The sequence below is a fragment of the Arthrobacter sp. AG367 genome (genome assembly GCF_007828995.1).
In the GTDB taxonomy this organism is placed as follows: domain Bacteria; phylum Actinomycetota; class Actinomycetes; order Actinomycetales; family Micrococcaceae; genus Arthrobacter.
In genome coordinates this window covers 171,530-217,990 of sequence record NZ_VIVE01000007.1, presented here as the reverse complement: position 1 = coordinate 217,990, position 46,461 = coordinate 171,530, and the positions used below count along the sequence as shown (strand labels likewise).

45 protein-coding genes (1 of these 45 running past the window's edge) are annotated in these 46,461 nt (G+C 66.6%); 19 read left to right on the top strand and 26 right to left on the bottom strand.

Translation table 11 applies throughout. The annotated features are described in order from the left end of the window. Positions 1 to 226: 226 nt before the first annotated feature. Positions 227 to 2,080 (bottom strand): gamma-glutamyltransferase, encoded by a 1,854-nt coding sequence (gene ggt, locus FB478_RS17275; RefSeq protein WP_144601177.1) that lies wholly within the window; start codon positions 2,078 to 2,080, stop codon positions 227 to 229. Positions 2,081 to 2,170: 90 nt separating this feature from the next. Between ggt and FB478_RS17270 the strand changes: the two genes are divergently transcribed. The 3 genes from FB478_RS17270 to FB478_RS17260 all read left to right on the top strand — a co-directional run bounded on the left by FB478_RS17270 (position 2,171) and on the right by FB478_RS17260 (position 5,199). Then, the gene (locus FB478_RS17270) at positions 2,171 to 3,118 is read left to right on the top strand and encodes an L-lactate dehydrogenase (RefSeq protein WP_018769713.1); all 948 of its coding nucleotides are present in this window, start codon (positions 2,171 to 2,173) and stop codon (positions 3,116 to 3,118) included. 123 nt (positions 3,119 to 3,241) lie between these two features. Continuing rightward, on the top strand, positions 3,242 to 4,558 hold the full coding sequence (locus FB478_RS17265; protein ID WP_018769714.1) for an ATP-binding protein: 1,317 nt from the start codon (positions 3,242 to 3,244) through the stop codon (positions 4,556 to 4,558). A gap of 92 nt (positions 4,559 to 4,650) precedes the next feature. Next, the gene (locus tag FB478_RS17260; RefSeq protein WP_134164916.1) at positions 4,651 to 5,199 is read left to right on the top strand and encodes a flavodoxin domain-containing protein; all 549 of its coding nucleotides are present in this window, start codon (positions 4,651 to 4,653) and stop codon (positions 5,197 to 5,199) included. Here the strand turns inward: FB478_RS17260 and FB478_RS17255 are convergent. Beyond that, positions 5,166 to 5,789 (bottom strand): HD domain-containing protein, encoded by a 624-nt coding sequence (locus FB478_RS17255; RefSeq protein WP_018769716.1) that lies wholly within the window; start codon positions 5,787 to 5,789, stop codon positions 5,166 to 5,168. The two genes, FB478_RS17260 and FB478_RS17255, sit on opposite strands and share 34 nt — an antisense overlap. A gap of 9 nt (positions 5,790 to 5,798) precedes the next feature. After that, a complete protein-coding gene (gene gluQRS / locus FB478_RS17250) occupies positions 5,799 to 6,698 on the bottom strand; it encodes a tRNA glutamyl-Q(34) synthetase GluQRS (protein WP_144601176.1) in 900 nt (299 codons plus the stop codon). Between the two features lie 325 nt (positions 6,699 to 7,023). Here gluQRS and FB478_RS17245 point away from each other — a divergent pair, with 325 nt between their 5' ends. The 3 genes from FB478_RS17245 (at position 7,024) to FB478_RS17235 (ending at position 9,716) form a co-directional block, all read left to right on the top strand. Next, positions 7,024 to 7,491, top strand: coding sequence for an Lrp/AsnC family transcriptional regulator (locus FB478_RS17245; RefSeq protein ID WP_018769718.1), 468 nt, complete (start codon positions 7,024 to 7,026; stop codon positions 7,489 to 7,491). Positions 7,492 to 7,590: 99 nt separating this feature from the next. Further along, positions 7,591 to 9,063 carry a WXG100 family type VII secretion target gene (locus FB478_RS17240; RefSeq protein ID WP_144601175.1) on the top strand — a complete coding sequence of 491 codons (1,473 nt, stop codon included), beginning with the start codon at positions 7,591 to 7,593 and terminating at the stop codon, positions 9,061 to 9,063. 140 nt (positions 9,064 to 9,203) lie between these two features. Next, on the top strand, positions 9,204 to 9,716 hold the full coding sequence (locus FB478_RS17235; RefSeq protein ID WP_377204916.1) for a hypothetical protein: 513 nt from the start codon (positions 9,204 to 9,206) through the stop codon (positions 9,714 to 9,716). 18 nt (positions 9,717 to 9,734) lie between these two features. Here FB478_RS17235 and FB478_RS17230 read toward each other — a convergent pair whose 3' ends face one another. Further along, positions 9,735 to 10,190: an Lrp/AsnC family transcriptional regulator gene (locus tag FB478_RS17230; protein ID WP_081620204.1), complete on the bottom strand. Its 456-nt coding sequence runs from the start codon at positions 10,188 to 10,190 to the stop codon at positions 9,735 to 9,737. 107 nt (positions 10,191 to 10,297) lie between these two features. Between FB478_RS17230 and FB478_RS17225 the strand changes: the two genes are divergently transcribed. Then, positions 10,298 to 10,957, top strand: coding sequence for a LysE family translocator (locus tag FB478_RS17225; RefSeq protein ID WP_056392508.1), 660 nt, complete (start codon positions 10,298 to 10,300; stop codon positions 10,955 to 10,957). Positions 10,958 to 10,970: 13 nt separating this feature from the next. Here the strand turns inward: FB478_RS17225 and FB478_RS17220 are convergent, their stop codons facing one another. The 6 genes from FB478_RS17220 to FB478_RS17195 all read right to left on the bottom strand — a co-directional run bounded on the left by FB478_RS17220 (position 10,971) and on the right by FB478_RS17195 (position 16,506). Continuing rightward, the gene (locus tag FB478_RS17220) at positions 10,971 to 11,948 is read right to left on the bottom strand and encodes a hypothetical protein (protein ID WP_144601174.1); all 978 of its coding nucleotides are present in this window, start codon (positions 11,946 to 11,948) and stop codon (positions 10,971 to 10,973) included. A 9-nt stretch (positions 11,949 to 11,957) separates the two neighbouring features. Then, positions 11,958 to 12,350 (bottom strand): nuclear transport factor 2 family protein, encoded by a 393-nt coding sequence (locus FB478_RS17215; protein ID WP_056392501.1) that lies wholly within the window; start codon positions 12,348 to 12,350, stop codon positions 11,958 to 11,960. Between the two features lie 40 nt (positions 12,351 to 12,390). Further along, positions 12,391 to 12,894 (bottom strand): DUF456 domain-containing protein, encoded by a 504-nt coding sequence (locus FB478_RS17210; RefSeq protein ID WP_018769725.1) that lies wholly within the window; start codon positions 12,892 to 12,894, stop codon positions 12,391 to 12,393. A 94-nt stretch (positions 12,895 to 12,988) separates the two neighbouring features. After that, a complete protein-coding gene (locus FB478_RS17205) occupies positions 12,989 to 14,188 on the bottom strand; it encodes an NADP-dependent malic enzyme (protein ID WP_142070184.1) in 1,200 nt (399 codons plus the stop codon). A gap of 288 nt (positions 14,189 to 14,476) precedes the next feature. After that, positions 14,477 to 15,085, bottom strand: coding sequence for a TetR/AcrR family transcriptional regulator (locus FB478_RS17200; RefSeq protein ID WP_134164906.1), 609 nt, complete (start codon positions 15,083 to 15,085; stop codon positions 14,477 to 14,479). 137 nt (positions 15,086 to 15,222) lie between these two features. Next, a complete protein-coding gene (locus FB478_RS17195; RefSeq protein ID WP_144601173.1) occupies positions 15,223 to 16,506 on the bottom strand; it encodes an MFS transporter in 1,284 nt (427 codons plus the stop codon). 143 nt (positions 16,507 to 16,649) lie between these two features. On the opposite strand from FB478_RS17195, the gene rraA reads away from it, so the two are divergent. The 3 genes from rraA (at position 16,650) to FB478_RS17180 (ending at position 20,547) form a co-directional block, all read left to right on the top strand. Next, on the top strand, positions 16,650 to 17,171 hold the full coding sequence (gene rraA, locus FB478_RS17190) for a ribonuclease E activity regulator RraA (RefSeq protein WP_144601172.1): 522 nt from the start codon (positions 16,650 to 16,652) through the stop codon (positions 17,169 to 17,171). A gap of 71 nt (positions 17,172 to 17,242) precedes the next feature. Continuing rightward, positions 17,243 to 18,907 (top strand): MDR family MFS transporter, encoded by a 1,665-nt coding sequence (locus FB478_RS17185; RefSeq protein ID WP_142070177.1) that lies wholly within the window; start codon positions 17,243 to 17,245, stop codon positions 18,905 to 18,907. 200 nt (positions 18,908 to 19,107) lie between these two features. Then, positions 19,108 to 20,547, top strand: a complete 1,440-nt coding sequence (locus FB478_RS17180) for a sugar porter family MFS transporter (protein WP_144601171.1) — start codon at positions 19,108 to 19,110, stop codon at positions 20,545 to 20,547. Positions 20,548 to 20,667: 120 nt separating this feature from the next. Here FB478_RS17180 and FB478_RS17175 read toward each other — a convergent pair whose 3' ends face one another. The 6 genes from FB478_RS17175 to FB478_RS17150 all read right to left on the bottom strand — a co-directional run bounded on the left by FB478_RS17175 (position 20,668) and on the right by FB478_RS17150 (position 27,124). Then, positions 20,668 to 21,894 carry an MFS transporter gene (locus tag FB478_RS17175; protein ID WP_018769732.1) on the bottom strand — a complete coding sequence of 409 codons (1,227 nt, stop codon included), beginning with the start codon at positions 21,892 to 21,894 and terminating at the stop codon, positions 20,668 to 20,670. Positions 21,895 to 21,922: 28 nt separating this feature from the next. Then, on the bottom strand, positions 21,923 to 22,363 hold the full coding sequence (locus FB478_RS17170; protein ID WP_144601170.1) for a MarR family winged helix-turn-helix transcriptional regulator: 441 nt from the start codon (positions 22,361 to 22,363) through the stop codon (positions 21,923 to 21,925). 41 nt (positions 22,364 to 22,404) lie between these two features. Further along, on the bottom strand, positions 22,405 to 22,896 hold the full coding sequence (locus FB478_RS17165) for a GNAT family N-acetyltransferase (RefSeq protein WP_144601191.1): 492 nt from the start codon (positions 22,894 to 22,896) through the stop codon (positions 22,405 to 22,407). Between the two features lie 179 nt (positions 22,897 to 23,075). Then, positions 23,076 to 24,239, bottom strand: a complete 1,164-nt coding sequence (locus tag FB478_RS17160; protein ID WP_144601169.1) for a mannitol-1-phosphate 5-dehydrogenase — start codon at positions 24,237 to 24,239, stop codon at positions 23,076 to 23,078. After that, positions 24,239 to 26,308 (bottom strand): PTS mannitol transporter subunit IICBA, encoded by a 2,070-nt coding sequence (locus tag FB478_RS17155; RefSeq protein WP_144601168.1) that lies wholly within the window; start codon positions 26,306 to 26,308, stop codon positions 24,239 to 24,241. The genes FB478_RS17160 and FB478_RS17155 overlap by 1 nt, the downstream gene beginning before the upstream one ends. A gap of 87 nt (positions 26,309 to 26,395) precedes the next feature. Then, positions 26,396 to 27,124 carry a TetR/AcrR family transcriptional regulator gene (locus FB478_RS17150; protein WP_026265838.1) on the bottom strand — a complete coding sequence of 243 codons (729 nt, stop codon included), beginning with the start codon at positions 27,122 to 27,124 and terminating at the stop codon, positions 26,396 to 26,398. Between the two features lie 161 nt (positions 27,125 to 27,285). Here FB478_RS17150 and ptsP point away from each other — a divergent pair, with 161 nt between their 5' ends. The 3 genes from ptsP to FB478_RS17135 are packed head-to-tail and all read left to right on the top strand — an operon-like array spanning position 27,286 to position 30,253. Next, on the top strand, positions 27,286 to 28,971 hold the full coding sequence (gene ptsP / locus FB478_RS17145) for a phosphoenolpyruvate--protein phosphotransferase (RefSeq protein WP_018769738.1): 1,686 nt from the start codon (positions 27,286 to 27,288) through the stop codon (positions 28,969 to 28,971). A gap of 44 nt (positions 28,972 to 29,015) precedes the next feature. Then, a complete protein-coding gene (locus tag FB478_RS17140) occupies positions 29,016 to 29,438 on the top strand; it encodes a helix-turn-helix domain-containing protein (protein WP_144601167.1) in 423 nt (140 codons plus the stop codon). 5 nt (positions 29,439 to 29,443) lie between these two features. Beyond that, on the top strand, positions 29,444 to 30,253 hold the full coding sequence (locus tag FB478_RS17135; protein ID WP_186447827.1) for an alpha/beta fold hydrolase: 810 nt from the start codon (positions 29,444 to 29,446) through the stop codon (positions 30,251 to 30,253). A 16-nt stretch (positions 30,254 to 30,269) separates the two neighbouring features. On the opposite strand, the gene FB478_RS17130 is transcribed toward FB478_RS17135, so the two are convergent. Then, positions 30,270 to 31,490, bottom strand: a complete 1,221-nt coding sequence (locus FB478_RS17130) for a CdaR family transcriptional regulator (protein WP_056392484.1) — start codon at positions 31,488 to 31,490, stop codon at positions 30,270 to 30,272. Positions 31,491 to 31,724: 234 nt separating this feature from the next. Between FB478_RS17130 and ald the strand changes: the two genes are divergently transcribed. Further along, entirely contained in the window at positions 31,725 to 32,843 is a 1,119-nt protein-coding gene (ald, locus tag FB478_RS17125) for an alanine dehydrogenase (protein WP_026265840.1), read from the top strand. Positions 32,844 to 32,927: 84 nt separating this feature from the next. On the opposite strand, the gene FB478_RS17120 is transcribed toward ald, so the two are convergent. The 7 genes from FB478_RS17120 to FB478_RS17095 all read right to left on the bottom strand — a co-directional run bounded on the left by FB478_RS17120 (position 32,928) and on the right by FB478_RS17095 (position 41,016). Beyond that, positions 32,928 to 33,989 (bottom strand): Gfo/Idh/MocA family oxidoreductase, encoded by a 1,062-nt coding sequence (locus FB478_RS17120; protein WP_144601165.1) that lies wholly within the window; start codon positions 33,987 to 33,989, stop codon positions 32,928 to 32,930. A 124-nt stretch (positions 33,990 to 34,113) separates the two neighbouring features. Continuing rightward, positions 34,114 to 35,829, bottom strand: coding sequence for an ABC transporter family substrate-binding protein (locus FB478_RS17115; RefSeq protein ID WP_144601164.1), 1,716 nt, complete (start codon positions 35,827 to 35,829; stop codon positions 34,114 to 34,116). Positions 35,830 to 35,878: 49 nt separating this feature from the next. Next, entirely contained in the window at positions 35,879 to 38,077 is a 2,199-nt protein-coding gene (locus FB478_RS17110) for an ABC transporter ATP-binding protein (protein WP_144601163.1), read from the bottom strand. Further along, entirely contained in the window at positions 38,074 to 39,063 is a 990-nt protein-coding gene (locus FB478_RS17105) for an ABC transporter permease (RefSeq protein WP_018769746.1), read from the bottom strand. Before FB478_RS17105 ends, FB478_RS17110 begins: the two co-directional genes overlap by 4 nt. Before the next feature lie 2 nt (positions 39,064 to 39,065). Continuing rightward, a complete protein-coding gene (locus FB478_RS17100; RefSeq protein WP_018769747.1) occupies positions 39,066 to 40,049 on the bottom strand; it encodes an ABC transporter permease in 984 nt (327 codons plus the stop codon). A 90-nt stretch (positions 40,050 to 40,139) separates the two neighbouring features. Continuing rightward, the gene (locus FB478_RS21415) at positions 40,140 to 40,268 is read right to left on the bottom strand and encodes a hypothetical protein (RefSeq protein ID WP_018769748.1); all 129 of its coding nucleotides are present in this window, start codon (positions 40,266 to 40,268) and stop codon (positions 40,140 to 40,142) included. 136 nt (positions 40,269 to 40,404) lie between these two features. Beyond that, positions 40,405 to 41,016: a TetR/AcrR family transcriptional regulator gene (locus tag FB478_RS17095; protein WP_395858357.1), complete on the bottom strand. Its 612-nt coding sequence runs from the start codon at positions 41,014 to 41,016 to the stop codon at positions 40,405 to 40,407. A 119-nt stretch (positions 41,017 to 41,135) separates the two neighbouring features. Between FB478_RS17095 and FB478_RS17090 the strand changes: the two genes are divergently transcribed. The 5 genes from FB478_RS17090 (at position 41,136) to FB478_RS17070 (ending at position 44,926) form a co-directional block, all read left to right on the top strand. Then, on the top strand, positions 41,136 to 41,693 hold the full coding sequence (locus tag FB478_RS17090; protein WP_018769750.1) for an NAD(P)H-dependent oxidoreductase: 558 nt from the start codon (positions 41,136 to 41,138) through the stop codon (positions 41,691 to 41,693). Positions 41,694 to 42,010: 317 nt separating this feature from the next. Then, positions 42,011 to 42,577: a GerMN domain-containing protein gene (locus FB478_RS17085; RefSeq protein ID WP_261377435.1), complete on the top strand. Its 567-nt coding sequence runs from the start codon at positions 42,011 to 42,013 to the stop codon at positions 42,575 to 42,577. A gap of 69 nt (positions 42,578 to 42,646) precedes the next feature. Continuing rightward, complete coding sequence (locus FB478_RS17080) at positions 42,647 to 43,939, top strand: PLP-dependent aminotransferase family protein (RefSeq protein ID WP_144601162.1); 1,293 nt, start codon at positions 42,647 to 42,649, stop codon at positions 43,937 to 43,939. 43 nt (positions 43,940 to 43,982) lie between these two features. After that, entirely contained in the window at positions 43,983 to 44,411 is a 429-nt protein-coding gene (locus FB478_RS17075; RefSeq protein WP_018769753.1) for a universal stress protein, read from the top strand. A gap of 179 nt (positions 44,412 to 44,590) precedes the next feature. Further along, complete coding sequence (locus FB478_RS17070) at positions 44,591 to 44,926, top strand: hypothetical protein (protein WP_018769754.1); 336 nt, start codon at positions 44,591 to 44,593, stop codon at positions 44,924 to 44,926. A 4-nt stretch (positions 44,927 to 44,930) separates the two neighbouring features. Here FB478_RS17070 and FB478_RS17065 read toward each other — a convergent pair whose 3' ends face one another. Continuing rightward, a complete protein-coding gene (locus tag FB478_RS17065; RefSeq protein WP_144601161.1) occupies positions 44,931 to 45,548 on the bottom strand; it encodes a phosphatase PAP2 family protein in 618 nt (205 codons plus the stop codon). A 15-nt stretch (positions 45,549 to 45,563) separates the two neighbouring features. Continuing rightward, positions 45,564 to 46,461, bottom strand: partial view of a dihydrolipoamide acetyltransferase family protein gene (locus FB478_RS17060; RefSeq protein ID WP_056392469.1) — the 3' portion only. 572 nt of this gene lie beyond the right edge of the window; 898 of the gene's 1,470 nt are visible here — the last part of the coding sequence; its start codon lies off the right edge, out of view; its stop codon occupies positions 45,564 to 45,566.

Sequence of the window (46,461 nt, the reverse complement as noted above, 5' to 3'; positions counted from 1 at the left end):
GTCACCGCCATCGCCTCCATCCTCATGGTCGCCGGCTGGTACGCCTGCCGCACCCGCATCCGCCAAATCGCCGAAACCCGCGACGGCTACACCGGCATGTCGCCGGTGGTTGCCAATGCCCCGGCGGAGACCTTCAAAAAGTAGCTGCCCTGAACGACGGCGGCACCCAGGTCCTGGAAATCCAGGAGCCGGGTGCCGCCGTCGGGCGTTTAAGGCAGTGGCTCTTCTACTTTGACGGTTTGACCACCATGGCCGATCCGCCGCCGCGCCTGACCGGCTCGGCTGCCGCTAGTGTCCGGCCGTCCCCCAGGAATTCGATGGCGGTGGCCGCCCCGATCTCCGAGGCGGAGGAGAACGAGTCGCCCGATGGGGTCAGGGTGTGCGCGAAGCGCGACGTCAGTGCTGCGCCGTACTTGTCGATGAACGCCGGCTCAGCAGTGACGGCCTTGGTGTTCCGCTGTGAAGCACGGGGAGCGGCGATGGCGTCCGGGATGCTCATGCCCAGGTCGATGCGGTTGACCAGCGTCTGCAGCACCGTGGTGATGATGGTGGAGCCGCCCGGGGAGCCCAGGGCCAGGAACGGCTTGCCGTCCTCCAGCAGGATGGTGGGCGACATGGACGACCGCGGCCGCTTGACCGGCTCGATCCGGTTGGGGTCGGCAGGGTCATAGACCGTGGAGAAGTCGGTCAGCTCGTTGTTGAGCAGGAACCCGCGGCCGGGAACCACCATGCCGGAGCCGCCGGTCTGTTCGATGGTCAGCGTGTACTCGACGACGTTGCCCCACTTGTCCGAGACGGTCATGTTGGTGGTGGAGATGTTTTCCGTGTCCTTCTCATCCGCGAGCGCAGCCGGTTTGACCGGGCAGGTGCCGTCGTAGGAGGTGACATCGCCTGCGGTCTTCAAGGGCTTAATAGCCGCGTGCATGGGATCAAGCTCGCAGGCACGCTCCTTGCCGAAGATGGGATCGGTCAGCGCCTCGGTGGGCACCTTCACGAACGCGGGGTCCCCCACGTACTTGGCACGGTCCGCGAAAGCCAGGGCGCTGGCCTCCAGGTAGTGGTGCAGCACGGCGGGCTGGTCAGCCTTGAGGGACGGGAGGTTGAACACGTCCAGGATGTTCAGCGACTCACCCACGGTGGTGCCGCCACTGCTGGAGGGTGCCATGCCGTAGACGTCATAGCCACGGTAGTTCACGTGGGTGGGGTCCTGGTCCAGGGCCTTGTAGTGCTCCAGGTCCTCCTCGGTCATGGAGCCTTTGGACACAGGAAGCTTGGTGTCCGGAGACTTGGGCGGGTTCTGTACGGTCTTGGCGATCTCCTTGGCCAACGCTCCGTCGTAGAACGCGTCCATGCCCTTGTCTGCCAGCAGCCGGTAGGTGTCGGCGAGGTCAGGGTTCTTGAAGACCGAGCCCACCTCCGGGAGCTTCCCGTTATGCAGGTACAGGTCCTTGGTTGAGGTGAAGGCTTCGAACCGTTTCTGGTTGTCCGCCGTCTGGCTCCGGAACGTCTCGTCCACCACGAACCCGCGGTCCGCCACCTCGATGGCGGGTTCCAGCGCCTTCTTCAGGCTGAACTTTCCCCAGCGCTCCAGCGCGCGCTCCCAGGTGGCAGGCGTCCCCGGAACACCCACCGAGACGCCACTGGTGACAAGCTCGGGAGTGAACGGGTAGGGCTTGCCGGTGGCCGGATCGATGAACGCATCATGGGTAATCCCCGCCGGAGCCGTCTCGCGGCCGTCAATGGTGCTGACCTTTCCGGACTTCGCGTCGTAGTAAACGAAATAACCGCCGCCGCCAATGCCGGCGCTGTAGGGTTCGGTGACGCCAAGGGTGGCCGCAGCAGCCACGGCGGCGTCCACAGCGTTGCCTCCGTGACGGAGGACGTCAATGGCCGCCGCTGAAGCTTCCGGGTCCACGGTGCTGACGGCACCGCCGTAACCGGTGGCGGTGGGATTCTTGTCCGTGTGCCGTTCATCGGCGCCGTGTTGGTTGGTGGCAAAAGCAGGACTGATGGCCCCGGTGGTAACGCTCATAGCCAGCGCTGCAGTAACAGCTGCGAGCCGGCCTCCATAATGTGGCATGGTGGCTCCTAATTGGGGATTTGAGTGATGTGGGCCACGCTACTCTTCGGGTAGGACACACTCAACGGCTCCGGAAAGGGAGAGTGCACCATGGCAGGATCCAAGCTCGCAGTGGTGGGCGCCGGGAGCGTCGGGACGTCGCTGGCGTACGCCGCGCTGATCCGCGGCTCCGCCAGCAGTATCGCCTTGTACGACGTCAACACGCCCAAGGCGGAGGCGGAAGCACTGGATCTTGCCCACGGCAGCCAGTTCGCCGCGGCGTCGGCCACCGTCACCGGCGGCGGGGATATCGCCGTCACGGAAGGCGCCGACGTCGTGGTCATCACGGCCGGTGCCAAGCAGAACCCAGGCCAGAGCCGCCTTGACCTGGCGGGGACCAACGTCCGGATCCTCGAGCAGCTGATGCCGCCTCTGCTGGAACGTGCGCCGGATGCTGTCTATGTCCTGGTGACCAACCCCTGCGACGTCCTGACGGTGGCTGCCCAGCGCATCTCCGGGCTGCCACCGGAACGGATTTTCTCCTCCGGCACGGTGCTGGATACGTCCCGGCTGCGGTGGCTCCTGGCCCTGGAGGCCGGGGTTTCCGTTACCAGCGTCCACGCCAGCATGGTGGGAGAGCACGGGGACACGGAGTTCCCGTTGTGGTCCGGCGCCACGATCGGTCCGGTCCCCATCAGGGACTGGACGGTGGGCGGGGAGCGGATCTTCACGCCCGAATACCTCGCCGGCACCGCCCGTGAAGTGGTGCAGGCCGCCTACAAGGTCATCGCCGGAAAAGGGGCCACGAACTACGCCATCGGCCTGTCCGGTGCCCGCATTGTGGAGGCGCTGCTCCGGGACGACAACGCTGTCCTTCCGGTTTCCACTGTGCTGTCGGGGCTGTACGGGATTTCCGGCGTGGCGCTGTCCCTCCCCAGCGTGGTGGGAAGGGGCGGGGTGCACCGTGTCCTGGAAACGCCCATGGACGACGTCGAGCTGGCCGCCCTGCACCATTCCGCGGACACGCTGCGGAACACAATGGACATGCTGGGGGTTTGAGCAGCGGCACGTCATGCAACGCCACCGCAACCCCGCCCGGTGCCTGCTTCACATATGCTCACCTGAGATGTCCACGCTGGCTCGACCACGACTGGCTCAATGACGAACCAACAGGAGTAACGCATGACCAACTGGCGGATCAGGGATTTCCACTCGGCGGACCTGGACGGCATCCTGCACCTGTGGGAGACGCTCAAGGCCCACAACGTCGAACCCGTATACGCCCTGTCCGAGGTCCTGGCATCGTGCGAAAAAGACCATGCGGTGGTTGCGGTGCAGGGCGAGCAGGTGGTGGGCGCCGCTGTGGGACGGGCCGCGCATGACCAGGGCTGGATCGTGTTCCTGGCCACCCTTCCCGAGTACCGCGGCAGGGGCATCGGCACCTCGCTGCTCGCCGCCGTCGAAAACCGGATGGCCCCGCACGGCCTGAACAAGCTCTCCGCCCTGATGCCTGAGTCCGAAACCCGCGTGGAGGCCTTCCTGGGCCGCGGCTTCGCACTCAAGAAAAACCTGCGCTACTTCGAGCGGACCATTCCCGTCCAGCGCCAGGAGCTCGGCGCCCTGGGCCAGCTGGGCGGCCGCGTCCTGGCCCGCGACCTTTGGGAAAACGTTGCCGGCATGCGCAGGGAAAAGGAACTGCTGGAACGGCGCCTGGTGCTGCCGCTCGCCGAGGCGGACCTGGCCGATGAATTCGGCGTGGTGCCGCCGCGCGCCGTCGTCCTTTTCGGGCCTCCCGGCACCGGCAAGACCACCTTTGCCAAGGCCATCGCCTCCCGGCTGGAGTGGCCGTTCGTGGAGGTCTTCCCGTCCCGCCTGGCCGGCGACCCGCAGGGCCTGGCCGGCGCGCTGCGCGAGACCTTCCTGGAAATCGCGGAACTGGAGCACGCGGTGGTGTTCATCGACGAGGTGGAGGAGATCGCTTCCCAGCGCGCCGGTGATCCGCCGTCACCGCTGCAGGGGGTGACCAACGAGCTGCTGAAGATCATTCCCGCATTCCGGGAACAGCCCGGCAGGCTCCTGGTCTGCGCCACCAACTTCATCCGCGCCCTCGACTCGGCCTTCCTGCGCCACGGGCGGTTCGACTACGTCATCCCCATCGGGCTGCCGGACCGGCAGGCCCGGGAGGCGATGTGGCAGCGTTTCATCCCGGCGGCCGTGGTGGATGCCGTGGACGTGGAACTCCTGGTGGAACGTACCGAGGGCTTCTCCCCGGCCGACATCGAGTACGCGGCCCGCAGCGCCTCCCAGCGGGCGCTGGAAAAAGCCGTGTACGACGACGGCGGGCTGGCCTCCGGGGGCGACGTTTCCGTCCGCGCCGCCGTCAGGAAAGGTCCCTCCACCCAGGACTACCTCGACGCCATTGGTGATACCCGCACCACCGTGAGCGCGGAGGTGCAGGCGGACTTCCTGGAGGACATCGAAGCGCTGGGACGGGTCTAGTCCCCGGCTGCTCCGCAGGACGCCTGCAGGGCACCGCATACAGGGACCTTTGCCCCTTTGCCCGGTTCCGGGCGGACGCCAGAGTAGTGGTCATGGCAAGAATCCTGATCCCGTACGGAACTTCGGAAGGGCAAACGGCCCGCATCGCCGACTACATCTCTGATGTCCTGCAGGCCCACGGGCACCAGGCCGACACGTTGGACCTCAAGCACGCAGACCACGGCCTGCCTGACGGCTATGACGGCGTCATAGTGGGTGCTTCCATCCATGCCGGGAAGCACGAGGGCTACGTCGCCGATTTTGTCCGCCGGAACCGGTCCGGCCTGGAGCGCCTGCCGGCCGCCCTGTTCTCGGTCAGCCTCTCGGCGCACGCGGAGCCGGAAGAGGCGGAAAAGTACGTTGCGGAGTTCGAGGACAGCACCGGCTGGCATCCTGACAAGGTGGCGATGTTCGGCGGCGCCCTCCTCTACACCCAGTACGGATTCCTCAAGCGCATGATGATGAAGAAGATCGTCAGCGGCCAGGGCAGCCCGGATACGGACACCGGCCGCGACTACATCTACACGGAATGGGACGGGGTGCGGCGGTTCGCGGAGGAGTTCCTGGTCTACTTGGAGCGGGAGCCCGGGCCGGAATCGTAGCGGAGGTTCTCGTAGTCGGTGTCATCGGCCTCATCCAGCTGCGCGTCGAATTCCTCCAGCAGCCACGGATTGGCCCGAGCCAAAATCTTGCGGACCTCCTCCACCTCCACGGCTGCGTAAAGCACCGGCCTGGCGTCCCGGTACTTTGTCACCGGGGGCTTGTCCGGCCACTTCTCCGCCAGCGCCTGGACGCGTTCGGGCAGGGAGTTGTGCGCATTGTCGGCGATCTTGACCAGGGCGGCGTCATGGTCCCCGGCGATCTCACGGATGCCGGACTGGTAATCGTCGGGGTCGCTGTGCAGGCGGTTGGTGACGCGCTCGATGATGTCCACGGAGCGCTCGGGAACCCCCATGTCCAGCAGGGCCTGCCGTGTCATCGGTGTGTCCTCGGCGATGTCGTGGAGGTAACCCGCGATCCGGATCTCGTCGTCGAAGTCCGCCAGGGCATCCCCGACGGCAAGGACATGGTCCCGGTAGGGCCGCTTCAGCTTGTCCTTCTGCCGGTTGTGGGCAACCTCTGCGAGGACTTTGGCGGTCTCCACCGTGAACCTTGGCGTCCGGGCCTGGGCCGGAATGTGCTCGTCTGACATCTACCAAGCTTAGCCAGCGGCCGGGCGGTCCATCCCGGGCCACACCCAGGGTTCGCGGGGCAACCGTGCCGGGTCCAGGGCCTGCAGTGCGTGGCCCAGCGTTCCGGCGGGTAATCCCAGGGACTCCAGCAGCAGGTTCCGCACGTCGTGGGCACCCACCCCGGCCTGGGCGAGGTCCGCCAGCGTGACCGCTCCATCGCGCTTTGCCAGCCGCAGGCCGTCGCGATTCACCACCAAGGGAACATGCACATATTCCGGGACGGGAATATGCAGGAGCGAGGCGAGATAAGCCTGCCTGGGCGTTGAGGGGAGCAGGTCGTCGCCGCGGACCACCTGGTCTATGCCCTGCGCGGCATCATCCACCACGACGGCAAGGTTGTAGGCGGTTACCCCGTCATTCCTGCGAAGCACGAAGTCGTCCACAGCCCCGGTGAACTCGCCGTGGAGGACGTCCTGGACCGTGTATTCCCGCACATCCGCCCGCAGGCGGATGGCGGCCGGCCGCGTGGACCGCTTGTAGTCCAGTTCCGCCCGGTCCAGGTTGCGGCATGTGCCGGGATAGGCACCCTGCGGAGCATGCGGGGCGGACGGCGCCTCCTGGATCTCGCGGCGGGTGCAGAAGCACTCGTACGTCAGGCCGGACTCTTCAAGCCGTGTGATCGCCGCGGCGTAGAGGGGCCCGCGGTCGGTTTGCCGGACCACATCGCCGTCCCAGGTGATGCCCACTGCCGCCAGATCGCGCAGCTGCACGGCCTCCGCTCCTGCGCGGGCGCGGTCCAGGTCCTCCACCCGCAGCAGGAAGCGGCGTCCGGTGGAGCGGGCGAAAAGCCAGGCGAGGATTGCGGTCCGCAGGTTTCCCACGTGCAGCTCACCGGACGGGCTGGGGGCGAAGCGGCCGGCGGAGGTCATGGATTAACCCTAAACGGAAGCACACAAGAGCCCCTCAGCTACCGATGACTCCGGGAGGCGGGCGTCGGTAGCTCAGGGGCTCTTGCCGTGTTTGCAGAATGAGCGTGGTGTGAACAAGCGTCAATCAGCGGCGGCTTCCTTGCGGGAAGCGGTGTCCAGGTGCCGGGTGGTGTGCCGGGGAAACTGTAGCCTGCGCGGACCAGCGGTAGCTTTTGTCCTTGTTGCCACTATTCCAGCAGAGAACATACAGTTGGGACAATTGGCCCAACTTGAGTTGATCAGTTTGATCAATCCCTGAGGCCAGCAGCAACAGGAAGTGGTCAGATTGCAGGAACTGGACGCCACCGACCGGCGCATCCTGAATGCCCTGGACCAGGATCCGCGTGTCCCCATCATGGTGCTTGCCCAGCGGCTGGGCCTCGCGCGCGGAACCGTCCAGAGCCGGCTGGAGCGGATGACGGCATCCGGCGCCCTCCGCCCCAACAGCAGCCGGGTGCTTCCGGCGGCCCTGGGACGGGGCGTGGCCGCCGCGGTCAGCGCAGAGCTGGACCAGAGCCACCTGAACGAGGCCATCGCTGCCCTGCGTGAAATTCCCGAAGTCCTGGAGTGCCATGCGCCGGCCGGCGATACCGACCTCTTGATCCGCGTGGTGGCCAAGAGCCCCGACGACCTCTACCGGGTGTCGGAGGAGATCCGGCTCTGCCCGGGCATCGTCCGCACGTCCACCAGCATGTTCCTCCGCGAAGTCATCCCGTACCGGACCACCGGGCTCCTGGGGGACCAGGCGGAGTAGGCGGGGACCACAGGGGCACCACTCCCCATCGCCGCACGGAGGATGCCCCGTTAGGCTGGCACGGAAGAGCCAACAGCGGGGGAGCCAACAGGGGGCAGCATGGCGGGAAACTTTTACGGCGGCGATGTGGAGCAGCTGCGGCAACTCGCCAAGGACCTGGCTGCCGGCGCCAACCGGCTCAACGTCCTGGGGCAGCAGCTCAGCAGCAGCATTGGTTCCGGCCTGTGGAAAGGGCGCGACGGCGACAGGTTCCGCAGCGAGTGGACGTCATCGCACGCCAGGCTGCTGAGGTCGGCAACGGCAGGGCTGGAGTCGGCCGCCAGGACACTCCTTGCCAACGCGGACGAACAGGAGAAGGCCAGCACTGGTGGACCGGGAGGACCCGGGTCGGGCGGATCCGGGAGCGGAACCGCCCAGGACCTGACAGACAGACTGAATGCCATGACCCCGGCCGAGCGGCGCGCCTACCTGCTGAGCGACGGGTTCCGCCAGTGGGCCCAGGCGAACCCGGAGGCAGCCAAAACCGCCATGGACGCCGCGGCGGACTCCGGCCTGATCAGCAAGAACTCCAAGGGCTACCAGGACTTCCTCAATTCCTACTGGAACCGGCAGGCGATGCTGGACATGGGCATTGATCCAGCCGACTGGGACACGTCAAAAGGTACGGAATACAACTGGGAGACCATCACCAAGGTCTACGACTTTTACGGCCAGGCCTACCTTGCCAACCCGGACCTGCAGTGGGCAGGCATGGCCAATATGATTGGCCCGTCCTTCGCCGGCGGATTCCGGGACATGGCCATGCTGCGGGATTTGGCTCAACAAATCACCGACAATCCAGCCTCGGACATCCCCCTTCCCGTCCTGGACCAGCTGGAACAGCTCGCAGGGATGACGGATGCGGAAATCCGCTTCTATGAAACCAGCATGCTGGACATGAACAAGGAAATCATCCTGGACCAGGCGCGCCAGCACCAGGCGTATCTGAACGGCGGCATCGGTGAGATCAACCGCCTTCGCGACTCCGGCGCCATCGACCAGGCCACGGCCAACGCGTGGGCGCAGATCGATTCGGGAGATCCCGACCAGGTCCGTGAAGGAAACACGGCCCTCCTGTACCGCGAGCAGAACGAAATTATCGCGGACGACTACGACAACATGCGCGGCCACCCTGGAGGGGAAGCCGTGACCTATATGGTGACGCTCGCCGGGGAACCCTCCATCCCGGGCGCCAAAAGCTACCCCGAGGTGTTTCCCTACAGCTTCAGCGTGGAAAGCCCCGGTCCCGAGAACATCCCCTTCACCAGCTGGGACAATCCCGCCCAGTTCCGCACCGACTTCACCACGGGCTTCCCCGACGGCAACATCGCCAACGCGGACCAGCGCTGGAACCTCATTCGGCAGGACACCCTCCCCGCTTACCAACATCTTCTGGCCACGGACCCGGACCGGGCGGCGCAGATCATCGGCTCCGACTTTGACGGCCGGGTGGACCAGTACCGTCCCACCAACAACATTCCCGGCATCATGGACCGGTTCCTTGACGGGTTCGACGCGGAGGTCCACCAGTGATTGCGCCCCGCCGACGCGCCGCACCCGGCGAACGGACCGCCGTCGTCATTGCCCTCGTTTCACTCCTTGTCCTGGCCGGCTGCAAAGCGCCAACTCCGGCCGATCCGACCACCGCCACTTCATCTTCTGCAGGGAGCCCCGTGAAAACCTCCGCTTTCTCCACCCTTGACGCCGCCGGCGTGGAAAGTATCCGCACCACCGGGACGGCCCGCCTGGATATGAGCTCGGGACGCCTGGAAAAGGACGCCGTCCGCGTCACCAAGGACAGTTACGGCCCCGAGATCAATACCCGGGGTTCGGGCAAGATCAGCCTCAGCATCCTGGCGCCCAACGGCGAAATAACCGCCGAAACGGACCGGATCCGTTTCAACACCACGGACCGGCGGACGGACTTCAGCGAGGTCACCTACTTCCTCACCGCCGGCTCACCTGACGAGTACTTTGAGTTGATCAGGGACGGCGTGCAGCGCTACGGGATAGCAGCGGAGCCGGCTGAAGAATGGATCAGCAGCACCCAGGCGGATCCTGCTTCCAAGAGCGATTTCTCCATCACGCCGGGAACAGGCACCGGACTGACGGTGAACTACGATCTCCGCTACGACGGCAGCAAGGACACGCAGGTGATCATCGTCCACATTCTGCCTGCCGACTGACTTGCGGACCGCGGGGACCTAGACGGGCGGGCCCGCGTTGGACTTGAGGTTCTTCATGACCAGCGTTGACGTCAGCCGTTCAACGCCGGGCAGCGATGTGAGCTCGGTGTCGTAGAAGCGCTGGTACGCCGGCAGGTCCTCCGCTATGACCTTCAGCAGATAGTCCGGGGAACCAAACAGCCGCTGTGCCTCCACAATGTTCGGATTGTCCGCCACTCGGTTCTCGAAAATCTCCATGGTGGGGCGGTCCACTTGGCGGAGGGTGACGAAAACGATCGCCTCGAACCCCAGGCCCACCGCCGCGGGGTCGATGTCTGCCTTGTACCCGCGGATCACCCCGGACCGCTCCAGGTCGCGCAGCCGCCGGTGGCAGGGAGCCACCGTCAGGCCCACCTTCGCTGCCAGCGCGGTGGCGGTCATGCGCCCGTCCTCCTGGAGGTGCCGCAAGATATTCCTGTCAATCTTGTCTATCACGCAATAAACATACTGCTGTCACCGCGGGGCGGGCGAAAACAGGACAGCACTTATGGCCGGATTCTCCCTATGGTTGCTCCTGAGAGCCCTTCGACAGGAGAAACCCGATGAACCCGCAGTTGTTCCTTGCCTTCCTGGTGGTTGCTGCAGCCCTGGCCTGCACGCCGGGGGTGGACTGGGCCTACACCATCGCGGCGGGCCTGCGGCAGCGCAGTTTCGTCCCCGCGGTTGCCGGGCTCTGCGGCGGATACGTCCTTCACACCGTCCTGCTGGTGGCCGGGCTGGCCGCCGTGCTGGCAGGCATGCCCGGGGTCCTGGGCTGGATTACCCTGGCCGGCGCGGGCTACCTCCTGTGGCTGGGGGTGGGAACCCTCCGGTCTTGGCGCGGCGCGAGCTTCAGCGCGGACGCGGCCGGCGCCGCCGGAACACAGGCCGCCGGAACACAGCTGCGCACCTTCCTGCAGGGGATGGGCACCAGCGGGATCAACCCCAAGGGCCTGCTCTTTTATGTGGCCCTCATACCGCAGTTCGTCAGCTCCGAGGCCTCCCTGCCCGTGCCGGTGCAGTCCGGGCTGCTGGGCATGACGTTCGTGGCACTGGCGGGCCTGGTTTACACGGTGGTGGCCCTGCTCTCGCGCTCCCTGCTGCAAAGCAGGCCCGGCGCCGCCCGGGCAGTAACGCTTGCCAGCGGCATCATCATGGTGGCACTGGGGGCCGTGCTGCTCGGCGAGCAGCTGGTGCCGTTCCTGGCCGGCCGCCCCCAGTAGCCGGTCCGGGTTCCTACTCTCCGCCGAGTTCCTTCCAGTCCTGCTCCCAGATCCGCCGCATCTCCTCATCCTTGCGGATGGGCGGCGGCGCCTCGAGTTCGCGCTGCGGTTCCGGGTCCCCGCGCCGGCGTCCCCAGTCGCGGGGATTCAGCGACCGCCGGCCCGATTCCAGCACGAGCAATGCCCGGTCCGTCAGCGCGTCGTTGCGGAGCACAAGGTGTGTCCTGCGGCGGCGCAAAACTTCGGCGATGGCCTGGTGCGCAGCCTCCAGCCGGCCTTCACGCCGCAGGGCACGGGCGCGGACCAGCAGCAGGGCAGCGGAGAGATCGTCCGCGTTCAGCAGCCCCTCCGTCCAGTCAATGACCGTGCGGCTTCGTCCCAGGGTGAGGGCCAGCGAGCAGCGCGCCAGGGCCATGGGAAGCGATGGCGGCAGCCCGCCCAGTGCGTCGAGCGCCGCTTCGGTGCGGCCCGTCTCGCGCAGCGCATGGGACAGGGCAAGGAACACCGATTCCTCGCTGAACAGCACGGGGATCTCCACCCGCTCGGCCAGTTCGATCCGGGTGACGATACGGGTGAGGTAGGTCGATGAGTAACGGTTGGCTTCGTCGTCATTGCGGGTGGCGAGCCCCCGTTGCAGGAGTTCCGACGCCCGCAGGTAGCCGCCGTGCTTGTACGCCAGGAGCCCGCCCATGAGGTAGCAGAGCCCCGCCCACCCGGGGTAGGCGCGCGCCAGGGTGATCAGGCGCTCCGGTTCGTGGCTGGTGAAGACGGCTTCATGAACCGCCTTGGCAGGCTTGGGCAGCAGCCGCTTGAGCCGCGGCACCTCGCCGTCGATGGAGAGCAGGGCAGGGTTGCGGCCGCCGAGGACGCCGGTCAGCAGGCCGCCCACTCCCCCGGCAAGGTCGTGGACAGGGGTGCGCAGCTGGGCCTGCCCGAACGGTGTGAGGTCGCGGTTGTCCCAGTAGATCGGTGCGGTCTCCCCGGCGCTCATCTTTCCATGCTAACCGGGAGGGATCTCCGGCTTCCCCGCCATGAACCATTCAGTAAAGGAGCGGGCACGGCCGGATCCATCAAACCTGATCACCCACAGATTGTCGTACGTGGGCCTGCCGCCCGAGTAGGTGGTGAGGCCCTGGACAAAGGCGGTGTCGCCGTCGCACCCCAGCAGTTCCCAGCTGAACGTCCAGTCGGCCGGCTCGTCACGTGCCGCCAGCCAGCCCTGGACGATCCCGTCGTGGCCGCGCCAGGGTTCGGGATCATGGGGACGCGTCTCGTAGAGCGCGTCCGGGGCAAACAGGTTGCGGATGTCATCGGCGCCGTTGCTGGTCCAGGCAGCCTGGTATTTTTCCATCCAGGCGTGGACATGGTCCCGGGCTGAAGCTGGCTGGGTCATACCTTGGTTGTACCCGGGCAGGGTCCGGGGCGCAATGGACTCAGCCGTTGGCGGCGGCGATCCACACACCAATGACCCAGGTGCTGGCGGCAAGGCAGGCCAGCCCGAACTCCGCGAGCATCCCCAGCCCGGTGGCCTTCAGCGCGGCCCAGCTGGACTTCGCCGCCGTCGAAAAATTCCGAGTCCGGAGGAACTCGCTGGCCAGCAGCCCGGCCGCGAAACCAACGAAGAGGCCCACCACAGGGATGATGAACATCCCCACCACGCCCGCCACGAGGGCCACCACAATGCTGCGGCTGGGAATGGCATGCTGCTTGAGCTTCCTGCCGGTGAGGACGGCACCCGCCGTCATCCCCGCGGCGACAAAGATCATGGCCACCGCAAACACGACCCACCCCGCAGACCCGGCGCCGCCCCAGATGGCCCACGCCAGCAGGCTCACGCCAATGAGGACGCTGCCTGGCAGGACGGGAATGATGGTGCCGGCCACCCCCACCAGGATCGCCAGGCCGCACAGGATGGTCACCACGGTTTCGGAGCTCATGGACTTCAGTCTAGGGCCGGCCCTTAACGCCCGACGGCGGTGCCTCCTTCGGGGAAGGAGGCACCGCCGTCGTGGTTTCTGCCGGAAAGGGGATTTACTCCGCTTCCACCGCCGCGGCGACGGCCGCGGTGACCGCCGGTGCCACGCGGGGATCCAGCGGGCTGGGGACGATGTAGTCGGCCGAGAGGTCCTCGGCGGCGAGCCCGGCGATGGCGCGCGCCGCTGCGAGCTTCATGGCCGGGGTGATGCGGCGGGCGCCGGCGTCGAGGGCACCGCGGAAGATGCCGGGGAACGCCAGGACGTTGTTGATCTGGTTGGGGAAGTCGCTGCGGCCGGTAGCCACCACGGCGGCGTACTTTACGGCCACCTCGGGCAGGACTTCGGGATCCGGGTTGGACAGGGCGAACACGATGGCGTCCTGGTTCATCGATGCCAGGTGCGCCTCGTCCAGCTTCGAGGAGGAGACGCCGATGAAGACGTCGGCACCGGCCAGCGCTTCAGCAGGTCCGCCGGTGATGCCGCGGGGGTTGCTGCGGCCGGCGATGTCGGCCTTCTTGCTGTCGGGGCTGGCAGCAAGGTCGGCGCGGCCGCTGTTGATGACTCCGCGGGAGTCGAGCAGGACGACGTCGGTGATCCCGGCTGCGAGCAGGATTTCGGCGACGGCGATCCCCGCCGCGCCGGCGCCGGACACCACCACCTTCAGGCCCTCGAGGCCGCGGCCGGTCACCTTGGCGGCGTTGGTCAGCGCTGCCAGGGCCACGACGGCGGTTCCGTGCTGGTCGTCGTGCATGACCGGGCAGTCAAGGGCTTCGATCAGCTTTTCCTCGAGCTCGAAGCAGCGCGGGGCGGAGATGTCCTCAAGGTTCACGGCGCCGAAGCTGGGGCGCAGGCGGACCAGGGTTTCCACGATCTCGTCCACGTCCGTGGTGTTGAGGACCAGGGGGATGGAATCAAGGTCGCCGAAGGTCTTGAAGAGGGCGGACTTGCCTTCCATGACCGGCAGCGAGGCGCTGGCCCCGATGTTGCCCAGGCCCAGGACGGCAGTGCCGTCGCTGACCACGACCACCAGGCGCTCGGCCCAGGTCAGGGTGCGGGCCAGTTCGGGCTTGGCGTGGATGGCCCGGCTCACCTCGGCCACTCCGGGGGTGTAGGCGATGGACAGGTCCCGCTTGTTGGACAGCGGAACAGTGCTGGTGACGGAGAGCTTGCCGCCCTGGTGGGCCGTGAAGATTTCGTCTTCGGTCAAGGCCGTGGCTGCTGAATCGTCGGTGGCTGTGATTGCGTCAATGGACACGTCGTTGTCTCCTGGTGCTGGCCGTGGGCACACGGCACATCGGGAACCGGGCCCTCCCGGGCCCAGGCGTGGAAGGTAGTGCGACAGGAAACCCAAGGGTGGCGGGTCCGCGGGAACGCCGGGGATGTTTCCGCCCTGCCGCTCCTGTGCCCCAATGGTAGGCAGGCCCGAAAGGGCTGCCGGGTCCTGCTTGACACAGCTTTAGCCTGCCAAAACGTTTATGCAGAATGATTTGTGATCCAGATCACGGCATTATGGCGTATTTAATTGCCTTTTGGTCTAGACCAGTTACGCCGACCGGGACACTGTGAAGCCCGCCTCGGCCCCGGGGGACAGCCGACCGCACGCCTTTTTCAGGTCCTCCTCGGCTTCGAAGAGGGACAGTCGGCGGTTCCGGACGGACTGGACCAGACCAGTGACGGTCAGGAGGAGGACCCTGGCTCCCACGGCGTCGCCGCAGGCACCCGCAACGAGCTTTTCGCTGAGTGCATCAATCTCGCGCAGGAGTGCGGTGGTGTCCTTGTCCGGGTGGTACACGCCCCGGCTGAGGCATTGCTCCACCGCGGGCTGCATGACGCGCATGTGGAAGATTTCCATCAGCAGGCCGGACAGCGCCCGGCCCCGGAAGCGCGGCGACGAGCCCCGGGAACCGGCCTGCAGCTCGTCCAGCTGCTGCCGGTACAGCGCCAGCATCAGGTGGGTGGGGGACGGAAAGTAACGGTAGAGGGTTCCCAGTGGCACGTCCGCTTTTTCTGCGACTTCGGAGAGTTCCACGGCGTCAAGACCCGTGCGGGCGAACCCTGCGGCGGTGTCCAGGATCCGCGTGTAGCGGAGGCGCTGGCGTGGAGCGGAAGGCCGGGCGGCCATGGGCGGATGGTCTGAAAAAGTCTCGGGCATCAGCATTCCGGGGTTGTGTCGTAGGGACTGCGGCCAGGAGCGCCCCCACTTCCGTACCGCCCTGCAGCCCGGTTCAACTATACGGCACAGGCGTGTGCCCTAATTAGTCAGCGGCCTTAGTTTCGGGCACCGGCAGGTCAGTCGACGCCCTTGATTTTCACCACGAAAACGGCACCCAGCAGCCCGATGGCAGCCGCCGTGAGGAACAGCGTCCGGTAGCCACCCCAGTAGGCCACGGCCAGCAGCGCCAGTCCCGGGGCAACCACCTGCGGCAGCGAGTTGGCCACGTTGATGATCCCCATGTCCTTGCCGCGGCTGACGGCGAACGGCAGGACCTGGGTCAGCAGCGCAAAGTCCACGGCCAGGTAGGCGCCGAAACCGACGCCCAGGACGGCGGCGCCGGCGAGCGCGCCGGGCCAGACGGGAAAGAAGGCCATGATGGCTCCGGCCATGGCGATTGTGGCCGAGGAGGCGATGACGAACGGTTTCCGCCTGCCCACCCGGTCACTCCAGGGACCGGCCACCACCGCGGTGGCCATGACCATCACCGCGTAGATACCCGTCAGGACCAGAACCCCCGCGGCAGGATCCTCATGGCCTATGACGTCACGCAGGAAGAAGAGCAGGTAGACGATGGTCAGCTGGTTTCCCACGTTGACCAGGAAGCGCGTGAGCCAGGCCCAGGCGAAATCCGGGTGGCGCCGGGGACTGATCCAGAAACCCTTGAGGAAAACCTTGGGCCGGAAAGCCTCCAGCCCGGACTTGGGCAGGGCGGGATCATTCCGGTGGAACAGGTACGGCAGCACGGACACCAGCAGGGCGCCCGCACACAGCCAGTAGCCCACCATGAAGTTGCCGGAGACCACTGCCCCGAAAACCGCACCAGTGAGGATGCCAAGGGTCTGCCCCATGGCCGCGAGTCCGCCCACTCCCCCGCGCTGGATGACGGGAACCCGGTCCGGGACGGCGGCGGTAATGGCCGCGTAAGCGGCATTTGCACCCAGCTGCACGAGGCACCAGAAAAGCACCATCAGGGCCACCGCGGCAGAGAAGGACATGGCCAGCAGCGCCGCCGTGGCCAGGACTGCCCCGGCCAGCACCCACGGGGCCCGCCGGCCGAACCGGGACGTGGTCCGGTCCGAGAGGGCACCGAAGAGGGGGTTGGCCACCAGCGAAACCCCCGCACCGCAGGCCGTCACCAGCGAGAGGATGGCTTCCTTGGAAGGCGCATCAATGCTGATGGCCTGCTGGCCGATGAACACGTTGATGGGACCGAAGAACGCCGCGTTGATGCCCACGTTCACCAGCACCAGGCCGGTGACCCAACGGGCGGTGACCTTCTGCACCGGCTCGGCGAGCGCCGCCGTCGCGGTTTTGCCTGCGGCATCATCCGGCGGCGCGGGCGTGTTGAACGGACTCATTGGCGTGCTCCCCCTGGTGCGGCCGGCTGGCAGTGGAATCAGACTATCGTGGGCGGTACCGGGCCACCGGGCACGCGGCGGTCAACGCCGCCCGGGGGATCACGTTGCCGGGTAACAAATCGCCGAGTATCGAGGAGAACCAGATGAGCGCACCCACCCCGGCCGAAGGCACAGCGGTCAATACCGCCGACCTCTACGATGAGCGCGGCGACGAGCTGGCGTCCGTCTCCCTGCAGTTCCAGTCCCTGGGCGGCCGCTCGCACTTCAGCGGCCCGGTCCGCACCATTCGCTGCTTCCAGGACAACGCCCTGGTGAAGTCCACGCTGGGGTCACCGGGGAACGGGGCGGTCCTGGTGGTGGACGGCGGCGGATCGCTGGGCACGGCCCTGATGGGGGACATGATCGCCGAAAGCGCCGTGGCAAACGGCTGGGCCGGCGTCGTCATCAACGGCGCCATCCGTGACCGGCTGGCGATCGCGGACCTGGACCTTGGCGTCAAGGCCCTGGGCAGCAACCCCAGGAAGAGCCCGAAGGCGGGGGCCGGCGAGGTTGACGTGGATGTGGTGATCGACGGCGTGACCTTCCGCCCCGGAGCCACCGTCTGGTGCGATCCGGACGGCATCCTCGTGGAGCGCCAGCAGGAAGCCCGGCAGGGCGGGGAATAAAAACAACGAGTAAGATAGTTACTGAAAGCAACTATCGCTGCTTATATCCTTTCCTTCCCCTTGGAGCACCCATGTCCAAAGCCACTGCCGCGCCCGGCCCCGGAGAAACCCTGACGCAACGCCAGATCGTCACCGTGATGGTGGGCCTGATGCTGGGCATGTTCCTGGCATCCCTTGACCAGACCATCGTCTCCACTTCCATCTACACCATTGCCAATGACCTGGACGGGCTCTCCCTGCAGGCGTGGGCCACCACCGCGTACCTGATCACCTCCACGGTCAGCACCCCGCTGTACGGCAAATTGAGTGACATCTTCGGACGCCGCCCGCTGTACCTGACCGCGATCCTCATCTTCCTGGTGGGCTCGCTTTACGCCGGCTCGGTCCACTCGATGACCGAACTCGCAGTTGCCCGCGGCATCCAGGGCCTTGGCGCCGGCGGCCTGCTGGCCCTGGCGCTGACCATCATCGGCGACATCGTCTCGCTCAAGGACCGCGCCAAGTTCCAGGGCTACTTCATGTCCGTGTTCGGCATCTCCTCGGTCCTGGGCCCGGTGGTGGGTGGGGCATTCGCCGGCTCGGCGAACATCCTCGGTTTTGACGGCTGGCGCTGGGTCTTCTTCATCAACATTCCCATTGGCCTTGCCGCGCTGACGGTGGTGTTCCTGTTCCTGCACCTGCCCGCCAAGCACCTGAAACAGAAAATCGACTACTGGGGCGCCGCCGCCATCACCGTGGCCATCGTTCCGCTCCTCCTGGTGGCTGAGCAGGGCCGCACGTGGGGCTGGACCTCCGTGAACTCTTTCCTCTGCTACGGCCTGGGTGTGGTGGGCATTGCCTGGTTCCTGCTGGCGGAGAAGCGCGCCGGCGACTACGCCCTGATCCCGCTCCGGCTCTTCCACAACATCACGTTCGGACTGTCCTCGCTGCTGAACTTCATCATCGGCATCGGCATGTTCGGCGCAATCGCCATGCTCCCGATGTACCTCCAGCTGGTCAAGGGCCTCACCCCCACCGAGGCCGGCCTGATGATGATCACCTTCACCGTGGGCATCCTGTTCGGCTCCATCACCGCCGGCCGCACCATCTCGGCCTCCGGCACGTTCCGCATCTTCCCCATCATGGGTACCGGCATCCTGACCGCCGCCGCCCTGGTGATGGGCTTCTCACTGGCAGTGGACACCGAACTCTGGGTCCCCGGACTCATCGCCGTCTTCTTCGGCGTCGGCCTGGGCTTCTGCATGCAGCCGCTCACCCTGGCCATGCAGACCTCGGTACCGCCGCGGGACATGGGCGTGGGAACCTCCTCCGCAGCGTTCTTCCGCTCCATGGGCGGCGCCGTGGGCACCGCCGTCTTCATCTCCATGCTCTTCAGCATGGCGGCAAGCCGCATTGCCGACGGCATGAAGGCCGCCACCACGGACCCCGCCTACCTGGCCGTCCTGAAGGACCCTGCCGTCGCGTCGGACCCTGCCAACGCCAAGCTCTACGAATTCTTCAAGAACGGCGCCTCCAACGACTCCCTGAACGACACCAGCTGGCTGCATACCGCCAACAGCACCCTCACCAGGCCCATCACCGAGGGCTTCGCCACGTCCATCGACACCGTGATGCTGACGGCCGCGGCGCTCACCGGCCTGGCGTTCCTCATCAGCTTCGCCCTTCCGCGGAAGAAGCTGACCGACCAGAAGGCATCCCCGCAGGACAAGGACAGCATGGAGATTCCGGCGCACTAGCCCGCAAGCGCACGGGTGGGACGACGACGGCGGCACAGCCCGCCGTCGTCGTCCTGCGTTAACGGGGCAAACGGCGCCAAGTGGAACCTCGGGCGGTGACGTGCCACACTGTTTAGCGCGTGTGCGCCGGCCATTCTGCCGGTACCGCAGCCGACGACGTCCGCACCGCATCCATAAAACCCCCAAACCCAGGGAGAACCATGCCCACTGCACAGGAGCAGACCACAACCGGGATACCGCGGCGGGTGATCTGGCTGGCGCTCGCGGGGGCGGTGGGCGGATTCCTCTTCGGCTTCGACTCATCGGTGGTCAACGGCGCCGTGGACGCCATGAAGGAAGAATTTGCCCTGTCAGAGGCCGTCACGGGCTTCGCCGTAGCCATTGCCCTGCTGGGCTGCGCGGCCGGCGCCTTCCTGGCAGGCAAGGTGGCGGACCGCTACGGCCGCATTCCGGCCATGAAGCTGGGCGCCCTGCTGTTCCTGGTCAGCGCCGTGGGCACGGGTTTCGCGTTCGGCGTCTGGGACCTGGTGTTCTGGCGCCTGGTGGGCGGCCTGGGCATTGGGCTGGCCTCCGTCATCGCGCCCGCCTACATCTCCGAGATTTCGCCGCGAAAGGTCCGCGGCCGCCTGGCTTCGCTGCAGCAGCTGGCCATCACTACGGGTATTTTTGCCGCGCTGCTGTCTGACGCGCTCCTGGCCACCACTGCCGGCGGTGCGGACCAGGCCTTCTGGCTGGGCATTGAATCATGGCGCTGGATGTTCCTGGCCGCCGCCGTCCCGGCCGTCGTTTACGGTTGGGTGGCGTTCACCCTGCCCGAGTCCCCGCGGTTCCTGGTGTTCCAGGGCAAAGAGGACCAGGCCCGGGAAGTCTTTGAGTCCATCGCACCCACCGAGGATGCCGGTCGGCATATCCGGGACATCCGGGAAGCCATTGAGGAAGACAAGCTGGCCGGGCAAAAGGGGTCCCTCCGCGGCAAGGCCTTTGGCCTGCAGGCTGTGGTTTGGGTGGGCATCACGCTGTCGGTGCTCCAGCAGTTCGTGGGCATCAACGTGATCTTCTACTACTCCACCACCCTGTGGAAGGCCGTGGGCTTCCAGGAGAAGGACTCCCTGGCCATCTCGGTGGCAACCTCCGTCACCAACATCCTGGTAACCCTCGTGGCCATCGCCCTGGTGGACCGCGTGGGCCGCCGGCCCATCCTGCTGGCCGGGTCCGTGGGCATGGCCGTGTCCCTGGGCGCCATGGCCGTGGCGTTCTCCTCGGCAACAGGCAGCGGCGAGAACATCAGCCTGCCGGGCGCGTGGGGCCCCGTGGCCCTGGTGGCCGCCAACGTCTTCGTGATCAGCTTCGGCGCGTCCTGGGGACCGCTGGTGTGGGTCCTCCTGGGCGAGATCTTCCCGTCCCGGATCCGTGCCCGGGCGCTGGGCCTGGCCGCAGCGGCCCAGTGGGTGGCCAACTTCGTGATCACCCTGAGCTTCCCGGTCATGGCAGCGGGCTCGCTGCCGCTGACCTATGCCATGTACGCCCTGTTCGCTGCGGCTTCCTTCTTCTTCGTCATGTTCAAGGTCCCGGAGACCAACGGCATGTCCCTGGAGCAGGCCGAGACGCTGTTCGTACCCAAGGGCTCCGCCAAGGCCTAGCAACGCCCCATCACTTTTGGCGGCCTTCCCTGGAACGCCCCATCAGCTTCCGCAGGAAAACACCAAACCCTCCATCACATGCCGTGATGGAGGGTTTGTCCGTTGGTGCGCCGGCAGCGGCTACACGACGTGCGGTTCGTGCGAGGACAGGTAGGCCCGGCCGCCGAACGCGACCAGGATGGCGATCACCATGGCCACCGCCCCGGCAAAGAACGGGACCTGCGGGCCGAAGTGCTCACCGAGCTGCGCCGCCGCGAACGGGGCCAGGGCACCGCCCATCCAGCGGACAAAGTTGTAGCCGGAGGAAGCCACCGGCCGGGGCGAATCAGAGACGCCCATGGCCAGTTCCGTGTAGATGGTGTTGTTGATGCCCAGCAACGCGCCGGCAACAATGACCAGGACGACGACGGCAGGCACCGAGTGCCCCGCGGCCAGTCCCAGCCCGGCCAGGTCCAGCATGAGGACGAACAAAGTGCCGGTCAGTACCTTCACCGCGCCGAAGCGGGTCTGCAGGACCGGTGCAACGAAGACGGAAAATACCGCCACGGCCACACCCCAGCCAAAGAAGACGCCGCCGATGCCGTACGCGTCCATGCCCAGGATGAACGGGGTGAAAGCCAGGATGGTGAAGAAGCCGTAGTTGTAGAACAAGCCGCTTGCCGCCGTCGTCCGCAGTCCCTTGTGACCCAGCGCCAGCAGGGGGTCCCGCAACCGCACCTTGCGCTCAGGCAGCGGCGTCCTGGGCAGGAGGGCGATCAGGGCGATGAAGGCGGCGGCCATGAGGACGGCGGTGCCGAAGAACGGGGCGCGCCACTGCCAGCCGCCCAGGAGGGCGCCGAGCAGCGGGCCGAGCGAGATGCCCAGGCCCAGTGCGGCTTCGTAGAGGATGATGGCGGTGCCGGCGCCGCCGCTGGCCACCCCAACAATGACGGCGAGGGCGGTGGCGACGAACAGGGCGTTGCCCAGTCCCCAGCCGGCGCGGAAGCCCACCAGCTCATCGACGCTGCCGGACAGGCCGGACAGCGAGGAGAACACGACGATGACGGCCAGGCCGATCAGCAGCGTCCGCTTGCCGCCGATGCGGGAGGAGACGAACCCCGTGATCAGCATGGCCAGCGCGGTGACCAGGAAGTAGCTGGTGAAGAGGAGGGAGACCTGGCTGGGGCTGGCGTCCAGGTTGGTGGCGATGGCCGGAAGGATGGGGTCCACCAGGCCGATGCCCATGAAGGCGAACACTGCGGCGAGGGCGGTGGCCCAAACCGCCTTCGGCTGTTTGAGGAATGAGGCCTTTTCGGCCGTCAAGGTTGATTCTGGTGCTTGCAGGGTTTCTGCGAGCTGGCCGTCCATGGAGGGTGCTCCTAAGTTCGTGGCTGGTTCAGTTCTGGAGGGATGCGTTGATTTTGTCGATGACCGGCAGGGCCTCCGCCAGGGCTTGGCGGTCCTGGTCGGTGAGCGTGCTGAGGATGTCGGCCATCACCTGGTTGCGGCGCTTGTTTGCGGCGTCGACGGCGGCACGGCCTTCGGGGGTGAGGATCACCCGGACGGCACGGGAGTCTGCCGGATCCGGCTCGCGGCGGGCCAGGCCGGCGCGTTCGAGCTTGATGATCTGCTCGGTGGCGCTGGGCACGCGGACCCCGAGGTTCCGGGCGATCTCACCGACCCGCTGGCCCTCGCCGAGCAGCATCTTGAGCGTGCTGAGCTGGGCGGCGCTGAGTTCACCGTCCGCGTCGAGGCGCCGGACCAGGTAGACGCTGTGCCGCAGGGCTTCGCGGAACCCGCTGGCTAGTTCCTGGAGCTGGGGATCGTTGGTATTCATCGTTAGGTAGCCTAACAGTTAGGGAACCTAACGGTCAAGGCCTAGAGGGCCAGCTTCATTCCGACGTGGCTGGCCTCGAAGCCCAGCTGTTCGTAGAACCTGTGGGCGGCCGAACGGCTATGGTGCGTTGTCAGCTGCATCAGGTCGCAGCCCCGGTTCCGCGACTCCGCGATGGCCCAGCCCACCATGAGCCTCCCCAGGCCCTGCCCGCGAAGGGACGCGGCCACGCGGACACCTTCGAGCTGTGAGCGCCACGCGCCCTGCCTGGAGATGCCGGGAAGGAAGCTCAGCTGGAAGGTTGCAACCACCGGCCCCTCCTCTTCCCCCTGCGGCACCCTTTCGCCGACGAGCAGGAGATGGGCGGGGTCGGCGTGGATCGCGTCAAAGGCGCGTTCGTAGGGTTCCATATCCTTCGCGGTCTCGCGGCCGGCGCCCAGGGCGTCGTCGGCCAGCAGGCGCACCATGTCCGGGATGTCGGCACGCGTCGCGTGCCTGAGGCGGAACGTCCCGCCGTCGACGTCGGCGGTGAGCAAAGCAGGCGCGGCATTTGGGTTCTGGTTCACCCGCCCAGCTTGGCACAGACAAAGAACGACGCCGGCACTTGGGTAAGTGCCGGCGTCGTTCTGATGGAGCGTCGCCGGAATTCCTGCAGGATCTGATGGAGCGTTGCGCTTGAGGGCGCAGGTAATGATGGAGCGTGTCAGTTGGCGCGTCAGGCGGGGGTGCCGGCCATTTCGGCCTGCCGCTCCTCGACGAGGGTGGCAACGGCGGCGAACAGCGGGTGGCCAGGCGCCAGCCCGGTGATTTTTGCCGTGGCGTCGGCGGGGCTGGTGGAGCGAAGGATTTCTGCCAGCTCCGTGGCCTCTGTATCAGCGGGGTCGTTGAACCGGAGCGCTGACGCGATGGCACCAAGCAGGGCCTCCGGCACCACGCCACGTTCGGCCAGCTCGGCGGCGGGGCCGATGAAGCGCTCGTTCCGGCTCAGCTTCCGCAGCGGAGCACGACCCACCCGGTTGACGGTGTCCGGAAGATAGGGATTGGAGAACCTGACCAGGATCTTCTGGACGTAGGCTTCCTGCTCATCGTTGCTGAACCCGTGCTTGGCCACCAGGAGCTGCTTGGTCTCCTCCAGCACCGCCCGGACATCCTCCGCCACGTCCTGGTCCGCCATGGCGTCGGAGATCTTCTCCAGGCGCGCCTCGAACCCGAAGTATGCCGCCGAGGCGTGGCCGGTGTTCACGGTGAACAGCTTCCGCTCGATGTAGGGCGAGAGGTCGTCCACGAACGTGGCGCCGGGGATCGCCGGAGCGGAGTCACCGAACGCGGTGCGGTCGATGACCCATTCGTAAAAAGTCTCCACTGTTACGTCCAGCCCCTGCCCGGCCTCCTGGTTGGGCACGATCCGGTCCACGGCAGTATTGGCGAACACTGCCTTGCCGTCCAGCACTGCGGCGGTGGCCCCTGGCTGGGCGGCCACCTCCTTGGCCAGGATGTCCGTGGCGTTGATCGCGTTCTCACAGGCCATCACCTGCAGGGGCGCCCGGCCGGGTTCCCTTGCGGCGATGCCCTTGGCGATCACCGGCGCCACGAACTTCAGGATGTGCGGGCCCACTGCGGTGGTTACGATATCCGCCGTGGCGATCTCGGAGACCAGTTCCGCTTCCTGGGCGTTGGAGTTCAGCGCCCGGAAGTTGTCCACGGTCCGCACGGCGGGATTCTCCCCCACTTCGTGCACGGCGTAGCTGTCCGCTTCCTTGAGCCGGTTGATCAGGTCTTCGGCCACGTCCGCGAACACCACTTCGTAGCCGGCGTCATGCAGGAGCAGCCCCACGAAACCGCGGCCGATGTTGCCGGCCCCAAAATGTACTGCCTTCACTATGCGTTGACCTTTCCGAAAAGCTCCAGGACTTCATCCTCGGACGTGGCGGCCTCGAGCCGGGCAACCTGTTCCTTGTTGGTGAAGACCTTGGCGATGGAGGACAGGATGTGCAGGTGCTCGTTGTTGATGCCGGCGACGCCCACCACGAACTTCACCTGCTTGCCGTTCCAGTCGATGCCTTCCGGGTACCGGATGACGGAAACCGCCGACTTGCGGATGTGGTCCTTGGCGGCGTTGGTGCCGTGCGGGATGGCCAGGAAGCTGCCCATGTAGGTGGATACGGACTCTTCCCGCTCATGCATGGCGGCGATGTAGCCCTCATCCACGGCGCCACGGGCCAGCAGCAGCCGGCCCGCCTCGTCGATGGCGGCGTCGCGGGTGGTGGCCGAACCGCGCATGACCACGCTCTCGCGGGCCAGGATGTCGGAGCTGCCGGCGGCAGGAGCTGCCGCTGCCGCACCTGCTGCGGCAGGCGCTGCGTCCACCGGCGCCTCGGCGGCGTGCGCACCGTGGGCGGTGCCGGCGTCGGACGTTCCGCCTTCCGTGTTGCTCTCGCGGACCAGCTCGACGATCTCGTCGTACCGCGGGCTGCTCATGAAGTTGTCCACCGAGTAGTGGACGGCACTGGACGTGGCCGGCTTGGCCCGCTCGGTCAGGTCCTGGTGCGTGATCACCACGTCGTAGGTGTCGCTGAGGCTGGCGATGGAGGCGTTGGTGACCTTGACGTCCGGGAACCCGGCCGCCTTGATCTTGTTCCGCAGCACCGAGGCGCCCATGGCGCTGGAGCCCATGCCGGCGTCGCAGGCGAACACGATGTTCCGGACGGGTCCGGCCAGCACGCCCACTCCGCCGCGGCCGCCGGACGCGGCACCTGCGGAAGCGCCTGCACCTGCACCTGCACCTGCACCGGTCAGGGTGGAGGAAACCGAGCTCTTCTTGCCCTTCATTGCCTCCATGCGGGCGGTGGCGTCGCCCAGGTCTGTTTCGTCACTGTGCTTGGTGGTCTTCATGATGACGGAGGCCACCAGGAAGGATGCCGTGGCGGCGAGCACCACCGACAGGATCACGCCGAGGTAGCTGTCGCGGGACGTCTGGGCCAGCACGGCGAGGATGGAGCCCGGGGCGGCCGGCGCAACCAGGCCCGCGCCGGTGACGGCCAGGGTGGCGATGCCGGTCATGCCGCCTGCGATTGCGGCCAGGATCAGCAGCGGGCGCATGAGCACGTACGGGAAGTAGATCTCGTGGATGCCGCCCAGGAAGTGGATGATCGCAGCACCGGGCGCCGACGCCTTGGCGGCGCCGCGGCCGAAGAACATGTAGGCCAGCAGGATGCCGAGGCCAGGGCCCGGGTTCGCCTCGAGCAGGAACAGGATGGACTTGCCCTGGTCCAGCGACTGCTGGACGCCCAGCGGGGTCAGCACGCCGTGGTTGATGGCGTTGTTCAGGAACAGGACCTTGGCGGGCTCGATGAAGATGCTGGTCAGCGGCAGGAGGCCGTTGTTGACCAGGAACTGCACCACGTTCCCGGCGCCCGTGCTGAAGGCCGTGACCAGCGGTGAAATGCCGAAGAAGCCCAGCATGGCGAGCAATGCGCCCCAGATGCCGGCAGAGAAGTTGTTGACCAGCATTTCGAAGCCGGGGCGGATCTTGCCCTCCCACAGCATGTCGATCTTCTTCATGGTCCAGCCGCCCAGCGGGCCCATGATCATGGCGCCGATGAACATGGGGATGCCGGCACCGACGATCACGCCCATGGTGCCGATGGCCCCCACCACGCCGCCGCGGACGTCATAGACGTTCTTGCCGCCGGTGTATCCGATCAGGAGTGGCAGCAGGTAGGTGATCATGGGGCCCACAAGGCCGACGTTGGGCTTCCCGCCGGTCTCACCGAAGCCACCGAGGACGGGTACGGGCAGCCAGCCCTTCTCAATGAAGAGGGCCGTGATGATGCCCCAGGCGATAAACGCCCCGATGTTGGGCATGATCATGCCGGACAGGAATGTCCCGAACTTTTGGACGTGCACGCGCGCGCTGGTGCGGGGTTTTGCAACTGTCTCTGTTGCCATGTGATTTCCTAACCTCATTCCTGCTGCTCCGCAGGAGTGGTCCGATGATTACGACGACGTACTGCTGGGTACTGCGGGGGTCCGGGGCTAACCGGCAGGGCTGGTGGAGATCCGGTGAAGCCATTCGAGGAAGAGCTTGAGTTCCGAGCTGGAAAGCTGGTCAGAGTGCGAAGCCTGAAGTGCGGCGTTCAGGGCGATCGCTGCCACCACCACCGAGGACTTTCCGGTGCCGCCCGGGGCCGGGCCGCTGGCGGGCTCGGCGGACACCGCGAAGATCATGGCGTCCCGGGTCATGGTGGACAGTTCGAGGTTGCGTTCGGAAGCGGGCTCCGCAATCAGCATCAGCGTCACGCCCACGTTGGCAGCCAGGATGGACCTGGCTGCCTCCCGGGGCTGGACGTTCAGCTGGCCCGCCGCCGCTGCCTTGTTCAGCATCTCCTCCATGAGCGCCTCGGCGTCCGCCACGATGGCAGGCCGGCTCTCCGGGCGGATATTGCCGAACATCACCAGGTACAGCTCGGGCTGGTTCAGTCCGAACTGGACGTGGTTGTCCCACATTCTCCGGATGTCCTCGATGGGCTGTCCGGAGGGGGCGAAATCCCTTTCGCCCGCGACATATTCTTCAAACCCTGCGGCGACGACGGCGTCGAACAAACCTTCCTTGTCACCGAAGTGGTGGTACAGCGTAGGAGCCGAAACCCCGGCCAGCTGCGTGATCTGGCGCGTGGACACCGGAGCCCCCGCGGATTTCGCCAGCAGTTCCGCGGCAGCACGGAGCAGCCGCATTTTGGGGGGAAGCTGGCCATCCAAACTCATAACCGCTACCCTAGCACCTATAGCGTTGCTATATGAACTGAATCACATACAATTTTTTCAGGCACGTTTCCCGCCCTGGACGTAGCAGTCCTCCGGCGGACCCGGCACGGCGCCGGGGGAACTTGGCGGGCCTGTCTACCGGCAGAGAATGAGGACCTTCAGTGCAGAACTTCCCAGGAGTAGGCGTCAGTCCAGGCCGCGTCATCGGCACCATCCGGCAGATGCCCAAACCGATCAGTGAGCCTCCCGCCGGTGAACAGCTGGCCCCGGACACCACTGCAGAAGAAGCCACCGCAGCACTGAAGGCCGCCGCGCAGGCCGTGCACGACGAACTGAAGGACCGCGCCGCCCATGCCACCGGCGACGGCAAGGCCGTCCTGGAGGCCACCGCCCTGATGGCCAAGGACACCATGCTGATCAAGGGTGCGGCCAAGCTGGTGGCCCGCGGCACCTCTGCCGAACGCGCCATCTGGGAGTCCGGCTCCTCCGTCTCCGAAATGCTGCACAACCTGGGCGGCTACATGGCCGAACGTGCCACCGACGTCCTGGACGTGCGCGCCCGCATCGTGGCCGAGCTCCGCGGCGTGCCCGCGCCCGGCATTCCCGCGTCCAACACCCCGTTCGTCCTGGTGGCCGAGGACCTGGCCCCCGCGGACACCGCAACGCTTGACCCGAACAAGGTCCTGGCGCTGGTCACCGCCGGCGGCGGCCCCCAGTCCCACACCGCCATCATCGCCCGGTCCCTTGGCCTGCCCGCCGTGGTTGCCGCCGTGGGAGTGGACGAACTGCCGGACGGCACCGAGGTGTACGTGGACGGCGCGGCCGGCCTCATCACTTCCGACCCCGACGAATCCCTCCGGGCAACAGCGGAAGCATGGGCCGCCACGGCGTCGCTGCTGGCTGAATTCACCGGCACGGGCGCGACGGCGGACGGCCACGAGGTGCCGCTGCTCGCCAACGTGGGCGGCGGCAAGGACGCCGAAGCGGCCGCCAAGCTGGGCGCCCAGGGCGTGGGCCTGTTCCGCACCGAGTTCTGCTTTTTGGAGCGCGACACCGAACCCAGCGTCGAAGAGCAGGCTGCTGCCTACAAGAGCGTTTTTGATGCCTTCCCCGGCAAGAAGGTGGTCCTCCGGACGCTGGATGCCGGCGCGGATAAGCCGCTGCCGTTCCTGACGGATTCCACGGAGCCCAACCCGGCCCTTGGCGTCCGCGGCTACCGCACCGACTTCACCACCCCCGGCGTCCTGGACCGGCAGCTGGAAGCCATTGCCCTGGCCCAGAAGCAGTCAGAAGCCGACGTCTGGGTCATGGCCCCGATGATCTCCACTGCGGAAGAAGCGGCCCGGTTCGCCTCCATGTGCGCCGACGCGGGCATCAAGACCCCCGGCGTGATGGTGGAGGTCCCCTCCGCGGCCCTCACCGCCGAGGCCATCCTCCGCGAAGTCAGCTTTGCCAGCCTGGGCACCAACGACCTCACCCAGTACGCCATGGCCGCCGACCGCCAGCTCGGCCCGCTGGCCAACCTGAACACCCCGTGGCAGCCGGCCGTCCTGCGGCTGGTCGGACTGACGGTTGAAGGATCCCGGGCCGAGGGCCACAACAAACCGGTGGGTGTCTGCGGCGAGGCCGCCGCCGATCCCGCCCTCGCCGTCGTCCTCACCGGACTGGGCGTCAGCACCCTGTCCATGACGGCGCGGTCCCTCGCCGCGGTGGCAGCAGTCCTGAAGACGGTAACCCTGTCCGAAGCCCAGGACCTGGCCAAGCTCGCCCTGTCCGCGCCGAGCGCCACCGAGGCGCGGGCGTGGGTCCGGGAAAAGCTGCCGGTATTGGAGGAGCTGGGGCTCTGACGGGTCCGCGGCCACGCCGGCTGCGGCCGGGATAGGCTACGTCCATGGCATTGATAGCCCCCCGCGTCACGGCCGGCCTGCCCGCCGGCGAAGCCCGCGTCCTGACGCGCGCCCTCGAGGACAGCAATGACATCACTGTCTTCGTCGACGGAACGGTCCATCGGCTGCCCGGGCAGGCACGGGACGCCGTCGTGGACCTCCTTGCCCGGCTGGGCCGCGGCGAAACGGTGACCGTGAGCAGCGTGGCGGAAATGCTGACCACGTCGCAGGCGGCAGAGCTGGCGGGGATTTCGCACACCTACCTGCGCAACATGACGGACCGCGGTGAGATCCCGGTGGAGTACCGCGGCTCGCACCGGCGGATCCGGCAGGCTGACATCATGGCGTGGCTCGAAAGCCAGAAACTTGCCGAACACAAGCGCAGGCAGGACAAGAACGCCGGGGCAGACGCCGGCCCGCGGGAATAGTGCCCATGGCGAAGGCCGGCGGCGAGACAATCCCTCCGCTGCAGTCAGCCGACCTGGAAGCCCACGGGCTGAAAGGCCGGATCCTCTGGGCTGATGGAACACCTGCACCGGGGCTGGAACGCGCGGACTGTTCGCGAGAGCCCGCATACATCCTCATCCACGGCATCGGCGTTTCCCACCGCTACCTCCGCCGCCTGCACGGTGAGCTCGCCACCACTGCCCCCACCTATTCCCTGGACCTGCCGGGCTTTGCCGGCACCCCCAGGCCGGGGAGGCAGTTGTCCGTGGAGGACTACGGCGCCTTCATCGCGCAGGCTCTGACGGCCAGCGGCATTGGCCCGTACATCCTGGTGGGACATTCGATGGGCGTCCAGTTCGCCATCGAGGCGGCACTCTGCGCACCGGACCAGGCACTGCGGCTGGTGTTGATGGGTCCCGTGGTCGATTCGCGGCACCGCAGCGTGGGGCGGCAGGGCCTGGCACTGTTCCTGGACTCACTCCTCCGGGAAAGCGCCTCCTCCAACTGGCTGGTGGTGTCGGACTACTTCCGCTGCGGTCCGCGATGGTACTTCACCGTGCTCCCCGTGATGATGGGCTACCCCACGGAGCTGCGGCTGGCGGGCATCAATGTGCCGGTGCTGGTCCTGCGCGGGAAACAGGACCCGGTGGCGGGCGCGGATTGGTCGCGCCTCCTCGCCCAGGTGGTGCCGCAGGGACGCTTTGTTGAGATCGACCGGGCAGGACACGTGGCCCAGCACCTGCGGCCACGGCAGGTAGCGGCCGCCATCATGTCCTTCACCGAGGCCGGTGCCTAACGCCAGGTCTGGGTACTCAGATCCTTGGCCTCGCCGCCCAGCGCCGCATCTTCAACGCGGCGTGCAGCTCCAGGCGGGGCATCCCCTTCAGCGGGTCCACCCCCAGCAGCTGCCGGATCCGGCCCAGCCTGTTGTAGATGCTGCTGCGGTGCAGGTGGAGCTTGCCGGCCACATCCTGCACGGACCCATCGTTGTCATACAGGAGTTCAAGGACCGGGATGAGCTCGCCGTTGCGGTCGTGGTCCTCGAGCATCCGGAAGTACACCGAACCGGAATCCGCCCAGGCCCCCACCCCTCCCCCGGCCGAGGCGAGAAGCTGGTAGACGCCCGTTGCGCGGATGTCCACCAGTTCACCCAGCTGCGGGTCCACGGCTGCCGCCTGCGCTGCCACCCGCGACTGCCGGTATGCCTCGGAGAGCTGGCGGGTCTTGGAGAAGCCCTCGCTGATGCCCAGGATGATCCGGTGGACCGGGCGGCCGGACCGTTTGGCCAGCTCCAGCTGGTAGTGGACCAGGACCTGGGCGTGGTTGGCCCGGCCCGTCGACTCGCGGAACAGCACCACCGAGTGGGTTTCCGTACCGGCGCTGAAAAGGGCGGCGTCCACGCCCACGGTTGCCTGGAGCGCTGTGGAGCGGTGGATCAGGGTGGACGCGATGGGGTCCGGGCCGCTGGCCCAGCCGTCCGCATCGAGCACCGTGACCATCTGCCACGGACCGCGGCCCTGGACTTCCTTCCACCCGGCCACGGCGGCCACAGCGTTCGGTTCTCCCGCGCAGGCGGCCAGGAACTCCCGCTCCCGGCCCCGCCGGAATTCGGATTCGGCCGTATTCGAATCGAGCAGGAGGCCGGACAGCAGCTCAAGCTCATGGTTCACGCCCGGCAGCTGGGTGAGGATCGCCGTCGGGCTTTCCTCCGCGGAGTCCTGCTGCACCCAGAGGTAACCCACGCGGAAGCCCCGCACCATGAGCGGAACGCAGACCCTGCCCAGCATGCCCAGATCAGGGTTGGCCGGGACCACAACGGGCCGCACGGCGGTGGCGATGCCGTGCGAGAGCTGCCACGCGCTCACGTCCGCCGGGACCTTTTTGCTCAGCAGGAAGTTCACCCGCACCCGGTCGGCGTGGGACTGGTTGGAGCTGTAGGCCAGCAAAAGGCCGTCCAGGTCCTCGAGGGACAGGCCGCGCCCCAGCTTCTGCGCCACCTGTTCGACGAGCTGTTCCACACCCTGCTGCTGCATGGGGCAACACTACTGCGCTGGGAGCTCTACAGACGAACGGACACGAGGCGACACCTGACGCTTCAGTGCTCGACACCTGTCGAGCGCTGAAGCGTCAAAACCGCGGAATCACGGGGGTCCTTGGCATGGCTGCAAGCCCGCTCCGTGTCACGTGGCTCACAGCCGGATTTATCGTTGAAACACGAAATCCTTTCCGTTTTTTCGGCCCACCGGCCCCGCACACTGGAGCAGACGATGATCATCGGCGTCCCCAAAGAAATCAAGAACAACGAGTTCCGCGTGGCCATCACCGCGGCCGGAGTCCACGAATTCCGCACCCACGGACACACCGTCCTGGTGGAGCGCGGTGCCGGCCTGGGCTCAGGCATTACCGATGAGGAATACTCGATCGCGGGCGCCGAGATCGTTAACGAGGCGGACGATGTCTGGGCCCGTGCCGACATGGTGATGAAGGTCAAGGAGCCCATCAAGTCCGAGTACCACCGCTTCCGCAAGGGCCTGATCCTCTTCACCTACCTGCACCTGGCTGCCGAGCCGGAACTCACCCGCGAACTCATCAACTCCGGCGTCACCGCCATCGCCTACGAAACGGTGCAGGAAGGCCGCTCGCTGCCGCTGCTGGCCCCGATGTCCGAGGTTGCCGGCCGCCTCTCCGTCCAGGTGGGTGCCACCTCGCTGATGGCTCCGGCCGGCGGCAAGGGCGTCCTGCTGGGCGGCGTTCCCGGCGTGCGTCCCGCCAAAGTGGTGGTCCTGGGCGCCGGTGTTGCCGGCACCAACGCCGCAGCCATGGCCCTGGGCCTGGGTGCCGACGTCACCATCCTGGACATCAACATCAACCGCCTGCGCGAACTGGACGCCCAGTACCAGGGACGGCTGAAGACGGTTGCCTCCAACAAGTACGAGATCGAAAAGTCAGTGGTGGACGCCGACCTGGTGATCGGTTCCGTCCTGATCCCGGGCGCCAAGGCCCCCAAGCTGGTCACCAACGACCTCGTGGCCCGGATGAAGCCCGGCTCGGTCCTGGTGGACATCGCGGTGGACCAGGGCGGCTGCTTCGAGGACACGCACCCCACCACGCACCAGGAACCCACGTACAAGGTGCACAACACCATCTTCTACTGCGTGGCCAACATGCCCGGCGCCGTGCCCAACACCTCCACCTACGCGCTGACCAACGTCACCCTGCGCTACGCCGTGTCCCTGGCCAACCTGGGGGTCAGGGCCGCCTTCGACCGCGACCCCGCCCTCGCCGCAGGCCTGAACATCGCCGCCGGCCACGTGGCACACCACTCCGTGTCCGAAGCCCACAACCTGCCCCTCGTCAAGGACTGGCACGAACTGGTCTCCGCGTAAGCCCCTCCGTCGATTGCTCCTACTCGCCCTTTTGAGCCCTCAAAACGGCGTCTACGGGGGCCCTGTGGGGAGCAATCGACGGGCCTAGGCCAGTTCGCGCGCTTTTTCCATGATTTTCAGGACCGCGACCGCGTCTTCCGGGTCTACCGGGAGGGGACGGGCCGACGCGGTGCCGCCGTCGAGGATCTTGTCCGCCAGGATCCGGTAGAACTCGGGGTACGCGCCGCGTTCGGTGGGGAGCCGGTCCAGGTGGCCGTCGCGGCCCAAGTGGCCGGCCCACTCCGGCGCCTCCTGGCCGTAGGCGGGATCCAGGGGGCTGCCGCCGGCCGCCATGTAGGGCTCCTGGGGGTCCACACCGTTCTTGGTGAAGCCGCCTATCGAGCCCAGCACCCGGAAGCGCGGACCCTGCTGCGCGCACAGCATGTTCATGGTCAGGTGGCTGGTCACCCCCGAATCGTGCCGCAGGACCAGGAAGACGTCATCATCCGTCCGCTCATCCGAGCGCCGCGCCTTCAGCTCGGCGTGGAGCACGGCGGCCGGGCCGAACAGCTGCAGCGCCTGGTCGATCAGGTGGCTGCCAAGATCAAACAGGATGCCTCCCCCGTCGACGGCTGTGGCCCGGGCCTTCCAGGCTTTGCTGATGGCCGGGGACCAGCGTTCGAAACGCGACTCGAACCGGGTGACGCTTCCCAGCGACTGCGCGGCCAGCAGCTTTCGCAGCGTGAGGAAGTCCCCGTCCCACCGCCGGTTGTGGAACACCGAGAGCACGCGGCCCAGCTGCCGCGCCAGGTCGATCAGTTCCTGCCCCTGCCCGCTGGTGACCGCAAAGGGCTTGTCCACCACCACGTCCAGCCCCGCTTCCAACGCTGCCTTGGCCAGCGAATGATGCGTCGCGGGCGGCGTCGCCAGGACCACCAGGTCAAGGTCGGCTGCCCGCTTAAGGACGGCGGCACCGTCCCGCATTACCTCCACCCCTGGAAGCCTGGATGAGGCAGCCGCCCTCCGCCCGGCGTCGGACGTGGCCACGGCGTCCAGCGAGTAGCTGCTGTTGGCCGCGAGCAACGGCGCGTGGAACACGCTGCCGGCAAGCCCGTAGCCGACGACGGCGGTACGGATGGTGCGGGGGTTGCCTTCAGTTCCGGTCATGGAACCAACGCTACCCCTGGCGTGGCGACGTCGAACAAGATCCGCACAACGCCGAAAGACGGCACCCCTGGTGACCAGGGGTGCCGTCTTTCGGCGTTGTGCGGCTACTGCCGCGGGAGGGACGTTACTTCTTTTCCCAGCCGATGGTGGTCCAGTCCGGAACCTGCGAGAGGCTCTTGAAGAGGGACGGGCCGTAGTTGGCCAGGCCGGTGCGGACGAAGGAGATCTGCGGGCCGTTGAAGACCACGCCCATGGAGTAGTACTTGGCCATGTGCTCCTTCTCCACATCCATGGCTGCCTTGTTGCGGGCGGCGTTGTCCTCGATCGAGGCGAGGTCGGCAATCTTCTTGTCCAGCTCGGCGTCGCCCAGCTTGTTCTCGTTGGTCTTGGAGTCGTAGTACTGCTTGACGGCATCGGTGGCGTCCGGACCAACCGTGTAGCCGGAGATGCTCAGGTCGAACTCACGGCTGCCCAGGACCTTGCCGAAGTCGGCGGAGGCGCGCTGGTCAATCCCGACATCCATGCCGCCGGCCTGGAGCTGCTTCTGGAGCGTCTGGGCCACTGCCAGGGTGGTGGGGTCGTCGCCAAAGTTGCTGATCTTGAAGGCGGCGGGCTTGCCGTCCTTCTCCATGATCCCGTTGGCGTTGGCCGTGTAGCCGGCGTCGGTGAGGACCTTCTTGGCGGCGTCCGCGCCGGTTTCCTTGACCGGGTAGTTGTCCTGGTAGTAGTCCGAGAACGGCAGGAGCATCATGGAACCGGAGCTGGGCTCCTCCCAGTTCAACCCGTTGAAGCGGACCTTGCGCAGGGCTTCACGGTCGACGGCGGCGAAGATGGCCTTGCGGACGTTGACGTCGGTGATGCGCTGGGCGTTCAGGTTCAGGCCGCCGGCAAACAGCCGCTGGCCGCGGCGGATGTCGGAGTCCTTGGTGCCGTCCAGCTGCTTGTAGAGGGAGATGGTGTTGGCCGACATCGCGTCAATCTCGGCGTTCTTGAACGCGGCGATCTGGGCGCTGGTTTCCAGCTGCCGGAAGGTCACGTTGGCAAGGACCGGCTTCTGGCCCCACCACTTGTCGTTCGGCACCATGGTGACGGTCTTGGCGGCGGTGTCGTACTGGTCCAGCTTGAAGGGACCTGCCATCCATTCGGGGTGCAGGTTGCCGTTGAAGCCCTCATTGAAGATTTCGGGGGTGTTGACGGCGGGGTGGATGAGTCCGAAGAACAGCGAATCCACCGGGAAGACCGGCTGGCTGGTCTTGACGATGACTTCCTTGTCGTTGCTGCCCGCTTCGACGGAGTCAACGAACTCGTAGGCGCCCGAGCTGACGATGTCGTAGCCGGCATCCGGGCTCTTGAGGATGTTCCAGGTGTTCTTGAAGGCCTTGACGTCGATCGGGGTGCCGTCGTTGTAGGTGGCCTTGGGGTTCACCTTGATGGTGATGGTCTGCTTGCCGTCCTTGACCACGCTGTCCACTGACTCGCAGAAATCCGTGTTCGGCGTGACCTTGCCCTTGAAGTCCACCTTCCAGCAGCCGCCCATGCCGCCGCCGTTCATGGCGACCGGGTTCATGGGAACCTGCAGCGCTGAGTTGTCCGCACTGTTGCCGTTGTTGGAGAACCCGTTGAAGTCCGGCCCGATGTTGCCCAACGGAAGGGTGACCTTGCCGCCCTGCTGCAGGTCGGCAGCCGGCTTCTCGTTGATGCTGATCAGCTTGGCCAGGTCGCTTCCCGATGCCTGTGCCTTGGCCGTTTCGGGGCCGCTGGCACCGCCACCGCCGCAGGCCGTCAGCGCCAGGGCCGCAGCAACAGCTGCAGCTCCGCCGATCCTGTTCAGTTTCCTCATGGTTTTCCCTTCATTGGTGCGAGTGGTGGTGCGTGTGGGTCGAGAAGTCCTAGGGCGCATGGTGGTCCGCCGGTTCGTGGACCACCAGCATGTCCTCATCCAGTTCCCCATCCGGAAAGAAGCAGGCGAACTGCTGGTCCGCGGCGGATGCCGCAGCTTCCAGGGGCGGTTCCAGGGTGAGGCACTTTTCCTGCTTGGCCGGCGGCAACGCCGCGAAGACAGGACAACGGGTGGCGAAGTTGCAGCCTTTGGGTGCCTGCAGCGGCGAGGGCAGGTCACCCTGCAGGATGATGCGTTCGCGGGTGCGTTCCAGCTGGGGGTCCGGAACGGGAATGGCGGAGAGGAGCGCGCGGGTGTAAGGGTGCCGGGGGTTGTCGAACACCCGGTCCACGGCACCGATCTCCACGATTTTGCCCAAGTACATCACCGCCACCCGGTTGGAGATGTGGCGCACCACGGAGAGGTCGTGCGCCACCAGCAGGTAGCTCAGGCCCAGTTCGGCGCGCAGGTGGTCCAGGAGGTTGATCACGCCGGCCTGGACCGATACGTCCAGGGCGGAGACGGGTTCGTCCAAAACCACCAGCTTGGGGTTCACGGCCAACGCCCGGGCGATCCCGATCCGCTGGCGCTGGCCGCCGGAGAACTGGTTGGGGAAGCGGTTGACGTGGTCCGGCTGCAGGCCCACGAGCTTCATTAGCTCCATGATCCGCTTCCTGGTGGCCGCCCGGTCCATGCCCGCGTTCTGCAGGGGTTCGGCAAGGACCTCGTACACCGTGAACCGGGGATCCAGGGCGCCGGTGGGATCCTGGAACACCATCTGGAGCTCGCGGCGCATCCTGGCTTTGGTCTTTGCGTCGGCAGCCTGCTTGTTGCTGAGCCCGCCGATCACCACCTCGCCGTCCTGGTCCGGATGGAACTCCATGATCTCCAGGAGCGTGGTGGTCTTTCCCGATCCGGACTCGCCCACGATGGAGAAGCATTCACCTTCGCGGATATCAAAGGTCACGCCGTCCACGGCCTTGACCGTGCCGATCCTGCGCTTGATCAAGGCGCCCCTGGTCAGCGGGAAATGCTTCCGCACGTCCTTGAGCTTCAGCACGGTGTCCCGCTGGGCACGGGGGATGGCGTCGAAGCGGGACACAGGCACCGGCGGGGCGGCGAACACGTCGTGGACATCCACAGTTCCGCCCAGCGATCCGGACTTGATGCAGGCGGCACGGTGCAGTGCGCCGCCGTCGACGGGTGCGAGGGCGGGCTCGCCGTCAAGGCAGGCCTCCGAGGCAAGGGGGCAGCGGGGTGCGAACGAGCATCCGGTGGGGGCGTGGAGCAGGTTGGGCGGCATTCCCTCGATGGGGACGAGCGAGGATTTCTCCGCCACGTCCACCCGGGGCACGGCGCCCAGCAGGCCCATGGTGTAGGGCATCCGCGGGTTGTAGTAGATGTCGTCCACGGCACCGGTTTCCACCGGCTTGCCCGCGTACATGACCATGATGTCGTTTGCCATCCCGGCCACCACGCCGAGGTCGTGCGTGATCATCACGACGGCGGCACCGGTCTCCTCCTGTGCCGCGTGGAGCACCTCGAGGACCTGGGCCTGGATGGTGACGTCCAGGGCCGTCGTCGGCTCGTCCGCGATCAGGACGCGCGGGTTGTTGGCGATGGCGATGGCGATCATGACGCGCTGGCGCATGCCGCCGGAGAACTCGTGCGGGAAGGCTTTCAGCCGTTCACGGGGGCTGGGGATCCCCACCATGGCGAGAAGCTCGACGGCGCGGGCTTCCTTGGCCTTCCTGCTCATGGAGGGGTGGTGGATGGCCAGCGCTTCGATGATTTGGGTGCCCACCGTGAAGACGGGAGTAAGGGAGGAGAGGGGGTCCTGGAACACCATGGCAAGGTCGTTCCCGCGGAATTGGCACATGGCCTTGTCGCTCAGCCCCAGCAGTTCCCTGCCGTTGAGCCGGACGGAGCCGGAGACCTGGGCCGCGGGCGGGAGGAGTCCCATGATGGCCAGCGAGGTGACCGATTTGCCGGAGCCTGATTCACCAACGATCCCCAGGGTCTTGCCGGGCATCAGGTCGAAGTCGACGCCCCTGACGGCGTGGACAACGCCGTTCTCTGAACTGAAGCGGACATTCAGGTCGCGGACGGACAGCACTGCGTCGGCAGGGGCGTGCAGTCCTGCCACGTGCAGGCGCTCTACGTCCGACCGGGCGGGTTCCATGGCTCCGGTGGTGGTTTCGCTGCTCATGCCGTCTTCTTTTCCGCGGGGATGGTCCGGGCTTTGGCCTTCCTGGCCTTGCCGGTGGAACTGGAGCTGGGGTCGAAGGCGTCCCGCAGGCCGTCGTTCATCATGGCCAGCGAGCCGGTCAGGAGGAACATGACGGTCAGCGGTACCCAGAACATCCAGGGGAAGGTCTGCACCTGGGAGGTGGCACCGCCGATCAGGACGCCGAGGCTCACGTCCGGGACCTTGATCCCGATGCCGATGAAGGAAAAGGCCACCTCGGCGAGGATGGCCGCCGTGACCCCGCGGGTGATGTCCAGGATCAGCAGCGAGCCGATGTTCGGAACCAGGTGGCGCCAGACGATCCGCCGCGGCGGCACGCCCATGTACTGGGCGGCCTTGACGAAGTCACGCTGCATGAGGGACATGGACATGGAACGGATCAGGCGGGCCGTCCCCATCCAGCTGAATACCAGCAGCACGATGATGAGCAGCAGCCATGAGGGAAGGTCCCGCTTGAGGCCCGCAGCGCCGCCGCTGGTGGCGACGGCCACCACCAGGAGTGCCGGCATCATGATCAGGGCCTCCAGGATGAACAGCATCACCTTGTCCACCTTGCCGCCGAAGTAGGCCATGCTGCAGCCGTAGACGGCGGCGATCAGGACCGATACGAGGCCTACCACCAGGCCAATCAGGATGGAGATCCTGGTGCCCTCGACGGTCATGGCGTAGAGATCGATTCCGGCCTGGGACGTACCGAGGAAGTGGTCGGCCGATGGCGGCATTCCGATGTTGAAGGGGTCGATGGTTTCCTTGTCCCACGGGGTGAAGAATCCCCCGATGAACGAGAAAACCGTCAGGGCCAGGAAGATGGCCAGGCCCGCCACTGCGGTCCTGTTCCGCAGGAAGCGGCGGAAGATAATGGTGTTTTTGCCGATGACGACGTCGGCGCTCTCCAGGTGCGCGTCCTGCGCCACGGCTGCCGGGTCAACGGCGTTCAGGTTGGTCATGGCTACTGCACCCGCACTCTCGGGTCGACAAGCGTGGTGGCGAAGTCCGCCAGGATGGCGCCCAGGGCGAAGATCACGGAGCCGTAGGCCAGGGTGGCCGTGGCGGCGTTGACGTCCTGCAGCGAGATGGCATCAATGCTCCAGGAGCCAACACCCGGCCAGGCAAAGATCTTTTCGGCAAAGAAGCCGCCGGCGAAGATGGCCGGGATGGTGAACGCGATGCTCTGGGCCACCGGAATGAAGGAGACGCGGAGGGCGTGCCGGGCGATTGCCTGGTTCCGGCTGAGCCCCTTGGCCCGGGCGGTGCGGACAAAGTCGGCGTTCACGTTGTCCAGCAGGTACTGCCGCTGCGCAATCTGGTAGGCGCCCCAGCCCACGAGTGTGATGGCCACCGTAGGCACCACGTAATGCGCGGCCAGGTCCATGGCCTGGGGCCAGCCGGCCGCTACGCCCGGTGTGGAGATGCCGGTGACGAAGAAGATCCGGTCCCCCACGGACTCATTGATGTTGATGGCTCCCAGCTGAACCAGGAAGTACGCGATGGGCGCGGGCACGATGTATGCGAGGTAGCTGTAGGACGTGATGACGCGGTCCTGGAACTTGTACTGCCGTGCGGCCGAATAGACGCCGAGCGCGACGCCGATAACCAGGGTAAGGATGATGGACGCCAGGAAGAGCCGGGTGGAGATCCAGACGCGGTCCCCAAACTCGGCGTTGATGTAGGCGCCGTTGGGGCTCCGGCCCCAGTCCCAGCGGGTGACGATCCCGGTGAGCCAGTCAACGTAGCGCTCCCACGGGCTGAGGTCCGGGTCCAAGCCTTTCAGCCGCATGGAGTTGGCCACCTGCTCCGGGGTGGGCCGGGGGATGCGTTCCTGCTCGAGCAGCGCCGGCTTGAGCGAGCTGACAGCCAGGAAGTATCCGGCGGATGTGGTGAGGAAGATCATCACCACATACGTGAGGCCGCGTTTGGCGAGGTACTTGAGCATGGGGCTATTTCTTTGGCCGCGCCGCCGGATGCTGGACGGAGGAACACTCCAATGTCCGATGTCGTGCCGTGCCGCTGGCCAAGTCAACCATCACTGCTGGATCCTTCCGTCGTCCCCGGACAAGCACGGGTTGTGCCGCCTCACCGGGTTCTGCACCAGCGGGTAGCTGGCCTCCCGCAGCCCCATGGGCAGGTCCTGGTGGACTATGTCGCGGGTCACATTCCAGAGGAAACTATCACAAGCATTCACCGGAAAAGCGCCGCAATCCCCCGAAATCAGGCGGGCCGTATCAGATCGTTATGAATAGTTCTGTGAAGTTGGTTTGACTGGACGCAAGGGCGTTCCACCGCGTAATCTACGCGCCGCCCGCCACGCGTGTGACAAGATCGCGCCAGGAAGTTGCCAGCCGTTCACTGGTGACCCCATGTTCGCGGACAAGGTGCAGGAGCCGCTCGGGGTCCAGGCTGGCATTAAGGGATCCGGCCATCAGCCACGGTTCGGGGGACTCGAAGCCGCCTTCGCGCAGGAGCATCTCCACGTGCCGGTTCCAGAGGGCGGCGGCCGGGACGTCAAACCTGCTGCGGGAGGCGTGTCCGGCAGCGAGGACCAGGTCGCCGTATTCCAGTACGTAAGCGATCCGCTCGGTGCCAAAGGCGATGAGCCGGTCCAGCGGCGCAGCCCCTGGGCCCAGGGGCGGCGGGCCGAACAGGACGCGGGCCTGGAAGGCGGCCTCCGAATCGTTCAGCAATGTCAGCATCAGTCCGGCGCGGCTGCCGAAGCGGCGGAAGACCGTGCCCTTGCCCACCCCGGCGTGCCCGGCCAGGCGGTCCATGGTGAGCGCCGCCGCTCCGCCCTGCGCAATCAGCTCCCGGGCAGCCAGCAGGAGACGTTCCCGGTTCCGGGCAGCGTCGCTGCGTTCCGCGGCCGTTACCGGGGTCATTCCCGGCCGCACTGGGATGGAACTCACACAGACAGTGTAGCCACCGGGAATATAAGCGGACTGCGGTCCGTTTAGTACGGTGAAGGCTCCATGAGCCTCTGTTCACCCGAACGCGGTCCCCGCCGCGACCCTAGCCAGGAGATTCCATGACCAAGAGCACAGTCCTTACCCTTGTCGGCAGCCTCCGCGCCGAGTCCACCAACCAGAAGCTGGCGGAAGCCATCCAGCTCAACGCGCCCGAGCAGGTGGACGTGGTGATCCACGAGAGCCTGGGCAACATCCCCTTTTACAACGAGGACCTGGACGTGGAAGGCCAGGTCCCGGCTGCCGCCGCGGCACTGCGCGCCGCCGCCGAAGAGGCCGACACCCTCCTGCTGGTCACCCCCGAACACAACGGCACCGTTCCCGCCGCCCTGAAAAACGCCATTGACTGGCTGTCCCGCCCCTTCGGTGCCGGGGCCCTGGCGGGCAAGCCGACCGCCGTCGTCGGTACAGCATTTGGCCAGTACGGCGGCGTGTGGGCCCAGGACGAGGCACGCAAGGCCGCCGGCATCGCCGGCGCGCAGATCCTCGACGACGTCAAGCTGGCCGTCCCGGGCTCCATGGTCCGCTTCGCCGAGGTCCACCCGAAGGACGACGCCGAAATCGTGGAGCAGATCAAGGGCATCTTCGACACCCTGGCCGCCGCAGCACCGGCAGCCTAACCTCCCGCGCCACTTGGCAGCTTAGGGAGCCCGGCAGCGCCCGGCATGCAGCTTTGCATGCCGGGCGCTGCCGGCTTAAGGGGCACTTCCCAGCCGTGACCAACTCTTGTCCCAACCGGTACCTTCCGGACATCTGCGCGGACCAGGGCCGCCGTAGCGTTAATCCACTGGACCTACCGGATGGGATTGCGTGCCGCATGGCAAAGAGACGGAGTTGGGGCGGCGGGGGCAGCGGCAGCCTGGCAGCGGCAGCAGGGTGCCTTGCGCTGCTGCTCAGCGCTTGCAGCGCCCCTCTCCCCCAACCGGAAGGGCCATCCGTGCCTGCCACCGGCGGAAATGCCGGAACCAGCGCAGCGCCGCTGGCCCTCCTTCCGGCGACGATGGAAAGCAGCCCTCCGGGGGAGGAGCAAGGAAGACCGGCCGGAAGGCCGCAAAGTACGCCCCAGGCAGCGGCACCCGCAGGTCCCCGGGCCAGCGCCGCCGCCACGGCCCCGCCGGTAACGGCCTACTTCGTGATGGTGGACGACGGCGGGAGGCACGGTATCCGCTTTGGCTGCAATGACAGCCTGGTCGCCTCCGCCCCACTCGCCGGCGCCGGGGATGGCCGGCTGAAGGCTGCAATCGCTGCCCTCCTTGACGGCGGACAGCAGCCGGATGGACTGTACAACGCGCTGGGCGGCTCCAGGCTGAAGTTCCTGTCCGGCAGCTTTGACGGCACAACGGTCACGGTCTACCTGGCGGGCGCGCTGAAGCCCGGCGGAACCTGCGACCTTCCGCGCATTGACGCCCAGCTCACCCAGACCGCCCTTGAGGCAGTGGGTGCAGTCCGGGCTGATATCTACATCAACGGAAAGACCCTGGCGGACTCCCTGAAACTGAAGTAGCCGGCCGCCGGTAAATCAGTAATAAACATATGTTGCTTTTAGCGCAACAACTGGCTGTATCCTGACTCTGTGACCCACGAGACACTTGACACCGCGGCAGGCACGCTGCCGGCGGAAGCCATTGATGCAATCGAGCGGGCGGCAACGTCGGCACACCGGCACGAGGAACTGTTCTCCGAGCGCGCGGCGAACATCCGGCAGTCGGCGGTGAGGGATGTCTTCGACATCTCCATGCGGCCCGGCTTGGTGTCGCTGGCGGGGGGAAGCCCGTACCTGCAGTCGCTCCCCCTGGACCGGCTCGCAGCCACGGCGGCGAAAATCATCGCGGAGGACGGCCTTACCGCCCTCCAGTACGGGGCCGGGCAGGGCACAGCGGAACTCCGGGCACAGATCTGCGATGTCATGGCTGCAGAAGGAATCCTGGATGCCCGTCCGCAGAACGTGGTGATCACCGCAGGTTCCCAGTCCGCCCAGGACGTTGCCACCAAGCTGTTCTGCAATCCGGGCGACGTGGTGCTGGTGGAGGACCCCACCTACGTGGGCGCACTGAACACGTTCGAGGCGTACCAGGTCCAGGTGGAGACCGTGGAGATGGACCAGTACGGCCTGGTTCCGGAACTGCTGGAGGCGCGGATCGCCGCCCTGCAGCTGGCGGGCAGGAGCATCAAGTTCCTCTACACCATCCCCAACTTCAACAATCCATCCGGCACCACCCTGGCCAGGGAACGCCGGCAGCAGGTGGTCGATATATGCCGCAGGGCGAATATCCTTGTCCTCGAGGACAACCCTTATGGCCTGCTCCGCTTCGAGGGGGAGCCCTTGGCTCCCTTACGGGCCGCAAACCCAGACGATGTCATCTATTTGGGATCATTCTCCAAGATCTTCGCGCCCGGCCTGCGCATTGGCTGGGCCCTCGTGCCGGAGCACCTGCAGCGCCGCTACTACCTGGCCGCCGAAGCCGTGACGCTCTGCCCGCCCGCCCTGAACCAGATGCTTGTCTCGGCCTACCTGCGCGACTACGACTGGAAGGGACAGATCGAGACCTACCGCCGGCTGTACGCCGAGCGCTGCCGCGCCATGCTGGCCGCCCTCAGGGAATACATGCCCGCGGGAACCACCTGGACCAACCCGCAGGGCGGCTTCTTCGTCTGGGTGACGCTGCCGGAGGGTGTTGATACCTACCCATTGCTGCACAAGGCGATCGATGCCGGCGTCGTGTTTATCCCCGGCGCCGCCTTCACGCCGTCGGACGAACCGTCCAATAAGCTCAGGCTCGCCTTCAGCGCCGTACCACCCGATGCCATCGCCGAGGGAGTGCGCCGGTTGGCGCCGGTGCTGCAGGAAGCCATCGCCGCGCTGTAGCGTAAGCCACACGAGTGCCGAAACCTAGCAAAGGAGCATGCATATGGCTGGAATCATCGTTGTAGGGGTTGACGGCAGCGAGACGGCGAAGAAGGCGGCGCAGTCAGCCAGGGACCTGGCTGCGGCCCTGGGCGCTTCCCTGCACGTCGTGTCCGCCTTCGACAGCGACCGGACCGAGGTGTTCGGCAGCGGCAGCGACCGCTGGATCGTCTCCGACGCGGACGCCGCGGAGCAGGTGGCCCGGACGGTGGCGGAATCGCTGGGCCGCGACATCACGGTGACGTATTCGGCAGCGCGCGGGCGCCCGGCCGACGCCCTCATCAAGGAAGCCATCCGCATGGACGCCAGGATCATCGTGGTGGGCAACCGGCGCATGCACGGCATCGGGCGCGTCCTTGGCAGCGTGGCCAACAGCGTTGCCCACAACGCACCCTGCGACGTGTACATCGCCAACACCTACGACGCCGACTGAACCGTCAGGACCGGCCGCCGGCGTAACGCCGGACACTCCCCGTGGTGGTGCATGTCGCTGCGGGGGGTGTCCGTTCTCACCGGCTGAAACCGGTTTCGCTGCGTTCTCCAACGATAAAATTGGAAAAGGCCCCAAAGGCGTGGACATTGACAAATCCACCCCCATCGAAGGGCTCCCCCTTGATCACCTTGCAGCGCCGGCAGCTCGTTGGCCACGACATCCTCCTGGCCCGCCACGGAAACCACATCTCCTCCATGCGCGTGGACCGGAGCAACGGCAGGGTAGTTGCGCTGCTTGACGACGGCAGCCTGGACAGCGCCCCCAACCTGATCGCGCCGGGACTCGAGCTTCCCCAGACCGTGCGGAGCGTCCTGCGCGAGGACTGGAAGCTGCTGGGCGCCTGGGCCGGGATGGCGGCCCTGATGGGCGGCCTGATGACCGCAGCCGCTGTGGTTCTGGGAACCACAGCTGATCCTGCCCTGCTTGAGGCCCTCACGGCCTACTCCGCGTACTAGGCGTTCAGCCCACCAGCCAGCCCTGGAGCAGCCACCAGATCCCGGCCATCACCACTCCGCCAAAGAGCGAACCTGCCACCACCTGCCCCGGGGTATGCGCCCGCAGGACAACGCGTGACCAGCCCACCGCCGGAACCAGGAGCAGCAGCGGGGCCCAGGCCGCGCCAAGCATCAGCACCAATACGACGGCGGCACAGGACACTGCAGCGGCATGGCCGCTCATTTTCCAGAACGGGCTGACGACTGCCAGCACGGCCACGCCGCCCACCACCGCCAGGACCATGGCGGTCACGCTCTGCGGGGCGTTCACGGTGTCCAGCACCAGCAGCCCCACGGCAATGCAGGCCAGCGCCATCAGCAGCACCGGGGCGCGCTGCCTCCGGTCGCTCACATGATGGTCCGTCACCTTCCCCAGCCTGACCAGCACCAGCAGCACCACAAGCGGAAGCACGCACACAAAGAGGGCCGCCAGCGCCCCGTAACCCATGGTCCCGGGGAATCCTGCCTCCGTCAGGGGGCTGATCAACAGCTGGATGCTCACCACCACCGGCGGCTGGAAGACCTCAGTCAGCCACCTGGCGGTGCGGTTCCTGGCCCGGATTGAGCCGCTGCTTACCGTCACGTCCTGGTCCGGGCCCTAGTCCAGCAGGAGCGCGGGCTCTTCCAGGATGGCTGCGACGTCGGCCATGAAGCGTGCGGACAGGTCACCATCCACCACGCGGTGGTCGAAGGATCCTCCCAAGGTGGTGATCCAGCGGGGAATCACCTCACCGTCCAGGACCCAGGGCTTTTGCTTGATGGTTCCGAAAGCAACGATGGCCACCTCGCCCGGGTTGATGATGGGCGTGCCGGTGTCGATGCCCAGGGCACCGATGTTGGTGATGGTGAGCGTGCCGCCCTGCATCTCGGCCGGCTGGGTCTTCCCGGCCCTGGCGGTGGTGGCCAGGTTGTTCAGCGCCAGCGCCAGCTCCTTCAGGGACAGGTCCTGGGCATTCTTGATGTTCGGGACCATCAGGCCGCGCGGGGTTGCGGCGGCAATCCCCAGGTTCATGAAGTGCTTGACATGGATTTCAGCGGTGTCGGAGTCTTCGTTGTCCACCCACGACGCGTTCACGCTGGGGTTCCGGGCCGCGGCCCAGATGACGGCCTTGGCCAGGATGAGCAGCGGCGAGACCTTGATGCCCTCGAAGTCCCGGGAGGCCTTGAGCCGCTTGACGAATTCCATGGTGCGGCTGGCATCCACGTCCACGAAGATGCTGACGTGCGGCGCTGCGAAGGCGGATTCCACCATCGCCTTTGCGGTGGCCTTGCGGACGCCCTTGACCGGAATCCGCTCCACGCGCTGGTCCTGCGGCTTTCCGGCCTTGCCCCAGAAGCCGTCCGCCTTGTCCAGCTCGGCATCGCGCTGAGACTGGTAGCTGACCAGGTCCTCGCGCGTTACTTCACCCCGTGAACCGGTGGCAACAACATCTGCCAGGTCGATGCCCAGGTCACGGGCAATTTTCCGGACGGGCGGCTTGGCCAGGACCCGGTTG

Bases quoted from the DNA above. Each gene is read 5' to 3' on its own strand.
- ggt (WP_144601177.1), bottom strand. From the start codon at position 2,080: ATGCCACATTATGGAGGCCGGCTCGCAGCTGTTACTGCAGCGCTGGCT.
- FB478_RS17270 (WP_018769713.1), top strand. From the start codon at position 2,171: ATGGCAGGATCCAAGCTCGCAGTGGTGGGCGCCGGGAGCGTCGGGACG.
- FB478_RS17265 (WP_018769714.1), top strand. From the start codon at position 3,242: ATGACCAACTGGCGGATCAGGGATTTCCACTCGGCGGACCTGGACGGC.
- FB478_RS17260 (WP_134164916.1), top strand. From the start codon at position 4,651: ATGGCAAGAATCCTGATCCCGTACGGAACTTCGGAAGGGCAAACGGCC.
- FB478_RS17255 (WP_018769716.1), bottom strand. From the start codon at position 5,789: ATGTCAGACGAGCACATTCCGGCCCAGGCCCGGACGCCAAGGTTCACG.
- gluQRS (WP_144601176.1), bottom strand. From the start codon at position 6,698: ATGACCTCCGCCGGCCGCTTCGCCCCCAGCCCGTCCGGTGAGCTGCAC.
- FB478_RS17240 (WP_144601175.1), top strand. From the start codon at position 7,591: ATGGCGGGAAACTTTTACGGCGGCGATGTGGAGCAGCTGCGGCAACTC.
- FB478_RS17225 (WP_056392508.1), top strand. From the start codon at position 10,298: ATGAACCCGCAGTTGTTCCTTGCCTTCCTGGTGGTTGCTGCAGCCCTG.
- FB478_RS17220 (WP_144601174.1), bottom strand. From the start codon at position 11,948: ATGAGCGCCGGGGAGACCGCACCGATCTACTGGGACAACCGCGACCTC.
- FB478_RS17215 (WP_056392501.1), bottom strand. From the start codon at position 12,350: ATGACCCAGCCAGCTTCAGCCCGGGACCATGTCCACGCCTGGATGGAA.
- FB478_RS17210 (WP_018769725.1), bottom strand. From the start codon at position 12,894: ATGAGCTCCGAAACCGTGGTGACCATCCTGTGCGGCCTGGCGATCCTG.
- FB478_RS17200 (WP_134164906.1), bottom strand. From the start codon at position 15,085: ATGCCCGAGACTTTTTCAGACCATCCGCCCATGGCCGCCCGGCCTTCC.
- FB478_RS17195 (WP_144601173.1), bottom strand. From the start codon at position 16,506: ATGAGTCCGTTCAACACGCCCGCGCCGCCGGATGATGCCGCAGGCAAA.
- rraA (WP_144601172.1), top strand. From the start codon at position 16,650: ATGAGCGCACCCACCCCGGCCGAAGGCACAGCGGTCAATACCGCCGAC.
- FB478_RS17185 (WP_142070177.1), top strand. From the start codon at position 17,243: ATGTCCAAAGCCACTGCCGCGCCCGGCCCCGGAGAAACCCTGACGCAA.
- FB478_RS17180 (WP_144601171.1), top strand. From the start codon at position 19,108: ATGCCCACTGCACAGGAGCAGACCACAACCGGGATACCGCGGCGGGTG.
- FB478_RS17175 (WP_018769732.1), bottom strand. From the start codon at position 21,894: ATGGACGGCCAGCTCGCAGAAACCCTGCAAGCACCAGAATCAACCTTG.
- FB478_RS17170 (WP_144601170.1), bottom strand. From the start codon at position 22,363: ATGAATACCAACGATCCCCAGCTCCAGGAACTAGCCAGCGGGTTCCGC.
- FB478_RS17155 (WP_144601168.1), bottom strand. From the start codon at position 26,308: ATGGCAACAGAGACAGTTGCAAAACCCCGCACCAGCGCGCGCGTGCAC.
- FB478_RS17150 (WP_026265838.1), bottom strand. From the start codon at position 27,124: ATGAGTTTGGATGGCCAGCTTCCCCCCAAAATGCGGCTGCTCCGTGCT.
- FB478_RS17140 (WP_144601167.1), top strand. From the start codon at position 29,016: ATGGCATTGATAGCCCCCCGCGTCACGGCCGGCCTGCCCGCCGGCGAA.
- FB478_RS17135 (WP_186447827.1), top strand. From the start codon at position 29,444: ATGGCGAAGGCCGGCGGCGAGACAATCCCTCCGCTGCAGTCAGCCGAC.
- FB478_RS17130 (WP_056392484.1), bottom strand. From the start codon at position 31,490: ATGCAGCAGCAGGGTGTGGAACAGCTCGTCGAACAGGTGGCGCAGAAG.
- ald (WP_026265840.1), top strand. From the start codon at position 31,725: ATGATCATCGGCGTCCCCAAAGAAATCAAGAACAACGAGTTCCGCGTG.
- FB478_RS17120 (WP_144601165.1), bottom strand. From the start codon at position 33,989: ATGACCGGAACTGAAGGCAACCCCCGCACCATCCGTACCGCCGTCGTC.
- FB478_RS17115 (WP_144601164.1), bottom strand. From the start codon at position 35,829: ATGAGGAAACTGAACAGGATCGGCGGAGCTGCAGCTGTTGCTGCGGCC.
- FB478_RS17110 (WP_144601163.1), bottom strand. From the start codon at position 38,077: ATGAGCAGCGAAACCACCACCGGAGCCATGGAACCCGCCCGGTCGGAC.
- FB478_RS17105 (WP_018769746.1), bottom strand. From the start codon at position 39,063: ATGACCAACCTGAACGCCGTTGACCCGGCAGCCGTGGCGCAGGACGCG.
- FB478_RS17100 (WP_018769747.1), bottom strand. From the start codon at position 40,049: ATGCTCAAGTACCTCGCCAAACGCGGCCTCACGTATGTGGTGATGATC.
- FB478_RS17090 (WP_018769750.1), top strand. From the start codon at position 41,136: ATGACCAAGAGCACAGTCCTTACCCTTGTCGGCAGCCTCCGCGCCGAG.
- FB478_RS17075 (WP_018769753.1), top strand. From the start codon at position 43,983: ATGGCTGGAATCATCGTTGTAGGGGTTGACGGCAGCGAGACGGCGAAG.